This window comes from Thermodesulforhabdaceae bacterium (genome assembly GCA_037482015.1).
In the GTDB taxonomy this organism is placed as follows: domain Bacteria; phylum Desulfobacterota; class Syntrophobacteria; order Syntrophobacterales; family Thermodesulforhabdaceae; genus JAOACS01.
This window is the reverse complement of record JBBFKT010000003.1, coordinates 115,344-173,014: the sequence shown is the minus strand read 5'-3', so window position 1 is coordinate 173,014 and position 57,671 is coordinate 115,344. Positions and strand designations below refer to the sequence as shown.

The 57,671-nt window shown below is 43.4% G+C and carries 51 protein-coding genes and 1 tRNA gene (2 of these 52 cut by a window edge); 25 read left to right on the top strand and 27 right to left on the bottom strand.

Annotated features, from left to right (window positions below):
* From lhgO to WHS38_06130, 12 genes are all read right to left on the bottom strand, one after another.
* Positions 1 to 239: the 5' end (the start) of an L-2-hydroxyglutarate oxidase gene (lhgO, locus tag WHS38_06185; protein ID MEJ5300561.1), read on the bottom strand. 949 nt of this gene lie to the left of the window's left edge; only the first 239 of its 1,188 coding nucleotides appear in the window; it begins with the start codon at positions 237 to 239; the stop codon falls past the left edge of the window.
* A complete protein-coding gene (locus WHS38_06180) occupies positions 236 to 997 on the bottom strand; it encodes a YkgJ family cysteine cluster protein (protein MEJ5300560.1) in 762 nt (253 codons plus the stop codon). The genes lhgO and WHS38_06180 overlap by 4 nt, the downstream gene beginning before the upstream one ends.
* 31 nt (positions 998 to 1,028) lie before the next feature.
* The gene (locus tag WHS38_06175; protein ID MEJ5300559.1) at positions 1,029 to 1,748 is read right to left on the bottom strand and encodes a YkgJ family cysteine cluster protein; all 720 of its coding nucleotides are present in this window, start codon (positions 1,746 to 1,748) and stop codon (positions 1,029 to 1,031) included.
* On the bottom strand, positions 1,745 to 2,017 hold the full coding sequence (locus WHS38_06170; protein ID MEJ5300558.1) for a hypothetical protein: 273 nt from the start codon (positions 2,015 to 2,017) through the stop codon (positions 1,745 to 1,747). The genes WHS38_06175 and WHS38_06170 overlap by 4 nt, the downstream gene beginning before the upstream one ends.
* A gap of 64 nt (positions 2,018 to 2,081) precedes the next feature.
* Positions 2,082 to 3,245, bottom strand: coding sequence for a (Fe-S)-binding protein (locus WHS38_06165; GenBank protein MEJ5300557.1), 1,164 nt, complete (start codon positions 3,243 to 3,245; stop codon positions 2,082 to 2,084).
* A 23-nt stretch (positions 3,246 to 3,268) separates the two neighbouring features.
* The gene (locus tag WHS38_06160; protein MEJ5300556.1) at positions 3,269 to 5,485 is read right to left on the bottom strand and encodes a hydrogenase iron-sulfur subunit; all 2,217 of its coding nucleotides are present in this window, start codon (positions 5,483 to 5,485) and stop codon (positions 3,269 to 3,271) included.
* A 4-nt stretch (positions 5,486 to 5,489) separates the two neighbouring features.
* A complete protein-coding gene (locus WHS38_06155) occupies positions 5,490 to 6,746 on the bottom strand; it encodes a CoB--CoM heterodisulfide reductase iron-sulfur subunit A family protein (protein ID MEJ5300555.1) in 1,257 nt (418 codons plus the stop codon).
* Positions 6,747 to 7,006: 260 nt separating this feature from the next.
* Complete coding sequence (aprA, locus tag WHS38_06150) at positions 7,007 to 8,914, bottom strand: adenylyl-sulfate reductase subunit alpha (protein MEJ5300554.1); 1,908 nt, start codon at positions 8,912 to 8,914, stop codon at positions 7,007 to 7,009.
* 43 nt (positions 8,915 to 8,957) lie between these two features.
* Positions 8,958 to 9,404, bottom strand: coding sequence for an adenylyl-sulfate reductase subunit beta (gene aprB, locus WHS38_06145; GenBank protein ID MEJ5300553.1), 447 nt, complete (start codon positions 9,402 to 9,404; stop codon positions 8,958 to 8,960).
* 181 nt (positions 9,405 to 9,585) lie between these two features.
* Complete coding sequence (locus WHS38_06140; GenBank protein MEJ5300552.1) at positions 9,586 to 9,873, bottom strand: hypothetical protein; 288 nt, start codon at positions 9,871 to 9,873, stop codon at positions 9,586 to 9,588.
* A gap of 103 nt (positions 9,874 to 9,976) precedes the next feature.
* Positions 9,977 to 10,159, bottom strand: a complete 183-nt coding sequence (locus WHS38_06135; protein ID MEJ5300551.1) for a hypothetical protein — start codon at positions 10,157 to 10,159, stop codon at positions 9,977 to 9,979.
* A 33-nt stretch (positions 10,160 to 10,192) separates the two neighbouring features.
* The gene (locus WHS38_06130) at positions 10,193 to 11,104 is read right to left on the bottom strand and encodes a lytic transglycosylase domain-containing protein (protein MEJ5300550.1); all 912 of its coding nucleotides are present in this window, start codon (positions 11,102 to 11,104) and stop codon (positions 10,193 to 10,195) included.
* A gap of 159 nt (positions 11,105 to 11,263) precedes the next feature.
* Between WHS38_06130 and WHS38_06125 the strand changes: the two genes are divergently transcribed.
* Positions 11,264 to 11,806, top strand: coding sequence for a metal-dependent transcriptional regulator (locus tag WHS38_06125; protein MEJ5300549.1), 543 nt, complete (start codon positions 11,264 to 11,266; stop codon positions 11,804 to 11,806).
* Between the two features lie 2 nt (positions 11,807 to 11,808).
* Positions 11,809 to 13,206, top strand: coding sequence for a DNA repair protein RadA (gene radA, locus WHS38_06120; GenBank protein MEJ5300548.1), 1,398 nt, complete (start codon positions 11,809 to 11,811; stop codon positions 13,204 to 13,206).
* Between the two features lie 121 nt (positions 13,207 to 13,327).
* Here radA and WHS38_06115 read toward each other — a convergent pair whose 3' ends face one another.
* Positions 13,328 to 13,825 (bottom strand): lipocalin family protein, encoded by a 498-nt coding sequence (locus WHS38_06115; GenBank protein ID MEJ5300547.1) that lies wholly within the window; start codon positions 13,823 to 13,825, stop codon positions 13,328 to 13,330.
* 1,003 nt (positions 13,826 to 14,828) lie between these two features.
* On the opposite strand from WHS38_06115, the gene bchH reads away from it, so the two are divergent.
* From bchH to WHS38_06085, 6 genes are all read left to right on the top strand, one after another.
* Complete coding sequence (bchH, locus tag WHS38_06110) at positions 14,829 to 18,569, top strand: magnesium chelatase subunit H (protein MEJ5300546.1); 3,741 nt, start codon at positions 14,829 to 14,831, stop codon at positions 18,567 to 18,569.
* Entirely contained in the window at positions 18,566 to 19,114 is a 549-nt protein-coding gene (locus tag WHS38_06105) for a hypothetical protein (GenBank protein ID MEJ5300545.1), read from the top strand. The genes bchH and WHS38_06105 overlap by 4 nt, the downstream gene beginning before the upstream one ends.
* Complete coding sequence (locus WHS38_06100) at positions 19,111 to 19,812, top strand: energy-coupling factor transporter transmembrane component T (GenBank protein ID MEJ5300544.1); 702 nt, start codon at positions 19,111 to 19,113, stop codon at positions 19,810 to 19,812. Before WHS38_06105 ends, WHS38_06100 begins: the two co-directional genes overlap by 4 nt.
* A 1-nt stretch (position 19,813) precedes the next feature.
* Positions 19,814 to 21,148, top strand: a complete 1,335-nt coding sequence (locus tag WHS38_06095) for an ABC transporter ATP-binding protein (GenBank protein ID MEJ5300543.1) — start codon at positions 19,814 to 19,816, stop codon at positions 21,146 to 21,148.
* Between the two features lie 192 nt (positions 21,149 to 21,340).
* Positions 21,341 to 22,456 carry a hypothetical protein gene (locus WHS38_06090; protein ID MEJ5300542.1) on the top strand — a complete coding sequence of 372 codons (1,116 nt, stop codon included), beginning with the start codon at positions 21,341 to 21,343 and terminating at the stop codon, positions 22,454 to 22,456.
* A gap of 246 nt (positions 22,457 to 22,702) precedes the next feature.
* Positions 22,703 to 24,736, top strand: coding sequence for a TonB-dependent receptor (locus WHS38_06085; GenBank protein MEJ5300541.1), 2,034 nt, complete (start codon positions 22,703 to 22,705; stop codon positions 24,734 to 24,736).
* 83 nt (positions 24,737 to 24,819) lie between these two features.
* Here WHS38_06085 and WHS38_06080 read toward each other — a convergent pair whose 3' ends face one another.
* Complete coding sequence (locus tag WHS38_06080; protein MEJ5300540.1) at positions 24,820 to 26,352, bottom strand: 2-isopropylmalate synthase; 1,533 nt, start codon at positions 26,350 to 26,352, stop codon at positions 24,820 to 24,822.
* A 711-nt stretch (positions 26,353 to 27,063) separates the two neighbouring features.
* Between WHS38_06080 and WHS38_06075 the strand changes: the two genes are divergently transcribed.
* The 11 genes from WHS38_06075 to WHS38_06025 all read left to right on the top strand — a co-directional run bounded on the left by WHS38_06075 (position 27,064) and on the right by WHS38_06025 (position 38,958).
* Positions 27,064 to 28,911: a methyl-accepting chemotaxis protein gene (locus tag WHS38_06075; GenBank protein ID MEJ5300539.1), complete on the top strand. Its 1,848-nt coding sequence runs from the start codon at positions 27,064 to 27,066 to the stop codon at positions 28,909 to 28,911.
* Positions 28,912 to 28,916: 5 nt separating this feature from the next.
* The gene (locus WHS38_06070) at positions 28,917 to 30,815 is read left to right on the top strand and encodes a PAS domain-containing protein (protein ID MEJ5300538.1); all 1,899 of its coding nucleotides are present in this window, start codon (positions 28,917 to 28,919) and stop codon (positions 30,813 to 30,815) included.
* A gap of 29 nt (positions 30,816 to 30,844) precedes the next feature.
* A complete protein-coding gene (locus WHS38_06065) occupies positions 30,845 to 31,933 on the top strand; it encodes an ATP-binding protein (GenBank protein ID MEJ5300537.1) in 1,089 nt (362 codons plus the stop codon).
* Between the two features lie 16 nt (positions 31,934 to 31,949).
* Positions 31,950 to 34,283, top strand: coding sequence for a PAS domain S-box protein (locus tag WHS38_06060; GenBank protein MEJ5300536.1), 2,334 nt, complete (start codon positions 31,950 to 31,952; stop codon positions 34,281 to 34,283).
* A 4-nt stretch (positions 34,284 to 34,287) separates the two neighbouring features.
* Positions 34,288 to 35,166 (top strand): UbiA-like polyprenyltransferase, encoded by an 879-nt coding sequence (locus tag WHS38_06055; GenBank protein ID MEJ5300535.1) that lies wholly within the window; start codon positions 34,288 to 34,290, stop codon positions 35,164 to 35,166.
* The gene (locus WHS38_06050) at positions 35,141 to 35,872 is read left to right on the top strand and encodes a ubiquinone/menaquinone biosynthesis methyltransferase (protein ID MEJ5300534.1); all 732 of its coding nucleotides are present in this window, start codon (positions 35,141 to 35,143) and stop codon (positions 35,870 to 35,872) included. Before WHS38_06055 ends, WHS38_06050 begins: the two co-directional genes overlap by 26 nt.
* 61 nt (positions 35,873 to 35,933) lie before the next feature.
* Complete coding sequence (locus tag WHS38_06045; GenBank protein MEJ5300533.1) at positions 35,934 to 36,578, top strand: precorrin-8X methylmutase; 645 nt, start codon at positions 35,934 to 35,936, stop codon at positions 36,576 to 36,578.
* 111 nt (positions 36,579 to 36,689) lie between these two features.
* A complete protein-coding gene (locus tag WHS38_06040; GenBank protein MEJ5300532.1) occupies positions 36,690 to 37,166 on the top strand; it encodes a PilZ domain-containing protein in 477 nt (158 codons plus the stop codon).
* A gap of 152 nt (positions 37,167 to 37,318) precedes the next feature.
* Positions 37,319 to 37,394: transfer RNA gene (locus tag WHS38_06035), tRNA-Ala, on the top strand.
* Between the two features lie 31 nt (positions 37,395 to 37,425).
* On the top strand, positions 37,426 to 38,154 hold the full coding sequence (locus WHS38_06030) for a hypothetical protein (protein MEJ5300531.1): 729 nt from the start codon (positions 37,426 to 37,428) through the stop codon (positions 38,152 to 38,154).
* Positions 38,155 to 38,298: 144 nt separating this feature from the next.
* Positions 38,299 to 38,958, top strand: coding sequence for a class II aldolase/adducin family protein (locus WHS38_06025; protein ID MEJ5300530.1), 660 nt, complete (start codon positions 38,299 to 38,301; stop codon positions 38,956 to 38,958).
* Here WHS38_06025 and WHS38_06020 read toward each other — a convergent pair.
* Together WHS38_06020 and WHS38_06015 are read right to left on the bottom strand one after the other, a co-directional pair.
* On the bottom strand, positions 38,945 to 40,972 hold the full coding sequence (locus tag WHS38_06020) for an acetate--CoA ligase family protein (protein MEJ5300529.1): 2,028 nt from the start codon (positions 40,970 to 40,972) through the stop codon (positions 38,945 to 38,947). The two genes, WHS38_06025 and WHS38_06020, sit on opposite strands and share 14 nt — an antisense overlap.
* Positions 40,973 to 41,140: 168 nt before the next feature.
* Complete coding sequence (locus WHS38_06015) at positions 41,141 to 41,554, bottom strand: thioesterase family protein (GenBank protein MEJ5300528.1); 414 nt, start codon at positions 41,552 to 41,554, stop codon at positions 41,141 to 41,143.
* Positions 41,555 to 41,757: 203 nt separating this feature from the next.
* Between WHS38_06015 and WHS38_06010 the strand changes: the two genes are divergently transcribed.
* Both WHS38_06010 and WHS38_06005 read left to right on the top strand, forming a co-directional pair.
* Complete coding sequence (locus tag WHS38_06010) at positions 41,758 to 42,927, top strand: tetratricopeptide repeat protein (protein MEJ5300527.1); 1,170 nt, start codon at positions 41,758 to 41,760, stop codon at positions 42,925 to 42,927.
* A 62-nt stretch (positions 42,928 to 42,989) separates the two neighbouring features.
* On the top strand, positions 42,990 to 43,871 hold the full coding sequence (locus WHS38_06005; GenBank protein MEJ5300526.1) for a hypothetical protein: 882 nt from the start codon (positions 42,990 to 42,992) through the stop codon (positions 43,869 to 43,871).
* Between the two features lie 57 nt (positions 43,872 to 43,928).
* Here the strand turns inward: WHS38_06005 and WHS38_06000 are convergent, their stop codons facing one another.
* From WHS38_06000 to WHS38_05990, 3 genes are all read right to left on the bottom strand, one after another.
* Entirely contained in the window at positions 43,929 to 44,486 is a 558-nt protein-coding gene (locus WHS38_06000; protein MEJ5300525.1) for a gamma carbonic anhydrase family protein, read from the bottom strand.
* 25 nt (positions 44,487 to 44,511) lie between these two features.
* A complete protein-coding gene (gene thrC / locus WHS38_05995) occupies positions 44,512 to 46,023 on the bottom strand; it encodes a threonine synthase (protein ID MEJ5300524.1) in 1,512 nt (503 codons plus the stop codon).
* Between the two features lie 140 nt (positions 46,024 to 46,163).
* A complete protein-coding gene (locus WHS38_05990) occupies positions 46,164 to 47,132 on the bottom strand; it encodes a radical SAM protein (GenBank protein MEJ5300523.1) in 969 nt (322 codons plus the stop codon).
* Positions 47,133 to 47,232: 100 nt separating this feature from the next.
* Here WHS38_05990 and WHS38_05985 point away from each other — a divergent pair, with 100 nt between their 5' ends.
* The 4 genes from WHS38_05985 to WHS38_05970 all read left to right on the top strand — a co-directional run bounded on the left by WHS38_05985 (position 47,233) and on the right by WHS38_05970 (position 51,344).
* The gene (locus tag WHS38_05985; protein MEJ5300522.1) at positions 47,233 to 48,384 is read left to right on the top strand and encodes a hypothetical protein; all 1,152 of its coding nucleotides are present in this window, start codon (positions 47,233 to 47,235) and stop codon (positions 48,382 to 48,384) included.
* Positions 48,385 to 48,536: 152 nt separating this feature from the next.
* Positions 48,537 to 49,553: a hopanoid-associated sugar epimerase gene (hpnA, locus tag WHS38_05980; protein MEJ5300521.1), complete on the top strand. Its 1,017-nt coding sequence runs from the start codon at positions 48,537 to 48,539 to the stop codon at positions 49,551 to 49,553.
* Complete coding sequence (gene hpnH, locus WHS38_05975) at positions 49,550 to 50,554, top strand: adenosyl-hopene transferase HpnH (GenBank protein ID MEJ5300520.1); 1,005 nt, start codon at positions 49,550 to 49,552, stop codon at positions 50,552 to 50,554. Before hpnA ends, hpnH begins: the two co-directional genes overlap by 4 nt.
* 10 nt (positions 50,555 to 50,564) lie before the next feature.
* On the top strand, positions 50,565 to 51,344 hold the full coding sequence (locus WHS38_05970; GenBank protein MEJ5300519.1) for a carotenoid biosynthesis protein: 780 nt from the start codon (positions 50,565 to 50,567) through the stop codon (positions 51,342 to 51,344).
* Here WHS38_05970 and WHS38_05965 read toward each other — a convergent pair.
* From WHS38_05965 to WHS38_05930, 8 genes are all read right to left on the bottom strand, one after another.
* Entirely contained in the window at positions 51,305 to 51,862 is a 558-nt protein-coding gene (locus WHS38_05965; protein MEJ5300518.1) for a class I SAM-dependent methyltransferase, read from the bottom strand. The two genes, WHS38_05970 and WHS38_05965, sit on opposite strands and share 40 nt — an antisense overlap.
* On the bottom strand, positions 51,852 to 52,925 hold the full coding sequence (locus tag WHS38_05960) for a radical SAM/SPASM domain-containing protein (protein ID MEJ5300517.1): 1,074 nt from the start codon (positions 52,923 to 52,925) through the stop codon (positions 51,852 to 51,854). The genes WHS38_05965 and WHS38_05960 overlap by 11 nt, the downstream gene beginning before the upstream one ends.
* Positions 52,907 to 54,076 (bottom strand): ABC transporter ATP-binding protein, encoded by a 1,170-nt coding sequence (locus WHS38_05955; GenBank protein MEJ5300516.1) that lies wholly within the window; start codon positions 54,074 to 54,076, stop codon positions 52,907 to 52,909. The genes WHS38_05960 and WHS38_05955 overlap by 19 nt, the downstream gene beginning before the upstream one ends.
* A complete protein-coding gene (locus tag WHS38_05950; GenBank protein MEJ5300515.1) occupies positions 54,073 to 54,648 on the bottom strand; it encodes a glycosyltransferase in 576 nt (191 codons plus the stop codon). Before WHS38_05950 ends, WHS38_05955 begins: the two co-directional genes overlap by 4 nt.
* A 125-nt stretch (positions 54,649 to 54,773) precedes the next feature.
* Positions 54,774 to 55,199 carry a hypothetical protein gene (locus WHS38_05945; protein MEJ5300514.1) on the bottom strand — a complete coding sequence of 142 codons (426 nt, stop codon included), beginning with the start codon at positions 55,197 to 55,199 and terminating at the stop codon, positions 54,774 to 54,776.
* A 92-nt stretch (positions 55,200 to 55,291) separates the two neighbouring features.
* Positions 55,292 to 55,777 carry a hypothetical protein gene (locus WHS38_05940; protein ID MEJ5300513.1) on the bottom strand — a complete coding sequence of 162 codons (486 nt, stop codon included), beginning with the start codon at positions 55,775 to 55,777 and terminating at the stop codon, positions 55,292 to 55,294.
* A 16-nt stretch (positions 55,778 to 55,793) separates the two neighbouring features.
* The gene (locus tag WHS38_05935) at positions 55,794 to 57,191 is read right to left on the bottom strand and encodes a sialidase family protein (GenBank protein MEJ5300512.1); all 1,398 of its coding nucleotides are present in this window, start codon (positions 57,189 to 57,191) and stop codon (positions 55,794 to 55,796) included.
* An 87-nt stretch (positions 57,192 to 57,278) separates the two neighbouring features.
* On the bottom strand, positions 57,279 to 57,671 hold the 3' end of the coding sequence (locus tag WHS38_05930; GenBank protein ID MEJ5300511.1) for a hypothetical protein. Its footprint extends 720 nt past the window's final position; the window shows 393 of its 1,113 coding nt (coding positions 721–1,113); its start codon lies beyond the right edge, outside the window; it ends in the stop codon at positions 57,279 to 57,281.

The window sequence follows — 57,671 nt, the reverse complement described above, 5'->3', positions numbered from 1 at the left end:
TTGGAACGGCAATATTCTTTCAGAAGCTGGTTGCCTCGAAGACAGGATTGAGCTTTAAGGCTTTCCGGTGTGTAATAAACTCCCGCATGAAGCACACCGCTATTACGCCCTGAAGCATGAGCGCCCAGGGTCTTTTCTTTTTCTATAACAACGACTTCCTCGTAACCTCTATTCAGGAGTTCTCTGGCTATGGTAAGCCCTATAATGCCTCCACCAACGACGAGCACTTCCGCTTTCATTTTTGTGCCTTTCTAACAACCGATGAATTTTCCCCATTAAGGGAAAAGGCAAGCCACTTTAAGCCAAATTCAAGCAGAGTTCTATCATCGCCTTCCAGAACATTTCCAACTTCAAAATTGGCTCGAAACTTCTGCGAAGAAACAATTCGGCGAAACATATCGAGCTCATAAGTTGCCATATAAAAAAGTTCCTGTTGGTGTCCCGTAAGCCCTTTCTTAAGCCTGGGACTCATCAGGGTCCTCATCCACTCATCATTCAATCTGTGATATTCTTCTAACCCTTGATCTTTTAGCCATTCTCCAACATTCCATTCAACATTTTCTTCAAAACCGCGGCAGTGAGCCTCCTTTACCAAAAAGAACGATTCCAGCAATATTCCGTGAATTCCATGGTAACGCGTTGCGCGAGCAACGGGATAAATTCTGCAGGCAGAAGGACGATGACTGTAAACGGAACATCCCTCTGGGGACAAAAAAGGACAAATTTGATCATCTACTTCTGACATTTTTAGAAAAAGTATGGGTGCGTAAGATGGAGGACGAAATTCCATCGTTGTAAAACGATCTATAAACTCTCTGGAAGATAGCCCCAGTTTTTCTCTGAGCTTTACAACATCATAGGGCGTGAGCATAAGTCGAAGTTTACGGCAACATTCTCCAAAGCAGGAAATATTCGGATGGCATGCAAAGAAAAATTTTTCATCTTCTTTTATTGGCACCAGATGTTCGGGAAGAATATCTTCTTTTACGTATGTCAACGCTTTCCCCTTTGTGCAGCGTTTTTTGCTGTCACATTACGTTAAAGAGTTCTTGAAGTTGAGTTCTTATGTAAGAAAAAGCCAGCATGAGAAGTTTTTCTTCATCTTCCATAGCCTGTTGATAGCTTTCTTCGTCTACGCCGTGGAATTTCCTGAAGGATGGGTGTTGAATCATTTCTTTAAATGTATCTAGATCGTAAGCAAGAAAGAGAAGCTTTCCAAGTCCAGCGTCCATCTTGGATCCTGGAGAAAATTGGGGTGGCATAACGGATTGGTAAAGGGCTTCCATTTCCTTGTAAGGATTAATTCCCTGAGATGTGAGCCACTCCGCTACCGTCCATTCGTCTTTTTCTTTAAGTCCAAGGCATTTTTCTGATGATCTTATAAGCTTGTAACAGCCTGGGTGCTTAACATCGATGTCCAGAGGATACATTCGGCATGACCAGGGACGGTCGTTATAAACTTTACATCCCGAGGATGTTACGAAGGGGCAGGCAAGAGTTTGTGGATCCATAATGAGCTGAACGACCGGGATATGAGTTATTTTTGCAAGAAAGGAACGAGTGTAACGATTAAGAAACTCTGATGAGCCCATTCCGAGAGCTTTTCTCAATCTTAGAACATCGTATGGAGTGAGGTAAATGTTAACATCTCGACAGCATTGAGTAAAACATGGAAGATTTTCATTACAGGCAAAGCAGATACGGCTTTCTTCCGTCAATACTTCAGCGTTATTAATTGTTTCGCTCATAGACCTCCCCTTAAAAGATACAGCTTAAAGTGTCGAAATTCTGGATTGCCTCTTATAAGTTTTTCTGCAACCGAAGCAACATCGGCTGTTTTGCATACAAAGCAAGAGATATCACAGGCTTTTCCGCACTTTATACAAACAAAGCTTTCTTCAAGGACTTCCCCGCAGGAACATCTTGGCTCCATAACCAGTTCTTCCTTTTCCCGAAAAACAAGGAAAAAGGGTTCGTCACGGCTCTTTAGCTCTTCAAAATCTACGTAAACCGCCAAGTTTTTACCTCCCTTTATTTAGTTTTTGCCGCCGTCCCATGGTGGAAACGGCGGCAGAAGCAGATTACAGAGCCTCAGCTAGAACTTCTGAAAGTTCGGTGATTTCCAAACTTTCCTGTTTGTTTAGACTGGTGCATGCGTCCGTTAGCATGTTCATGCAATAAGGACAGGATGTTGTTAACATTGCGGCGGCTTTTTCGGCTGCATCGGTTATTCTTAATTCACCGAAACGCTCGCCCATAGGAACTTCTGCCCAGATACGACCTCCACCTCCGGCACAGCAAAGACTAAGTTCACGAGAGCGATCGAGTTCGATTAGTTCTACACCTGGGACAGATGCTAAAAGCTTCCTTGGTTCATCATAAACATTGCTGTGACGTCCCAAGTAACATGGATCATGATAAGCGATTTTCTTCTTGGATGCTTCCTTAGAGAATTTCAACTTTCCTTCTTCAACGAGCTTTGCAAGTAACTGAGTGTAGTGAATGACTTCCCACTCTCCGCCGAAAGCTGGATACTCCTGGGTAAAGGTCCAATAACAGTGGGGAGATGTGGTGATAATTTTCTTTACGCCTTTTTGGTTGAAAAGTTCGATGTTGGACTGAGCGAGTTTCTGGAAGAGTTCTTCATCTCCGAGCTTTCTCATGCTTTCACCACAGCAGGATTCTTCTTCTCCGATAACTCCAAAGCTTACGCCAGCAGCTTTAAGGAGTTTTACGATACTTTTTGCTATCTTGGTGCTTCTTGGGTCGTAACAGGAATGGCAGCACACAAAGAGAAAATACTCCGTATCAGGACCAAACTTTGGCACATCAAGCCCTTCTTGCCATGCGGTCCTTTTTTCTCTGGGTCCCGCCCAGGGATTGCCGTTAGCGTGAGCACTCCCAAGTATTGGTCTTAGATTTGCCGGAACAACTCCGCCACCAACAATGCTTGCTCGCATTGCTCTAACATTGTCGATGATTTTCACGCCTCTAGGACAGTTTTTCACACACATCCCGCAAGTTGAACAGGCAAAGAGCACGGTTTCATCTTCGAAACCTTCCATGCCCATCTGTCCTAAGCGAAGCATGTATCGGATACTGAATTTCTCACTGGTTTCGCCTGGAACAAGTCGCCAGGGGCATAGCGCCGTGCAAAGTCCACACTGCATGCACCAGCTTATTGTTTCGGCGCCCATCTCGATGATGTAATCTCTCATCTCTCGAGAAACATATTTCGGTTCCATCTTCTTCATCTCCTTCCTGCTTGCTAGAAGCCTTTGTATGGATTGGGTCCAAGTTCGGCAAGCCGTTCCGCAAAGCTATCAAGAATTTGAGGAAGTCGATGGTAGTCCGTGATGGAAACTTCCTCAACTCTTACTCGATCGGATTCCAGAGCTAGTCGATCGAGAGTTTCCTTAATTTTGGACATACGGATGTTAGCAAGCTCGCTTCCTTTGATGAAATGACACTGATAATCGTCGCCATGACGGCATCCAAGCAGGATAATGCCATCTATGCCTTTAGAGAGAGCATCTGCAATCCAGATGATGTTCATTGAACCCAGGCATCGCAACGGAATAATACGCACCCAGGAATTGTACTGGATACGCCTTAATCCCGCCATGTCGAAAGCGGGGTATGCATCGTTTTCGCAGGCAAGCACGAGAATGCGAGGCTTTTCTTCGTATTCGTCCGGAACATTGATGGCTTTGATCATGTTGCCGATCATTCCAACAGAGTAGTTTCTGAACGAAATAATACGTTCCGGGCAGGCTCCCATACAAACACCGCATCGGCGGCATCGAGTTGGGTTGGGAAGTGGATTCGCCTTTTCATCCTCGTTGATAGCTCCAAAAGGACATTCTTCGGTGCATCGCTTGCACTGAGTGCACCTCTGCATGAAAAACTGCGGATAGCTCATGTCGCCAGCTCTGGGATGAACAGCCATACCCTTGGATGTTAATTCAACACACTGAATGGCTTTTAATGCTGCACCAGTGGCATCATCTACAGTTCGAGCATAATCCATTGGAGCTCTTACCGATCCAGCAGGATAAATACCGGTTCTTCTAGACTCATAGGGGAAGCAGATGAAGTGAGAATCAGGGAAGCCGTATTTCAATGCCGGCACTTCAGGACCCTGACGGTATTGCAGGTTGAGAATGTTGGATACAAGAATAGCGTCCGCTGGAATTTCCACTTCTCCTTCCTGTCCAGCTTGAGGTGCCCGATAGGGTTCTCCTAAAGCTGTCGTTGGCACCATACCTGTTGCCAAAACTACAAGCTCCACGCTTTCGGACATGATGGGAGCTCTCGTAAGCACATCTTCCGCCGAGACAACAAGGTTGCCAGAACCGTCATCGTCAACAGATGTTACGTTGCCTCGCACGAAGAAAACCCCATCCTTCTGAAGCTTTTTGTAAAAGAGTTCATAGTTTCCAGGAGTTCGCATATCTTTGTAGAAGATGTAAACCGTAGTATCAGGATTAGCTTCCTTGAAGTAAGCCGCCTGTTTTAGTGCTTCCACACAGCATGAAGAAGAACAGTAGGGAAGGTGGTTAGGATCTCGCGATCCGGCGCAAAGCACAAAGGCAACACTTGTTATGGGTTCTCCGTTAGATGGTCGCTTCACTTCGCCGGATTTGAACATCTCTTCAATCTGGACCATCGTCACTACATCAGGATATTTTCCATAGCCAAGGTTGTCTAACTTGGTAGCATCGTAAGGAATGGCTCCCGTAGCAAGCACTATCGCACCAACTCGCTCTGTGGCTTCCGACCCGTTTTGAGAAATCTTTACGTCAAAAAGGCATGGACCTCCCGCAATCGATGCTACAGAACTAGACGTATAAACCTTTATGCGGTTTTCTTGAGTTACTTCCTGAATGAGCTTATCAATTGGGTTTTCTTCTGGAACTTCGTATGGAGAATTTTCGGGAGGAAGTTTATAAACGGTTTTAAGATAGCCACCAAGAGATGCATCTTTTTCAACCAGCACCACTTCATAACCGGCTTTTGCAGCTTCTTTTGCTGCAGTCATACCCGCAAGACCACCGCCAACAACAAGGATTCTTGTGCTCATATTTTCGGCTGTAAATGGATCCGGAGGTTCTACCTCTTTGGCCTTTGTGATGCCCATACGAACTTGATCTTCTGCCATCATTTGAGTGTCTTCGTCGCCAGCGGGGTGAGACCACACCACTTGCTCTCTCAAATTCACTCGCTCAACAACCTTGTCTATGCCAAAATCAAAGATGTCATACATAACTCTGGGAGAACATGCCGCTACAACGATGGTATTTACACCTTCTTTCTCGATGTCGGCCTTTATAATGTCAACTCCTTCAGGCTGGCACAGGCATTCATGACTGCGGCATATCTCTACCTGAAACTCACTTTTTGCCAGCTCTGTAAGAGCATTAACATCAATTGCTTCGCCTATACCGCAACCAGCACAAACGTAAAAACCGATTTTCTTTTCCATTGGACTACCTCCTCACCGTAAACTGAAGAGCCTTTAAGGCAGCCGCCGTAGCGTCCTGAACCGATGTGGCTACATCAGCGGGTTGTTTTACACATCCAGCAGGGATTATACCGGTTGTGTCATTATCGAGTAAAAAACCACTTGGATCGAGAGCCACATCCATTGGGAGAGTTTCATCTGCTGTAGAAGGAACCATACCGGTAGCTAATACCACCAGGTCAAATTCTTCTTTGGTTATTGTTCCAGTTGTTTGATCTTCAGCTTGAACCATAATCTTACCCGACGGCAACCTTCTTATTTCTCCGGCTTTGCCTTTTATGAGCGTAACGCGAGGATCAGACTGCACTTTGTTGAAGAAATCTTCGTATCGCCCGAGAGCACGAATGTCGATATAGTAGATAAAGACTTTTGCTTCCTGATTTTGATCCAGCACGTAAGTAGCCTGTTTAAGCGATGCAAGACAGCATATGCCTGAACAATAGGGAAGATGATTTTCGTCTCGGGAACCTGCACATTGAATAAAGGCAACTTTTTCTACTGGTTTTCCATCAGATGGACGAACAATCTGTCCATTGGTGGGACCATCGGTAGAGGCGTAACGTTCCATCATGACGTTTGTGATGACATCTGGATTTTTTCCAAAACCATAGTAAAGAATTTTTTCAGCGTCATAGGGTTTCCATCCCGTAGCCCAGACGATAGCGCTAACATTTAGATCAAACTCTTTGGGTGTCATGGAAAGATCAACAGCATTATAAGGACAAGAGTTTTTGATCTTTTCTGCTTCTTCTGTGCCGATAATTCTTGCATCAAGCACGTAGCGGAGAGGGAAGCAGAAATCGTTGGGCAAATAAACTGATTTTACCGTATCGATGCCGTAATTAAATGGATTGGGGAAGGTTGTTGTAGCGGCTTCTTCGCATTTTCCGCAGGCGGTGCAGTGTTCATTGATGTAGCGGGGATTAAGTTTAATGGTGACGTCAAAATTTCCGGGCGTTCCGGAAATCTTTGTCACTTCTGCCATAGTGAAAAATCGGATTCTGGGGTTGTTTTTAATACGGCGGAAATTGATTTCTAAGCCGCAATTTGGTGGGCAGAGTTTAGGAAAGTATTTGTTCATTCTTGCAACTCGCCCGCCAAGATAGGGTTCCTTTTCAACAAGATAGACTTGACAACCAGCTTCAGCGGCTTCTATTGCAGCACTAATTCCGCTGATACCTCCTCCCACTACAAGAATGCTCCGATTAGTCGATCCACTCATGCTCCATTCCTCCATCATTCTTTTTTCTTCAGCTTTCTTCAGGCGAGTTTGTCACTCTGGAATGTGGGAAAAGCTTTTTGCCATTTTCTGGTCAAAGTGTCGGCAAATATATTATATTTTGGTTCCCCCTCCCAGAACGACATTAACGAGTGTTTCAATAGCACATAGAAAGCTGAAGAGTAAATTCAATTTCCATCAAAAAAAACCCCGGAAGCTCCATGAGCCTCCGGGGCTATTTTATCTAAGCAGTCACTGTTTTATTAGACAGGCAGATTCACCACCGGAACTTTCTTCATAGTCCATTCGCCTGTTGCAGGATTCCACACGGAGTTTACGAAGACTCTCCAGTTATTTTCGTCCATATCGGGATAGTCAGCTCTGAAGTAGTAACCAGGCCATCTGGATTCTTCACGGAAGAGAACATGACGCACATGGCTTTCAGCAATCCACATACGATGGACGTTTTCCCATGCCCTCATGAGTTCATGGAGATCACGAGCAGCGAGTTTTTCAGAGTCTTCTTTGAGGAAGGTAAGGAGTTCGAGGGCTCTTTCAAGCATTGGCTTGTTGGTGGTGAACTGAGCGGTCACGCCACCTGCGTATTCATCCATGATCTTCTGGAGACGGAACATGAACATCTTGGGCATAATGTAGTTGGGGTTGATTTCTGGATCGCTCGAAATCGGGCTGTATTGTTCGAAGATCTCGAGAGGCTTAAGAATGCGCTTCTTGAGTTCTTCGACCTTAGCCATATCGACTTCGGGAGCCTTATTGTTATCAAGGATGTAAGCGATGGCGCCCTTAGCGGCGATACGACCTTCAGCATGGGATCCGGAGGAGAACTTATGGCTGGAAGCACCAGCAGCGTCACCGGCGCAGAACATGCCCTTAATGGTGCACATCCGGTTGTAGAGCCCGATGTCTTTCCACATGGCTTTGTATTCTTCTGGCATCACATCTTCAGGACCACATACCCAGGCACCGGAAGCACCGGAGTGAGAACCGATGAAGTAAGGCTCAGCAGCTGCAATTTCAGATGGTTTTTCTTCGGGCTTGACATTTGTTGCAGCCCAGAGGAAGGACTGAGTAATGGTCATGTCAAGGAAGTCTTCCCAAGCTTCGGCTTCAAGTTCTTTCATTTTCTTCTTGAAGGCCTTGGGATCGTCTTTGTATGCAGCGGCGAGGTTAGCGATAGCTTCTTCAGTTCTCATGTAGATTGGGCCCTTACCAGCCATGATGTCTTCCATACCGAGCCAGTTACGGAGGTTGGCTGGAATGGGCTTGCCTGTTCCGTAAGGTGCCCACTTGGGAAGTTCGCCAGCTCGCTCAACCATGTATTCGCCGCCGAATGCATTAGTTGCACGAGATTTGAAAAGGAGGAACCATGCACCAACAGGACCATAACCATCTTTGAATCGAACGGGGATGAATCGCACTTCTTGGCAGGTCATTTCGGCTCCTGCCCTGATGGTGAAGTAGGCAGAGGAACCGCAGTTCCAAGGTGGATACCATGCACGGCCAAGACCTTCACCGACTGAACGAGGACGGAACACGTGAACCGCACCACCCATGCCCACGATGGTTGCTTTGGCTTTGAAAACATAGAATTTGGGCTCACGAACGCTGAATCCTACAGCACCAACACAGGTGTCACCGTTTACAAGAGGCTCAACGATGAATACACGCTCAATAATTTCACCTTTGTCACCCAGAGTTGCCATTGCGTTCTTGGCAGCTTCAGCGACGATTACCTTGTAGGATTCGCCGTTGATCATGATCTGCCAACGACCTTCATGGACGTATTCGCCCTTTTCGTCTTTCCAGATGGGGAGACCCCATTTTTCGAAAAGATGGACAGAGGAGTCAACATGGCGAGCAATGTCGTAAACCAGGTCTTCACGGGAGATGCCCATGAGGTCCTGACGGACGTAGCGGACGTAGTCTTCAACAGTGTTTTGTCCCTTGCCGTAACCAATGTACTCGTTGATAGCCGAAAGGCCCATTGCTACGGCGCCAGAACGGTCAACCGCCGCCTTGTCAACGAGCGTTACCTTGAGGCCATACTTCTTCGCCCAGTAGGCTGCCTCAAAGGCGGCTCCACAGGCGGACATACCACCACCCAGAATCAAAAGATCAGTATCGACTACTACAGTTTCAAAAGGCTGCATATCTCCACCTCCTTAAGGTGTTTCGCAGGTTCACACAACTTTCTTACTTTTTCAAAGTTGGCAGTTCTGCTGCCAAGGTAGAACCAGGTTCGGTGCACAGAATCGGGCTCTTAATGTCGTCGGTTCCGGTTGCCCATTCATCCGGCCAGGGCTTTGCCTGACCTTCAGGAGTCGTGCGGATGGGGAACTTGAAGCGTTTTACTTCACCATTGCGGAACTTAACGGTCCACATAATGTCCTGAGAACCACGAAGCGGAACAACGGCTGCTCCAAGCGGCACAAAGTCCGCATAGCTTCGGATGTCAACAGCTTGCTGAGGACAAATCTTTACGCAGTTGTAGCATTCCCAGCAGAGTTCAGGCTCACGGTTGTAAGCCTTCATCCGCTCTTTGTCGAGCACCATCAGGTCGTTGGGGCAGATGTACATACAGGCTGTCTTGTCCTGCCCCTTGCAGCCATCGCATTTTTCCAGGATTACATAGCTCGGCATCTCTCCACCTCCTAAACGGTTAACTCCTCTCAAACACCTACCACTCACCAACTCCCCTACAGCCCTAAGCTGTTAGGGATTTATGCCTTATTGTGCTTTTTCGCTCAAGATAAATATCCTTTTCTCAAACATCAGTCAAGAAAAAAAAGATGATTTTCACAAATTGTCACAAAAAATTTTTCTATTCTTCATGACCCAAAAGTTTCATACGTTCTTTAGCTGCTTCAATGCGAATTTTTTCCAGTTCTTCGCGACGGGAACGAAGATTTTGAAGCCTGTTTTCAAGCTCGCTACGCTCTGAATCAGATGTCGATCTCTCAAGTAGCTCTTTTATTCTTTCGTATTCTTGGCGAACTAACCTAATTTCTCGGAGAATTTCTTCCTCCCGAGGCGTCATTACTCGCCCATCTCTCGCCCAACACACACAAATTTTATCTTCATCACCGTTAGATTGCTTTTTTTCCTGCATTTTTATTACCTCTAAATCAGGCAATTAATGACCCAAAAAGGTATATGATAACTTTGCGAAAAACCTTTATTAAAATCCACGCTTTTTGGCTAATACCTAAACTTTAAGCTTCTTTTGCTTTTTCGAGCATCTGCCTTAGTCTATCGCGCTCGGCTTTTGCTCCTTTTAGTTCTAATTCAAGCTCTCTTCGCTCAATTTCCGCAAGAGGTTCAGAAAGCTTTTTTTCTAATTCTTCCACCTTTTTTGTTATGCGGTAAAGTTCTGCCGCAAGTTGCCTTATGCTCACGAGAGTCTTTTCCCCTTCCCTAAAGCTCTTTAATTAATACCGACTTCCACCATAACCCAATATCATTATATACCGTTCTTTAGCTTCAATAGGAATGGTTACAAAGGTTCCTTTTTTGATCCTGACGAAGGGGGAGACGAAAGCAGGGTTTATCTTCATTAAGACATCCAGAGGGACGCCGGTGATCTCAGCAAGCTCTTCCATTGTGACGGATTCCGTAAGGACAACATTCCAGGTAGCGTCGATTTTTACATATCGCTTTGTTTCCTCATCTTTTATATCGCTTTTTCTACCAAGGCGAGCTGCTGCATAGACTTTGAATATGTAGTTTCTGGTTTGTTTTGGTATTGCACCACGTTTGCAAAGATCATTAAAGTCTTCAGTTCTGTGTTTTGCTAGCTTGTTAAAAAGAGCATTTTCACCCATGTTGAAAGCAGCTAGCACCAGAGGCCAAGAGTGAAATTTTTCGTAAAGATCACGAAAAAAACGAGCTACAGCAAAAGTTGACTTGAAGGGATCCAGGCGCTCGTCTATTCGCTTGTTTACAGTAAGACCAATGGAACGAGCTGTAGAAGGGGTAAGCTGCCAGAGCCCCGCTGCTCCTGAGCCATCTCTTCCTATGGCTCTTGGATGTCCCCCGCTTTCCACAAAACTTACAAAAATCAACTCCTCTGGCACTCCATTTTCTCTTAACACCTTCCTTATCATGTCTTCGTAGCGATTCAATCTTTTCATTATGAGATGAAAATTGTTCTTCCCCAGTTTTTCTACATAGTGATTTACCAGCGGGTGGTCCAGGTCAAATAATCCAGGTTCACGAACCAATTGCCTTTCAAAGGTAATCTTCCCGCTTGATACTGTTTCTGCAAGACATTGAAAATTAACCAAAAAAGCAACAAGGAAGGTGAAAAGAAGAATCAAGCTTCCTTGAACTCTCCCTTTCATCTTTGCTCTCCTTTTCTTTCGTTAATTTTGATGGTGGCTTTTTATCATGAAAAAATATCAAGGGCAACAAAAAAGTTTTTGCTAACAAATTCTTTAAGGAGTAGATTAACATTGTTGAAGCGAAAAGAATTTTTTTATGAGGGACAGGGGCTACTAATCATGGAAAGTCATAAGGTTTCTGCAAGTCTTGAAGACTATCTCGAAGCAATCTACGTCCTCGAACAAAAATACCGAGTCGCTCGAGCGAAGGATATTGCGGATTATATGCACGTCCAGCGAGCATCGGTTACTGGTGCACTGAAGGCGCTTGCAGTGCGAGGACTTATTTATTACACACCTTATAGTTACGTGACTCTTACAGCAGAAGGAAAAAAAATAGCTGAAGAAATTCTCTACAGACATCGAATTCTTAAAGAGTTTTTCAGCAAAGTCTTAAAACTCAGTCCGGAAGAAGCTGAACAAAACGCTTGCCGGATAGAGCATGCTATACAGCCTCATGCTATTGAACGGTTGGTAAAATTTTTGGAATTCCTTAATCGATGTCCTAGAGCGGGTTCCGAATGGTTTGACGCCTTTGAGGAGTTTTGTGAACAGGGAATATCTCCTGAATCTTGTCGAACGTGCATTGAGCAGTGCATGGAAAAACTTTCATCTCTTCTTGAACCTTCCAGGACAGATTTACCTGTTCCCGAAAAGACTTGAACATGGCAAAAAAGCAGGAAAAAAGTCTCTACAGGTGTGCCTCTTGCGGTTACGAATCTCCAAAGTGGCTGGGAAAGTGCCCGGAGTGTGGTCTGTGGGATAGCTTTGAGAATGTTGTCGCTGTTCCTCGAGAATCGTCAATTCGAGGGGGCAGATCTTTTACATCAAGTCCGCCCGAGGTTCAATTCCTTAGTGATGTTGAGCTTACGCCGGAATATCGTATTAACACGCCCATTTTGGAGTGGGATCGAGTCCTGGGCGGTGGTCTTGTGCCTGGATCTTTGGTGCTCATTGCCGGAGATCCGGGTATGGGAAAATCCACCCTTCTCCTTCAGGTTCTTGCAACTCTCAGCACTTCCCACAAAGTGCTTTATGTGTCTGGGGAAGAAAGTGCCAGGCAAATCAGACTTCGAGCCGAAAGACTTGGTCTCGCTGATCGCCCTATCATGCTACTTACCGAAACATCTCTTGAGGCTGTTTTGGATGTGGTTCATTCTCAGCGAAACGGAATTGAAATTCTTGCAATAGATTCGATTCAAACTGTGGCATCTTCTCTTGTTGATGCTGCTCCTGGCACTGTGAGCCAGATACGTTACTGTGCTGATCGTTTGCTACAGCTTGCAAAGCTTTCTCAGGTTACGGTCATTGTCGTGGGACATGTGAACAAAGAGGGAGCGATTGCAGGTCCCAAGGCTCTCGAACATCTTGTTGATGTGGTGCTTTATCTTGAAGGTGATCCTACTCACGCTTTTCGTCTTCTTCGTTCAGTCAAAAACCGGTATGGTTCTACCAACGAAGTGGGCGTTTTCGAAATGAAAGAACGGGGACTTCAAGAAGTTACGAATCCGTCTCAGATGCTTCTTGCCGAACGCCCTGTTGACACTCCCGGTTCCGTGGTAATGGCAATGGTCGAGGGCACAAGACCTCTACTTGTGGAAATTCAAGCGCTTGTAACTTACAGTTCTCTCGCTCTTCCACGCCGAACAACCATAGGATTTGATAGCGGAAGAGCTTCGCTTCTTATGGCGGTTCTGGAAAAACAACTTCAGCTTTCCTTTGCTCAGAATGACCTTTTTATAAACGTTGCAGGAGGCATTCGTCTTACTGAACCGGCTGCCGATCTTCCTGTCTGTCTTGCCATCATGAGCAGTAGCCTCGATCGTCCTTTGCCACCTCAGATGGTAGCCTGGGGAGAAGTAGGTCTTACAGGAGAAATCCGGGGAGTGGGCTACAGCCTTCTTAGGCTTACAGAAGCTATGCGACTTGGGTTTAACGAGATTCTGATTCCTGCCTCTACTGCCGATCAATTAAATCATGAGCCCATAGCAAAAGACGCAAAACTTATAGGAGTAAAAACTCTAAAAGAAGTTATGAAAAAGGTTTTTTTTCACCAGAAGTAATTAAGACACGCAAGACACTCGCAAGATTTTTTTGTTTTTAAAGTTAGACCAAATCCTATCCTTACTTGGATGCCGGTAGAATTCCAGTAGCTTAGCAAAAAGTCACTGCCTATAGTCTTATTCACGGCCAGAGTTGGGAAGTCATTTGAAAATCTTCAGGATTATAGCCCTTTTCGCGCAAAAGGTTTTTAACTTTTCCTAAGGTTTGTTCGTCAAGGCTGGGATGTCTGCTGAGAATCCAGCCATACTTTCTACCGGGTGTTCCCACAACAGCCCAGTTGTAATCATGGGAAAGACCAATAATCCAGTAATCTCCCCAGAAAAGGTTTATGCCCAAGAAATTAAAAAAGCTGACTTTTAGTTTTGCATTGGTATTTTTGTCCACAACCCTTGCAAGACCTTTAACTTCAATTCTTTCCCCAGAGGATGTAACACAACTGTTAACCACCACTATGTCCCCGTTTTGATTGAGACTATAAAAAGCAGTGGTGTTTTTATCGCATTTTCTCTGAAATTTATTCGGTATCTTGGCAATTTCGTACCAAAGACCTACATAATTGCTTAAATCGACATAACCAACGGTTTCCAGGTTTTTACTATCCGGACTACTTTTTTCCATAAAATGCTCACATCCTCCCAGCGAAATTAGCAAAACCAAAATTCCTAAAAGCACAATATACTTCCAGGACGTGTTCATCTTACACCCACTATCTAATTAAATCTTCATAGCTATTATTCATAATTTATCTTTATCAGACAGCAGCCCTTTGTAAATCTTTATAAAGTGAAATAAGACAAATTTGAAAGAACTCTTATCTCCTAAGTGGATAATTTTAAAGAAACCTAGAACTTTTTTGGTGGCTCTTGCTATTTTCTCAATTACGTAATTAAAAATTTATGCTGACCCCATAATAGTATGAGGGGATTCGAAAATTCCTGTTATTGGGTGAATTTATAAGCTTCCCTTCCCTATTTGTAAGATCTTTCTGGGAGTGGAGAGATAGGGAACGACTTAAGGTATGGCCTAATCACAGAAACGCAGGGAACACAGAGGTAGATAAAACTTTTCGAACATCCTCTGAGATCACTGAGGGTGTTTTAAAAAACTCTGTAATAAATTGTGGGGGGCACCCCATGCGTCGTCCCACAGTTATGTGGTGAATCATATATTGAGGTCGTTTTTAGTCACCTGAGTCTGGGGAGATTTTCCAAGCTGAATTTCGTCATTCAAGGCATCATCGTAGGGGCAACCCCTTGTGGTTGCCGCATAATAGGGCAGGCACAAGGCCTGCCCCTACAGACTTCATCCTCCCCCTGTGAGGTTGTTTTACATGTAAGGGCAACCGGCGGTCACTCCCACAATATCCCCTTATACGCGCATCAACCAATATCGTAAAATGGCCGACGTTACGAACATATCACCCCACTTTTTAGAACACCCTCTAGGATCAATTGACAAATCAAAAATATTTCGTTAAACGAGATACTAACTTTGCTACTGAAGTAGCATGATAACTTTAAGTAAGGCTAAAACTTCTTAATAAACAAAGCCAAGAAGGCTCTCATTCATTTATTTCATTAGAGTAAAACCAGCTTAATTTTAAAAAACAGGGGATAATTTGATGGCTCGGCCTCTTGTTCTTTTCGTCATAAATTCTTCCCTTACGGAAGTTCTTCTAAGGGGTGTAGAGCTTTTTCGGCAAAACTACGGCGATCTCCTTCGCGTCAGAGCCTTTAGCACTTCCGACATTGAAGAAGAGTCTATTACGTCAGTAACAGTTGCTGAGAGTCTGAAGGAAGCTGACATGGTTTTCCTTGACATTAGAGGAGGTGGCAAAAGTGCCGCTCTGTGCGCCAGGATCCTACCGGATACCCAGCAACCTGTGGCCGTCCTTCTGGGGGGCTCACCGGATATTATGGCTCTTTTAAGACTGGGATCCTTCTCCATGAAGGCTATCTTCAGCAAATCGTCTTCATCAAAACCTCCCTCTCTTGCCACCCTGCAACGCTTAACAAAACTTGTAGAAACCTGTGGCAGCCTTCTTCCTTTTGGAAAACTCAAGCATGCTCGTAACTGGGCCCGAATGATGCAATACTGGCATCAGGGAGGGCAGGAGAATATTAAAAACCTGCTTGCCTTTGCGGCGAGAGAATATCTCGGTCTGAAACTTCCAAAACCTCCCAAACCCAGAAAGTATCCTGACCTTGGTATTTTTGATCCTCTCTCAGGAAAAACTTACGAAACCCTTGAAAAATACTGGCAAGAAGAAGGCTTAGATCCTGATAAGCCCTCGGTAGGATTACTTTTTTACGGAGGCATGCATTTCTCTCAGAGCGTCGTTCCCGCAAAGGCTTTTGCCCGTCGTCTCAAGGCAATGGGCATAAACACAGTGCCGGTATTTTCCACCGCCCAGAGAAATCTCGAAGCCATCAGGACCTTTTTCCTGAACTCCTCAAAAAAGGTGAACGCAGTTGTTTACTTTCAGTGGTTTCAACTGACCACTTTCGCTGATGATTCTCCAAAGGACGGTATTGAGCTTCTGAAACAACTGGGGGTGCCCATCTTTACGGCCTGTCCCATGTATGGAAGGGAAATAGAAAAATGGGTTCAGTCTGATCAGGGACTTTCGCCCATTGAAGTAATGACCACTATAATTTTACCGGAACTGGACGGCATGATAGAACCCCTTCCTTCAGCAGGTCTTGTAGAGGTAACAGAAGGAATTCTTGAGGGTGGCATAAAGAAGGTAGTCTCCATTGAAGATCGGGTGGATCGAGCCTGTAGAAGAATAAGGAACTGGATAAAACTACAGAAAAAACCAAACCATGAAAAGCGCATTGCCTTCGTCATCTACGACAATCCTCCTGGAGAAGACAATCTTGGATCGGCAGCCTACCTGGATACCTTTGCAAGTCTAGGAGTATTGTTCAAGGAGATGGAGAAAAGGGGCTACATCGTAAAAGATCTTCCCCGGGGGGAAAGTCTCCACGAATTTCTGGTCAAAAGAGGGCTTGTTAATGATAGTTCCTGGGTAGAGAAAGAAAAAGCCTTCAAGGAAGGCTTTCACATTTCCAGAAATGAATACGTTAAGCTTTTAGAAGAAATACCCCCAGGTCAGCAGGTTATTGACGAATGGGGTTCACCGCCAGGAGATATAATGACTCTTGGCGATAGAATCCTGATCCCGGCAGTTCAATTTGGAAATATCCTTCTGGCGGTCCAGCCTACCCGAGGTTTTCATTCGGATCCAGATAAGATAAGCCACGACAAATCTCTTCCTCCCCATCACCAGTATGTAGCCTTTTACAGATGGCTCGAAAGAGTCTGGCAGGCGGACTGCATAGTCCATGTGGGAACCCACGGCACTCTGGAATTTCTGAAGGGAAAAGAAACGGGAATTAGCCAGTATTGCTTTCCTGAGGCTCTCATTGGAGACGTGGTCCACCTTTATTTTTACCATGTAGTTAATGCTTCGGAAGCAACCATTGCCAAACGCCGCACTCTGGGGGTCCTTATTAATTACAATTCTCCTTCTTTTACGGCGGCAGGACTCTATGATGATTACGCATCCTTGGAAGATCTCATAAACGAATGTATCGAAGCAAGAGTCCTGGATCCTTTAAGGGCTGAGAGGCTTGAAAAACGGGTTCTGGAAAAAGCGGAAGAACTTCACCTTAAAGCAGATAATTTGCCTTCTCTTCAGGAAGAACTCTCCATGATGAAGCGTTCTATTATTCCAAAGGGTCTTCATGTTATCGGTAACGATATAGAAGAAGATGATCGTATAGCCTTTGCTACCTTCCTTCTCAGGTATGACCGAGAAGGACTTCCTTCCCTTCATCGCTTGATTGCTGAATCTAAAGGTTATGACTATGAAGTTCTTTTATGTCCATCTCGGGCAAAGGGTGAGGTCAATGTGCCTCCTGGAGTTCTGGAAATCATCGAAAAAGAAGTAGAAGAGATGGTGCGAAAAGCCTGGCATCAATCTATTTTCCCTTCTTCAGAGCCAGCCAGGAAAGCAGTCGAAAAAGCATTGGAAGCCGCACGAAAACTTGAGGGACGATGGGAGATAGAAAACTTTTTTGTTGCTCTTTCTGGGGGTTATGTTGAACCCTCTCTGGGTGGGGATCCTTTGAGAAATCCCGATGTTCTTCCTACTGGAAGGAACTCTTTTCAGTTTGATCCTCGCTTGGTTCCTTCTGAAGAAGCCTGTCTTCGAGGCATGGAAATCGCCGAAAACACAATAAATCACTATAAGAAGATCCACGGTGTTTACCCCGAAAGTGCTGGTGTTATCCTCTGGGGATTTGAAACCACCAAAACCCGAGGTGAAACGGTGGGACAGATCCTCGGTTACCTGGGAGTCAGGGTGGTTCATAATTCTAATCCTTATCACAAGAAGATAGAAGTTATACCTTTGAAGGAGTTGGGGCGACCCCGAATAGACTGTTTGGTTCAAATCTGCGGATTTTTCAGAGACATGTATCCCAATGTAATGGATCTTTTGAACCGGGCTTTTTGTCTGGTGTCAGGTCTAGAAGAAGGTGAGGAAGAAAATTATGTGAGAAAGCACACGCTTCAGTTGAAAGAGAAACTACAGGGAAAAATTTCTGATAATCTTTTGGAAAAGGTGTCTGCAGGGCGAATTTTCGGGCCTCCCCCCGGGGAATACGGCACTCGGACTACTCATCTCATCGAGACGGGGGCATGGAAAGACGAAGAAGAAATTGCTCGCCTTTATGCAACCACTATGGGACATCTTTATGGCGATAACATCCATGGTGAGCGATACACCGAAGCTTACCGGGAAGGACTTACCCGAGTTGATGTAGTGAGCCAGATACGGGATTCTCACGAATACGAGATAATGGATTTAGACCATTATTATGAATTTTTCGGAGGACTGGCTCGAACTGTTCAGTCCGTAAAGGGATCGCCTCCAGAGATGTTGATAACAGACACTACCAAAGAGGTTGTAAGAACCGAAACCGTTACTGAGGCGCTTAACAGAGGCATTCGGACTCGTCTTCTTAATCCCAAATGGATTGATGCACTTCTGGAACATGACTACCATGGACTTCAGAAGATTGCCGATCGTGTTGAAAATCTTATCGGGTTTGCTGCCACCACTCATGCCGTGGAGAACTGGGTCTGGTCAGCCGTTGTGGATCGTTACATAAGAGACGAAAAGATGTTCAGGCGTATCGTTTCTAACAACAGATTCGCCGCTGAGGAAATCTTAAAGAGACTTCTTGAAGCGGAAAGACGAGGATATTTCAAAGCCACCGAGGAAGAAATAAAGTTACTGAAGGATCGTTATTTAGAACTGGAAGAAGTGATTGAGGAGAAGATGGAAGAATGAAGTTCCCATACTGGACAACACGAGAATATGTTTTTGCTGCAATGATAGCTGTGGCTCTTCTTCTTGTAGCAAGTATTGTCATCCCTTTTACTTTGCCTCTTCGCATTCCCGGCCTTGCCAATGCCGTAAATGGTCTGTTTGGCTCTTTTTTTGTGGTTATCGGTCTTGTAAGACTTCGCAAAAGGGGAGCTCTTATCTTGATTACGGGCATTTATTCTCTGATATGCCTTTCTGTATCACCTGTGGTTTTTGGGTTTGTTCTCTTCGGAGGACTTTTCGGGGAACTCATTTGCAGTTTGTTTTTTGGAGGCTATAAGGGGAAGCTAGCTCCTGTTGCAGGTGCCGTCCTCTACGAAATGGGCATGTTTCCCGCCGCTATGGTTCTGTCCTTCTTTTTTCTTCCTGAAAGATACAAAGATGTAGCCCCCTGGGTGTTTATTGTTGCCGAAGGCGCTATCTTTATTACATCTACTCTTGGTGCTCTGGCAGGACTCAGGGTAGCTCAGGAACTCGCCAGAGCAGGCAAATTGAGGCTGGAGTCATGAGAGCTTGCGAGGACTCTTTCTCGTCCATTATTCATCGCCTTCATCCATTCAGTAAGCTACTGGCAGGGATTGCCATTTCTGTTGTTGCCCTTTGCTTAAAAAATCCTTTCTCCCTGTGTGTTTTGCTGTCCTTTGTGATAATTCTTCTGGGCATTGCTAAAGTTCGCTTTAGCCGCCGAAAAATCCTTCTGGGAATTTTGTTTCTGTCTGTGCTAACCATTCTGAATCTTCTGGCAAGCAAGAGTTTAAGCCATGCAGCAATTTACTCTTTGCGCTTTGCCATTTTTCTCACGGCTATGCCCGTTCTTGCTGCCACCACAGACCCGCGACAGATGGCTCAGGCTCTATCAAGAACCCCTCTTCCTTCAGGTCTCACCATGGCACTTCTTCTGGTATGGCGGTTCTTCCCTGCGATGTCTCGAGAGATGGATCAAATCCAGAAGGCTTTGCTGCTTCGGGGAAACATTCCGGGAAGCTTTGTAGCGAGGATATATCGAGGCTTCCTTGTGCCCCTTGCTTTCATGGTAATAGAATATACTGATAGGATCACTCTAGCCCTGGAACTTCGGGGTTTTACACCGTCAGGTCAGAGGACTTGCTATAATCCCGTCAAAATGGGAGCAGGAGATCTCGTATTTTTTCTCATCTCCTTCGGGGTCATAGGCCTTTCTATCTGGTTCCAGAGAAGGACCATTTGAGATGATCGCTGTATCAGATCTTTCTTTTAAATATGCGGATCAGCCTTTCAAGGCTCTTGATGATATAAGCCTTGAAATTAGAAAAGGCGAAATGGTTCTGATATCGGGTTCTACTGGCTGTGGTAAATCCACTCTGGGGCTTGTGCTTGCCGGAGCCATACCGAATCTTATTCCGGGAACTATATGGGGTTCGGTATCTATAAACGGAGAAACATCTTTTTCTCAACCAGTTTCCGAAAGAGCAAAACAACTTGGTTTTCTGATGCAGAATGTGGAATACCAGTTTTTCACAGATAAAGTCTTTGACGAAGTCGCCTTTGGTCTGGAGAATTTCAGGGTTCCGCCGGAAGAGATTCCCGCTAAAGTCGAAGAAGTTCTTAACCTGGTGGGAGCGGGCAAGTTGATAAACCGCTCATTTCGAAAACTGTCGGCAGGAGAAAAACAGCGAGTAATGCTGGCTGCTCTTTTGTCGCTTAATCAGAATACGCTGGTTCTTGATGAACCCCTAGCTTATCTGGACAAAGAAGGTCAGCGAAGTTTGGTAGAACTACTGTCTCGGTTGGTTCAGAGGGGCAAAACCATCATTGTTTTTGAACATCGGCGGGAACCTTTCAAAAGAGTTTTTCCCCGGGAGATTTGGATGAAGGAAGGGAGAATCAGTTCGGAAACCCCGTGTGAAGAATTTTTTGGTGTCCTGGAGACTTATTCCTCAGGTAGCACGGTTCTTGCTTATGAAAATGTCTCTTTTAGCTGGGGTGATGAAAATCCCCTTTTCGAGGGAATCTCCTTTGAGATTAGAGAAGGTGAAAGTTTAGTCCTTCTTGGTAAAAACGGGAGTGGGAAAACTACACTTATGAATCTTGCTGTGGGATTGTTGAAACCGCTAAAGGGCAGGGTGGTTACCTGCGGTTACGATACTTCTAGGGGAGTTATTAAGGATATTGCTGATAAAGTGGCTTTTGTTTTTCAGCTGCCGGACCATCAGATATATTTCTCCAAAGTCCTCGATGAAGTCCTTTTGGGAGCTACAAGCAGAGATGCCGCTTACGAAGAACTCAAAGCTTTAGGGCTTTCGGAATTATCGGAGCGTCATCCAAGAAGTCTCTCCATGGGGCAGAAGAGGCGTCTTACTATTGCCTCTTCTCTCGCTAGAGCTCCAAAATTGATGCTTCTTGACGAACCCTCGGTAGGGCAGGATGACCTGAGTCTTGCCATGATGGTAAGAAGGCTTAATCGCTATTTAGAAAATGGAGGAGCCCTTCTTATCGCCACCCATGACGATCGAGTGGCAAAGGCTTTTGGGCATAATGTTGTAGAACTGGGGGAAATTAGATAGACACTTTAGCTTTTATGTAGTTATTGAAGTAGAATAACGAATGAACTAAATTGGGAACATTGATGATAGTGGGAGTTATGGGGTTTTCCGAAAATACCGCCTGCTGGAGTTCGGGAAGCCCTGAAGAGGCGGACTACAAATACTCCAGCCCAAACTGTGTGTATTTTCGCACTGTTTGGTTAATTAGGAAAAATGGAAGAAAGAAGGCTTGTTTTGTCTCCTTGTGGAACCAGTATATTGACGAATAATGCACCAGAGGAGATTAGTAGCCTTATAAAAAAGTATGCCAATGCCAAAAAAATTGAAGACAAGCAGGTTATAGAATACGTGGAAAATATAAAGCAAGACTTTACCAGATTATTACCTGAGGAAGCAGCGGGAAGATCTGCGGAAATTAACGGATTATATAAATTTTACAAGGGAAAGTTAGAAAAAGGTAAAAACGATGAGCACATTCTATTGGCCACGGACACTCTGTTAGGCAAGGAAACAACGGCTATTATTGGCAGCTGGTTGCAAAATAATGGCATTAAACGTATGATGATATGGAACGACATTACAGGTCTTTCTACGGATAATTTGTATGACTTTCATATTGCCGTAACAGATTTAATAAAGCGACTTCACGAAACTCTCCCAGGCTACAGAGAAAACAAATATAGAATTGTTTTTAACTTAACAGGCGGCTTTAAAAGTATTCAGGGAGTTCTCCATACTATTTCGCAATTCTATGCGGATGAATCAATTTACGTATTTGAAAAAAGCGATGAACTTCTCCGCTTCCCTCGTCTTCCAATAAAGCTAGATGTAAAAGATGAAGTCCGAAATAATTTGAGAACTTGGAGAAGGCTGGCTTTGAATCTAGCTATAACTCCTTCAGAGTGTTCGAGAATTTCGGATGCTTTTCTTTTCTTCTACGAAAAGGAGGTGACTTTATCTCCCTGGGGAGAATTGGTATGGAATCAAATAAAGAAAGACATTTACGAAGAGCGGTTTTGGGAGCCACCTTCTGATAGGATTACTTTTTACCAGGGGTTCGATAAGTTCGAGAAAGAAGTTAGAGATCTTGAAAAAGATCGTCTATATGAACTTAACAAGAGAATGGATGAACTGGCAAGATATCTTGAAGACGATAACCATCCAAATCCGGACTCTCTGAGTTGTAAAAAGCTGGTGGGTAATCCTGTGGAAGGGTGCACTCACGAGATTTACGCCTGGAGTGATAAGGATGCCAGAAGAATTTATGGAGTTTACGATAATAACAACAAACGATTTGAGATAAGGTTTCTAGGAAAGAAACTAAGATAGCTTGGAAAGTTATCTTATAGCCAAAATAGGATTTTTAAGGCAATTCTCGCAATTTTGAAAGAAATAAGAATTTTTTAGTGCTTTAGGATTATTGACCGAAAAATTTATTATTTGTTATTAAATCCCTTGTAAAAGCTGACTGAAGTCGCACAAAAGGGCCACGAAGGTCTTATATAGACTTTCGTGGCTTTTTATTTGTAAGTGGGGCTTATTGTGTATAATTAAAACCAAACAAGGAGGAAATAGATGAATACATCAATGGGGCGCTTCGTCTTTATGTTAATTCCAATCTTTTTTGTTTTACCATCTATTGTTCTAGCTACACAAGGATACAAGGAAGAAGAAATGGAAACAGTGATTGTGACTGCTACAAAAACTACCAAAAAACTTGAAAACGTCCCTGCAGTAGTAAGGGTTATAACTTCTGATGAAATAAAAACTTTGCCTGCAAAAACAGTGGGGGATTTACTGAAAGATCTGCCAGGAGTATATCCCTCCGAACCTCAGGGAGAAGGACTTGTAACGCCTCAATCCGTCACTTTACAGGGTATAGGATTTCCAGGAGCAAATCTTATACTTTTAGATGGTCAAAAGGTAAATACGCCTTTTACGGATTATGCCTATTTAACCACAATCCCGGTTCATGCAGTAGATAGAATTGAAATTATCCGTGGACCTTTTTCCGCTCTTTATGGTTCTTCTGCAGGAGGCGGAATTATAAACATAATAACAAAGGATGGAGGCTCCCGAAGTTACGTATCTCCCTGGGGACAGGCAGGAAACTTTGGTCGCTACGACGCTGGAGTTGATGCAGGAATAGTCTGGAAAGGTTTTTCTCTGGGATTGTTTTACGATCGAAAGCATACCGATAATTACTATAGCTACAACGACAGAGGACTTGACACCAGAAATAGAGACTATACCCACGATCGGTTCCACGGGAAATTGACGGGAACAATTGGACAGAACACCTTCTTCTCTTTATCAGGAGGATTTATCGACGCCGACACTGGTTTTGGCATATCCAACAATCTCAAATTGGAAAACCATCAAGAAGTAAGTCATCCTTACGTCAACTTTCAGTCGACCACCCTGTTTTCTTCCTCCTTTGAATTAAAAGCACAACTGGACTGGCTTAAAGTCAGTCACAACTACCACGGAGAAACCCTCGAAAGAGTCATACCAGCACCTCCACCTCCCAGGTTTATTTATAAAGCCTCTTTGAATAAGACTACAGGAGATAGATACCACGCAGACCTTCAGGGAAATTATAAATTTTCTGATAATATGATACTCACTCTTGGTTCAGAAGTCGCTTATTCGGATGCCGAAAAAGGTATATACGACCTTCAAACAGGTCAATTACTTCCAGTCCAGGGAAGAGCAGGGACCAAAGCAGATGTAGATGATATTATGACATCAGTCTATGCTCAATACGACTGGATTTTTTTTGAAGATTTCGAAGCCGTTTTAGGAGGACGATTCGATCATCATGACACTTACGGAAGTGAATTCTCCCCGAAGGCCTCGATAATATGGAACTACATGAAAAAGGACGGAAACATAAAGTTGTCTGTTGGAAAAGGTTTCAGAGCTCCCAGTTTGAATGAGCTTTATTCTCCACCATGGTCTATAGCGCCTTACGTTGTCTATCAGGGCAATCCCGATCTTGAGGCAGAGACAACCTGGAGTTATCAGCTTTCTTTGGAACAATATGCTCTGGATAGAAAACTCCACGGAAGGGTTACACCTTATTATACAACAGGAAAAGATTTTATCACTTCTGTAAGAAGACCTGATCCTCTTAATCCGGGGGGACAGATAATGCGACCGGAAAATATTGATAAAGTTAAAATAAAGGGCGTCGATGTTGAACTGGACTATGCCCTTACGAAGGGCATTACGGTCTTTTCAAACTATTCTTACAACGAAACAAGAAATGATAAAACCGATCAGATTCTTGACGGCTATCCAAAGCATTCAGCTTCACTGGGCATCAGGACAAACTATCAATTAAACGAAGAATGGCTCTTTTTCGGATCTTATTCTGCTAGATACAGAGGAAGTTACAGGAGCACGAGCTGGTCAAATCCTCCAGTTGTTGAAAAAGTGGGTGATTACTGGTATCACACTTCTAGAATTGGTGTCGGATGGAGAGATCTTATCGAATTTTATGTGGACTTATACAACATTTTCGACGAAAGGAAAAAAACGGACATTAATACCTACATTCCGGAATTCAACTATCTAATAGGCGCGTCTATAAAGTATCGTTTCTAGATAGACCTGCATTTCTGGGTGATTTTATAACGACCGAAAAGGCGAAGCCTGCATGTAGAGGGCTTCGCCTTGAATAATATAAGTTACACTTTCACGCTGTTGTTTCCATTCTTTGCCGCAAAATAGCGATTGAATGCGTTAAGGTAAGCTCTAGCGCTGGCTTCTATAACGTCAGGGCTCGTGCCAAGTCCCGAATAAATAGTTCCTTCAATTTCCACTCGAACCATAGCTTCTCCGAGAGCATCCGTTCCGGTGGTAACGGCTTTCAGGTCGTAATCCCTCAGTTTAGCCGATTTTTTAACGATTTTTTCGATACACTTGAAAACAGCGTCAACGGGACCATTTCCAGTTGCTGCTTCGTTTAGGTATTCTTCACCTTTTACAAGAGTTACCGACGCTATGGGGGTTATTGTGTTACCGCTCATGATCTGAATGCTATGGAAAGAGTATGTTTCTGGAACTTTAGTCAGTTCGATTTCTACTATGCTTATCAAATCTTCTGAAGATACTTCCTTTTTGCGATCCGCCACATTGAGAAATCTTTGATAAACTTTTTCAAACTGCTCTTCCGGGAGCACATATCCCAGAAGTCCAAGTTGATGTCTGAGGGCTGCTCGACCTGATCTGGCAGTAAGCACAAGCTTGTGTTCCTTAATGCCCACATCTTCAGGACGGATAATTTCATAGGTGCGCCTATCTTTGAGTATGCCGTCTTGGTGGATCCCCGATGAATGTGCAAAGGCGTTCGATCCAACAATGGCTTTGTTGGGCTGAACGGGAATGTTCATTATGCGGCTTACCATACGGCTTGTGCGATAGATTTCCTGGGTTTTAAGGTCGGTATAGGCGTTATAATGTTCGGGTCGAACTTTTATAGCCATAACGATTTCTTCCAGCGCTGCGTTTCCGGCTCGTTCACCGATACCATTTATGGTGCATTCTACCTGTTCGGCGCCATTTTTTACCGCGGCGAGAGTGTTTGCTACGGCGAGACCCAAATCATTGTGACAATGGACGCTGAGGATTACATTATCAAGTGCCGGGACTCTTTCCTTGAGAAGCCTTATTCTTTCTCCAAATTCTTCAGGGATAGCATAGCCAACCGTATCGGGAATATTTACTACCGTTGCTCCGGCTTTGATAACCGCTTCAACTACCCGGCAGAGATAATCGAAATCAGTTCTTGATGCGTCCTCGGTGGAATATTCCACGTCGCTACAGTATTTTTTAGCATAGGTTACTGCCCATACTGCCTGTTCCAGAGCCGATTCACGATCGAGTCTTAGTTTTTTCTGGAGATGAATATCTGAAGATCCCAGGAATACGTGGATTCTGGGGCGTTCAGCATTGCGCACTGCTTCCCAGGCTATATCAATATCCTGAGCAACGGCTCGAGCAAGACCGGCGATGATGGGTCCTTTGACCTGCTCCGCTACCGCTTTCACTGCCTGAAAGTCTTCGGGTGAAGAGCATGGAAAGCCGGCTTCGATAATATCCACCCCAAGGCGTGCAAGCTGTTCGGCTATTTCCAGTTTCTGGCGCTTGTTGAGTTTCGCTCCCGGAACTTGTTCCCCATCTCTTAATGTAGTATCGAATATGTGTATTTTTCGGCTCATTGCTTACTCCTTTTTCCCGTGAGTTTTCGTTGATGTTTGTTTTTTCCGTTTCCATTAACCATAGGTGAACTAGTCCGTCAGACAAATCCGCTTGAAGTCCCATTACCCATCACCCCCTTTCTTCGCCTTTTGTGATGATTGAAAATAAAAAAGCCATGGGCGGGAACCCATGGCTTTTTCTGCTTCCTTCGGCCTTTATGTTTAACCAGGTGACCGAACAGCATCCCCCCTGGGTTCCCGGACCGGAACCTCACAAGATAGGAGGAGAAGTAGCCATAACCCTTTATTGCGCCGCTCAATCACCATCAACTATTACCTCTAATACCTCGATGTTATGCTTTTTTACATTTTGTAAAAGATCCAGACGCTTTTATTTTTTATGTAAGAAATTTTCCGGAGTCAAGATAGTTTTCCAGGGTTCATAAAAATTAGAAACGCAACCTGATGTCCCATTCTTTGAACTGTCACTTCGAGTTGACTCTATCCACCTATGTCTTTGCATTATTTTTATGGGCTTGCGGGCGCCTCTGTTTCATCGAAGTGATAAATTGTCATGTAAATGTGACAGAAAGTGAGTTTTTACTTCCTAGAACATGCCTTTCTAATCCTATTTTTTAAGGATACCATTTTCCTGGCACGTTATGTGCAATTTCTCACAATGATAAGTTTTGCTCTAAAAAGATGGATTAAGAAAACAAGGAGGGAGAAAAAATGAAAAATGGTCTCCAGAAAGTATCAACTCGCATTCTTTGCTTGATATCAATTCTGCTCGGGCTTTTATTCATTGTTTCAGGAATTGGGATTTGGAGTCTTGTTAAAATTAAAAACAACAGTCTCGTCCTGGCAAAAACAGATGAGATAGCCAGAGAAATTCTTGAACTTAGAAGGCATGAAAAAAACTTCGCTCTAAGGGGGTTCAGAAAGGTTGAAGGTGATAAGCTGAATTCTGTTGAAAAATGGGAAGTAGAATATGGCAAACTTATAGAAGTTTGTTCAGATATAATGAAAGATAAAAATTTGCCTGATTCTTACCGTAAGCTTTTGGAAGCTTCAGTGGATGGGCTCAAAAAATATCGCGATGCCTTTATTTCGAAATACGTAGCGTCCTATCAGCCAAAAGAGGATGCCTTTAATGAATGGCGAGATCTAGCTGAAAAAATTACGGGACAACTTCAATCAATGGAGAACGCCGAAAAGCTTCACGAATTTAAAGAAGCTTTTCTTTTCATGAGGCTTAGAGCTCTTTACGCTGTTCATTTCCAGGATGATAAAGCTTTTGATGCCTACGAAAATCAGTTGAAAGTAGTTCAAAATGCGCTTGCAAAGCTAGAAGGAAACATCCCCCAAGAGAACTTTTCTGTTCTAAAAGGTTCTGTTGATTCATACGGAGATGTCGGAAAAAAATATCGCAATGCCATGAGAATGGGGGTTCAGGGTGAAAAAGAAATGATAGCTACGAGCCGAGAAGCGCTTGATAAGATCGATGAATTAAGCAATCTGCTTCGGAATGATTCTTTTCGCAATATAAACATTCTTCAAAAGCTCCTTGCGGCTTGCTCTTTTGGAGGACTCATTATCGGCTTGGTTGTAGGTTTTCTGGTGACTCGATCCATAACAAAATCTCTTTCTAAGGTGGAAAAAGAGGTTTCCAGAGGCACTGAAGAAATTGCTTCGGTTTCATCTGTTCTCATTTCCGAGAATCACAAGCTTGCTGAGGGCGCATCTGAACAGGCAGCTTCAGTTGAAGAAAGTTCTGCCTCCATTGAAGAAATTTCGTCCATGGCAAAACAAAACAGTGCAAGGGCCGATGAAATTAAACAGCTAATGACAACCACAGAATTAGCAATGACTCAGGCTAATGCCGCTTTGAAAGATACAGTATCAGCTATGGATGATATTAAGCGAGCCGGTGAAGAGACTTACTCTATTGTGAAAAAGATTGATGAGATAGCTTTCCAAACAAACCTACTGGCTCTTAACGCGGCTGTAGAAGCAGCTCGAGCTGGTGAGGCTGGAGCCGGCTTTGCTGTCGTAGCTGACGAAGTCAGATCTCTTGCTTTAAAAGCAGCTCAAGCAGCAAAAGAAACCAGCCAGCTTATTGAGTTATCTGCTCAAAAGATTACCAACGGGAGAACCTTGATTCTTAAGGTCGAAGAATCCTTTGAAAAAGTGCTGGCTTTGGAAAAGAAAGTTAATTCTCTGGTAGAAGAAATTGCTCAAAGTTCCCAGGAACAGTCCGTAGGTATAGAACAGCTTTCTGTGGCTCTCAGAGAAATCGACACTGTAGTTAATCGAAATGCCGCTACAGCAGAACAGGTAGCCTCTATGGCTCAAGAACTGGGAGTTCGCGTAAGAGATATCCGTAAGGCTGTTAATGAACTTAGAACTCTAGTAAGCGGAGTCGATACAGAACAAACTTTAGAGATAGAGCCCAGGGAAGAAAAGAAACCGGTTCTTCAAATCATTAGAACCAAAGCTATTGCTAAGAAAAATCGACTTTTTGAGAAGTCAAAGGAAGAAGGCAAGCTCCTGGCACGTATGGTTGAAAAGCAGGAGTAGGATAAATGAAAGTTTCCGTAAAGACCATCATAGTCCTTCTCATGATTCTCATCATTCTTCCATTCGTTGTTCTTGATGCGTCCATTTTGATTCGTATGACCGATGCGAAGAAGCGACATGCGGAGGAAAAGCTCTTTAGAACACTCGAAGATATTGAAAAACCACTTGAACACCTTATGACTTCATCATGTGATTTGCTTCTTCAGATTATTCAAGCCGCCAACCAGCAATCTTTTGAGGAATCGGAACGTCTTATTAATCTTTTGATGGAGTCCCTTAAAGATCGCTACGCCAGCGCAGGTCTGGTTGATGAAAACGGGCTGGTGGCTAAAACATTTCCACCAGTGCTGTTTTCTATTGATGTAAGCGATAGAGCCTGGTTTCAAAAAGTCCGAAGCTTAAAAGGCCCAATTGTGGGACATTATCTTGTGGAGCGTGTGACTGGACAGCCTGGCCTTGTGCTGGCTCGAGCTGTTGAAAAGCCGGACGGTTCTTTTGGTGGAGCCGCTTTTGTTGTTATTCGGTGGACTTACCTGCAAAGTATCTTGACGTCCTTTGTTCTTCCTCCCGATGCTATAGCAACAATTCGGGATTCTGAAGGGCTTGTGCTTGCCAGAACTCTGGAGCCGGAAAAATGGATCGGAAAAAAGCTACCCGAGGCGGATATTTTTCAGAAAATCAGCGGTAGAATCGGTAGAGCCTCCCTACAAGCTAGAGGTATTGATGGTATCGAGAGAATTTACGTTTACAGCTTCATAGGCGGTTCCTTCGAGCAAGGAGGTATTTACCTTTCTGTAGGTATTCCTGCTGAAAAGGTCCTCGAACCAGTAAGAAGACAAGCGATGATCGAAGGTATTATTGCTGCCGGGGTTTGTCTCCTTGCTGTGATTGCAGGATGGTTATTTGGGAAAAGAGTTATTCTCGAACCGGTGGATGCAATTAGAAAAGCTGTGGAGGAATTTATTCATAATATTCGCTATAGGATTCCTGTTTCATCATCATGGCCTTTGGAACTTAAAAGTCTCGCTTTTGCGTTTAACGATATGGGAGATAGGCTATCAGAGTCCATAAGGAAATACGAAGAGAGTCAAACAGATCTCAGGCGTCTTGTGGATCAAATTCCGGGGATTCTTTACCGTGCAGAACCGGATTCTCCACTTTCGTATATTTTTGTCAGTTCGCAGATTAGGGAATTTCTAGGGATTGAAGAAGCGGTTGAATATCCCTTCCCATGGTTCGATGTTATCCACAAGGAGGATAAAGACAGAGTTCTTGCCGAGATAAAACGATTCGTCCATGATGCTGAAGCTACTCTGCTTCGCCTGGAATATAGAGTTGTGGATAAATCGGGTATTGTTAAGTGGGTTCGAGATGAAGCAATTAAAATCTATAACGGCAAGAAGTTCGTAATTCAGGGGATATGGCGAGATATTTCCTGGAGAATCAGATCAGATTGGGAAATAAGACTTCTGAGGGAAGCTCTTGATAGAAGTTCCGATGGATTTGTGCTTGTGGGAAGTAAGGGACGGATTTTGTGGGCAAATAAAGCCTTTTTGATGATGACAGAATGTCCTGATATTCAACTTTGTGAAGAGATAAAAGCTATTCTTTTGCCTATCATAGCGCTTGACCAGGCTGGCATGGAGTTTCTAAAAGCTTTGGAAGAGGGACAAGCTTGGAGAGGGCGTGTAAGAGTCTTTTCCAAGCCTGATAAAGAAGCTTCCGTGTGGGACGTGTCGATTTCCTTGTGGACGAGCAAAGAAGATAAGCAACGAAAACTTCTTTTCTTTAGAGATGTGACAAAAGAAGTAAGCCTTCAGAATCAGCTCTTTATTGCCCAAAAAATGGAAAGCCTGGGGACTCTTGCAACAGGATTGCTCATGATTTCAACAACATCCTTATGATTATCCTGGGCTATACCGAGATCGCTCTTATGAAAATGGCAGAAAATCATCCATTGAGATCTTTTCTAGAAGAAGTTTTTCAGGCTGGTAACAGAGCCAAACGTCTTGTGGATGGTATTTTGCGGTTTGCCAGAGGGGCACCGGAGGATAAAATTCCGGTTTCTCTGTCGGTTCTGATCAAGGAAAACGTCAAGTTTTTGCAACAGCTTATACCGAGTAACATAGAATTTGTAAGCAAAATTGAGGTTACACCCGGAGAAGATGATACCGTTCTGGCTTCACCCACCGAATTTCAGCAGATCTTGATGAACCTTGTTGTTAATGCTGTGCAGGCGATAGAGGATCGAGGAAGGATCACTATAAGCTTAAGAAAGTGTTTTACTGAGGATGGGTTTCCGAACGGCCTGGAAGTCGGAAAGAGTTCTTACATGAAGTTATGCGTTAGCGATACCGGTTGTGGTATTGATCCTTCGATTATCCATCGTATTTTTGATCCCTGTTTTACAACAAAGCCACCTGGGCAAGGCACAGGAATGGGACTTACTATTGTCTATAACGCCGTAAAAAACATGGGAGGTATGATACAAGTAGAAAGCAGACCCAAAAAGGGGACAACCTTCAAGATTCTTATACCAGTTTTGGACAAAAAGGCTGTTGAAACTCAAAAAGAATGGGTTGGAGAAGATAGCAAGGATGTCTCTAAAGCTTATCGACAGCTTATGAGAGTTCTTGTTGTTGATGATGACGAAGCTCTACTAAAGATGCTTAAAATTGAACTTGAAATGGAAGGATTTCATGTTACGACCTTTTCCTGTCCTTACGAAGCATTAAAAAGCTTTGCGGAATCGCCCTTTAGCTTCGATGTGGCAATTGTTGATTATCGGATGCCAAAGATGACCGGTTTGGAGCTTGTCAGGCGATTTTTCAGTATTCGTCCAGACTTTCCCATGGTAGTTATGACGGGATATTTGGAAGAAAAAATGAAAAAGGAAGCCGAACTCTTAGGTGTTCGCTTCGTGATAGTGAAGCCAGTTTCACTGAGCGATATGGTTTCCATCCTTCAAGCTTGTGGAGAGATTGGAAAGGCTCACGAAGAGTCAGTTCAAGAACGTCTATAAAGAGGAAATATGAAGTATGGTTGAATGGATTATTCTAACTTCAATATGCATTCAGCTTACAGCCGCTGTTATGGCTGCCAGGTTCTTCAAGGAAAACCCTGCTAAAGGAGCCTGGCTTTTTGTGTGTATTGCTATTTTGCTTATGGTTTTTAGAAGGTTTTTCGGACTTATTCGAATAACAACCGGATCGGGTGAGATACTGGAAACAGTCAGTTTTGTGGAAGAATCGATTGGACTTGGAACTTCTTTGCTTCTTCTTTTAGGTGTTTACCGTTTGGGATTTCTTTTTAGATTTGTTCAAAACACTACTCAAAAGCTAATAACGAGCGAAAAACGCTATAGAGCGATTTTTCATAATGTTTCCGATGCTATTTTGATTATTGGTAGGGAAGGGAATATTTTGGATGCTAACAGTTCGGCGGAGAAGCTTTTCGGCTTTTCTATCGATAAGCTACGAGGTTCGCACCTTTCTCTTTTTAGCGCCCCTGATCAGATCGAAGGAACTTCCGTTCAGGAAATAATTCATTCGGGTATTCAAAACAGTGGTAAGAGCCATGAGTGGATATTAATAGGGGAAGATGGGAGAAGGATTGAAGCAGAAGTTCGAGCAAGTCGGTTGGTTACCAATGGTGAAGAGGGGATTTTGTGTGTATTTAGGGATCGGACCAGGGAAAAGCAGGCTGAGCGAGAACTCAGGAAAAGCTGGGAGTATTTGGAATTGGTGCTAGATAGGAATCCTATGCCCATTTTTGTTATAGATCAGGAAGGGAGAGTTGCGTTATGGAACACCTCCTGTGAGAATCTTACTGGTATTTCGAGAACAGAAATAATAGGCAAAAAACCAGGGGAAGGTTTTGGAGTGCTTTATCCGGGAAGGGAAATTCCTCCAGCTACATTGGCTGAACTTCTTATCACATTTGATGCTGAAACACTTGTTAAAAAGATGAGCAAAAAAGGTGTTTCTAGGTATCCCTTGATACCGGAAGCGATTACCTGCGAGGTTATCTTCGAAGTTGAGGGAAAACCCAAGATTGCAAGACTAATTGCGTCAAGGCTTTATGATCGAAAGGGACGGTTGATCGGGGCTATTCAGATCGCTCATGATGTTACTCTGGAACGCTCTATGGAACGCTACATGTCTCATCTTCAAAGAATGGAAGCTTTGGGAAGGCTTGCTGCTGGTATAGCTCACGACTTTAGAAACATTTTGATGGTCATCCAGAACAGCATGGAGCTCATTGTTCGGGAGTTAAAAGATCATTCTCAAATAGCTCGGCATAGAAGAGAGATAGAACTGGCTTTAGGTCAGGGAGTTTCTCTTTGCCGTCAGTTGATGGGATTTGCAAGGGGAGGCGAAGAGGAAAGGGAAGAAAAGCCCAGGGCTATAAGTGTGAATGGAGTTATTCAGACTCTGGAAAAATTTGTTCGACGAATTTTTCGGGAAAATATCCATCTGCAGTTTGAACTTGATCCTCTGGCTGGAAGTGTCAAAGCCTTACCGGGGCAGATTGATCGCATCCTGCTTAATCTTTTCCTTAATGCTCAGGATGCCATGCCCGAAGGAGGCACACTTTTGGTAAAGAGCAGGGATGTTCGAGTTCCTCCCGAAGAAATTCCGCCTGGTGAGGAAAACGTGAAGCCTGGCAGATTTGTGCTTGTCACGGTGAAGGATACTGGGGTGGGGATGGACGAAAAAACGCTTCAGAAAATATTTGAGCCTTTTTATTCTAGGAAGGAAAGTGGTGGGCATGGGTTGGGGCTTTATATAGTTTGGAGCGAATTAAAGAGGCTTGGAGGTTTTGTGAGAGTTGAAAGCTCCTATTCTCTGGGAACGGCTTTTCATGTTTATTTCCCGGTGTGGGAGGAAGAAGGGGAGGATTGGGAGGTAGAAAGTGTAAAATCTGATCAGGAAGAGAAAGTATTCCTTGTAGAATCGTTGAAACCTAGAAGGGTGCTGGTTGTGGAAGATAATCTGGCTCTCAGAAATGTTTTATGTGAGATGCTGGTGTCTTTTGGTCATAAGGTTGAAAAAGCCGGATCGGTTAAGGAAGCGCTTCATTTGGTAGAGAGAATCGGAAAAGATCTGGATGTGGTTATTTCTGATATAGGACTTCCTGATGGTGATGGGTATGAAATGATTAAGGAAATTTCTCGTCGCCTGCCGCATATTAAATCTGTTCTAATGACCGAATATGTCAGAGGAGAGGTAATTGAAGCTTGCAGAGCTGAGAATATTCTTTTGCTTTACAAGCCATTTTCTGCGACTAAGCTTCAGGAAATATTTGCCTCTTTGGAAAGATCTGATGTAGAGTTTTTGGGAAGGAATCAGAACAGGAAAGGCAGCAGTTGAAGGAATGGAAGTTGTAGTTCGAGCTATTTATCGTTTTGGAAGACTCATAAAATTTAGTCACACAGTTTTTGCGATGCCTTTTGCGCTTTCTTCTGTGGTGCTGGCTCACGTGCATGCTCGCCCCGTCACGTTGAGAACTCTATTCTGGATTCTTCTTGCAATGGTGGGGGCTCGCTCTGCGGCAATGGGCTTTAATCGATGGGCGGATTTACACTTCGATCGACTGAATCCTCGCACTGCTTCAAGACCTTCGGTAACCGGTGAGATTTCTTCTAAGGCTATTCTTTTGCTGGTTGTTGCCTTTTCAGCGCTCTTTGTTTTGAGTGCCTATCAGCTTGGGAAGTTATGCTTTTGGCTTTCCTTTCCGGTTCTTGCCGTGCTTTTTAGTTATTCCTATACAAAGCGTTTTACCGCCTGGAGTCATATTTATCTCGGTTTTGCTATAGGTCTTGCACCTCTTGGTGCCTGGATTGCGGTGGTGGGAACCTGGGACTGGCGAATTGTTCCTCTTTCTCTTGCTCTTCTTACTTACATCGCCGGCTTTGATATTTTATATGCCTGCCAGGATATAGATTTTGACCGTCAAATCGGGCTCTATTCCATACCGGCAAGAATTGGAGTCAGGAAGGCTCTTCTTATTTCATCGATACTTCATTGTGCGACTTTTATCTTTTTGGCGTTGCTTATCCCGCTTTTTGGACTGGGAAAAATCTACGGATTTTTTCTAATCGTAATTGGTCTGCTGCTTGTATGGGAACACAGAATGGTAAAACCTGATGATCTGTCAAAAGTTCCTGTAGCGTTTTTTCATGTAAACAGTCTTGTATCCATTTTTCTCTTTGTGGGTATTGGGGCAGATGTGTTCTTCAGTTTCGCTCGATAAAAATCCAAGACGCATCGGTGCCATGTTTGATCGCATTGCACCGGTTTATGATTTTCTGAATCATCTTTTGTCTTCCGGGATGGATTTGTGGTGGCGTAGAGAAGCCGTAAAGTCTCTTAGGCTTTCTGATGGTGCTTATGTTGTGGATGTGGCTACCGGGACAGGTGATTTGGCTTTTTCGCTCCTTCGTATAAAGCCTTCGGTTAGGGTTATAGGGATCGATATTGCCGAAGCTATGCTAAGGCGAGCGATAATTAAAGGTAGGAATTATAAAGGATATTGGGTTGTTCGAGGGGATGCCCAGTTTCTTCCGGTCAAATCTGACATTGCGGATGCTTTGATGGTTGCCTATGGAATAAGAAATATGCCTGGTGCGCTGGAAGGTAAAGAAGGCTTATCGCCTATTTTGAAAGAATTTCGGCGTGTGCTGAAACGTTCTGGAGAGCTTCTCATACTGGAATTTAGCATACCCCCTAAGCCACTTTTTCGATCGATTTATCTTTTTTATTTTCAGAAAATTCTTCCTTTTATTGGTGGAATTGTTTCCGGCGACAGGGAAGCCTACAGATATCTTCCTACCTCGGTTGAACATTTTATTTCTCCCGCCGATATGGTGCAAGCTCTTGAAGCAGAAAAATTCAGGGTTGAAGAAGTTCACATGTTTCTTGCCGGTGTGTCGTATTTTGTGAGAGCACGAAAAGTCTAGTTTGGCTTTGCGTGAAAATATTGGACTTTCAGAAGGTCTTGAGGAGGTTTGAGTTTTATTCATGATGGATATTAGAGAAATTGTTCCGGTGGGGAAAAGTATTGAGGAAGAAAGCTTCAGGATAATCGATGAAGAAATAGGTTTTCACGGTTTTGACGAACTTCACTGGCCTATAGTGAGAAGAGTTATTCACACGACGGGAGATTTTGAATTTGCAAGGCTTATTCATTTTCATCCTGAAGCTATTAGCTCTTGCAAGAAGGCTTTACGGAGAGGTGCTACCATTTTTGTTGACACTCGTATGATTGCTGCAGGTCTCTCGCCAAGACGACTTGAGAAATTTGGGGTAGAAGTTAAGGTGCCGGTGTCCGATCCTGAAACTCACAGGCTGGCTAAAGAATGGGGTGTTACTCGCTCTGTAGCGGCATTTCGTTCTGTGGGGCGTGAGTTGGATGGATCTATTGTTGCGGTGGGAAATGCTCCGACGGCTCTTATTGAAATTGTTAGGCTTGTTGAAGAAGGAGTTGCTCTTCCGTCTTTAGTAGTAGGTGTTCCTGTGGGTTTTGTGCAGGCTGTTGAGTCTAAGAAGTTGTTGCGGGAAATTTCTTTTGTCCCATCGATTACCGTTGAAGGGAGAAAAGGGGGTAGCCCGGTAGCTGTTGCTATGTTGCATGGGCTTATGGATGTGATAGCTGAGAAATTTTAGCGTTCGTGAATGTTGCTAAGATGTAGTCTTTGTTTATATTTTGAAAATAGAAAGCCTGCATTAAAACTAAGATTTTTTTGAAAACTTAGTTTAAGATGGTGCCTGAGAGGAATGAACACCAGGAATTTACAGATTAAACGAGTGTTCGTCAAAGATGGAAGTGCTGTTGTGGTGTGCGACATCTGCGGTAGAGCAAAAAAGCTCTCAGGCATAAGCCCTCAGATGATGTCCAAGCCTGTTATGGTTACCTGTCCCTGTGGAAACAGCTTCAGGATTGTGATGGATGCCAGAAAGCATTATCGTAAGGCGGTTAACCTGAGGGGGACATTCCGTATAAGCGAAGATGGGCGTGAATACCCAATGATTGTTGAGAATATTTCTTTTAGTGGTATTGGAATTCGATCCCCTTTTGTCGATAAACTTAAAGAAGGGGATCAAGTCGAGGTAAAATTTAATCTTGATGATACGCATAAATCCCTCATTGAAAGGATTGCTGTTGTGAGACATGTTAATAAGCACTTTGCTGGGCTTGAATTCGTGCAAGATAGAAGTTATGATAAGGTGCTTGGTTTTTATTTGATGCAATGAAAAGCTTTGGCTTAGCCCTGGCTCAAACCAGTTAGTTTTTGGGATGGAAGATAAGTTCAAGGTTTTTCTGAACGATGTTGACAATCCCTCCCGGATTGTATAGTGAAAAGCCAAAATATGGTCTATCCTGGTTGTCTGAGTCTTTGGAATGTGGGGATGTAGCTCAGGTGGGAGAGCGCAGCCTTCGCAAGGCTGAGGTCACGGGTTCGAATCCCGTCATCTCCACCAGAAATTAGCAAATACTTGCTGGATTGGAGACATGCAGGAAGAAATACTTAAAGAAATGGAAAAATACCCTGTGCTTACCTTTGCTGATATTATTCGTGCTCTAAGGGCTCACCCAGATTGGTTGGAAGAATTGCGCAAACTTATCCTTACTGAAGAGCTCCTTGCACTACCAAAGAAGTTTGATGAACTTCTAAAACGCGTAGACAGGATAGAAAGAGATGTGGAGGAATTAAAACAAGATGTAGCCATTCTCAAGCAGGATGTAGCTATTCTTAAGCAGGATGTAGCTATTCTTAAGCAGGATGTAGCTATTCTTAAGCAGGATGTGGCTTATCTCAAGGGTGAATTCGGGAGATTTAAGGGGAAAGACTTTGAACGAACAATAAGAGAGCGTTACTACGCTTACTTTGGAAAATTGCTAAGAAAAACCAGACTAATTCCGATAGAAGAACTCTTACCTAGAATTGATGAACTCGAAGAAAGTGGAATTATCACAGAAGAAGAACGTTTGAGCGTTTTACAGGTGGACATTGTTTTAAGAGGTGAAATCAAGTCGACTAAGAAAAGAGTAGTGCTTGCGGTAGAAGTGTCGTACAGCCTTTTTGAAAATGATCTGGATAGGGCTACAGAACGAGCTAGCATTCTTGCTCATGTTCTCGGCGAAGAAGTTATTCCTTGTGTGGTTGCGGTCGAAGTTAAGGAAGATGTAGAAAAGAAAGCGGATGAGCAGGGAATTTTAATAGTGAAAACGGATTATTAGCCCTTGATGAATTTTAGGATTGGCTTTTTGGGGATAATTTCGTTGTTATTTGGGCGATACAGTAAAATGATTAACCACGCCAAGATACAATCAAAAGGCAACCCATGAGGTTGCCTCAATTGTTATTACACTGGGAATTTCACCATGAAAAATGAATTAGAACTTCGACATTTGATGGTTACTATAGGACAGCGACTTTACGCCAAGGGATTGGTTAGTGCAACAGACGGCAATATGAGTTGTAAACTTGGAGATAATCGCCTTTTGGTAACTCCGTCCGGTGTTTCCAAGGGGTTTCTGTCAGAAGATGATTTGATAGTAGTTGACAGCAACGGCCAGATTATAGAAGGAAAGGGCAAACCTTCTTCGGAAATTCGACTTCATCTTCTTGTGTATGCTTTAAGAAAAGATATTGATGCTGTAATTCATGCTCATCCGCCAATTCTTACAGCTATTACTCTGGCAAAACTTCCCTTTGATGCGGCACTTCTCCCCGAACTCTGGCTGACTGTAAAATCAATCCCTATTGCTCCCTATGCTACCCCATCAACGACGGATCTACCTGAATCTGTAGCACCTTTTATTCCAAACCACAACGCAATACTTCTTGAACGCCATGGCTCTTTAACCATGGCGTCCGATCTGGAGCGAGCTTTTTTTATACTTGAAAAACTTGAACATGCAGCTCTTATATTTATACTTTCCTTTATCCTTTCCGGAGGTAAAATTCCTCAACCTCTCTCGCCAGAAGATTTGGCTCGCCTTTCTAGCGTTTTCCACGCTGTCCATTCTAGGACTTCCTGATAATTATACGCGCATCGACCACCGCATAGCCTTCGGGATAAGCTATGAGTGGATTGATGTCTATAGTAACAATTTCAGGGTGTTCTTCCATAAGTCTGGCGAGCGTTTCCAATCCGTCTATAATGGCTTTCTTATCGAGAGGTTCTCTATTCCGAATGCCAGCAAAGAAAGCGGATGCTTTAGTCTCGCTTATTATGTCGTCGATATCTCTTCGGCTTGCGGGAAGGAGCCTTATAGAAACATCCTGGAAAAGTTCAACATAAAGACCACCCAGTCCAAAGAGAATTACCGTTCCGAAATCGGGCGTTCTGTGTGCGCCCATTATAAACTCTTGTCCCCGCTCAGCCATAGGCATTATGACCACACCGGGAAAAGGGAGGGATGGAAAGACCTGAGAAAACCTTTCGCGTATCTGCTCAAAAGCGCGGCGCACCCCCGTAGCCGATTGAACATTAAGAATTACTCCACCAACATCGGTTTTATGGGCTACAAGAGCTGAATCGATCTTAACCGCAACAGGAAATCCCATGAGATGAGCTATATGCACTGCTTTACCTGCGCTTTCGGCATGTTGAAAATGGACGCATGGAAAGCCTGCCTCCTTCAGAAATGTAAGAGCTTGCGAAGGTGTTAGAAGCTCTGAATTATCCGGGAGAGAGTCTAATTTGGGCATAGAGTAAGGAAGTTCCTTTTTGCCTTTCTTATCGGGCGGGACAAGTTGGGCTATGGCGTGCACTCCCCGTTCTGGAGTAGGGAACACAGGTATGCCTATCTGATGCATTTTCTGTTTCTCTGCTTCTTCTACATCAGCTCCTCCAAGGAATATTACTAGTTCATTACTGGATGGATTTACGACATCTGAAGCCCCTACCACTGGATCACCAAAGATTACTCCCACAATGTCGTAGGAACTGCGAACTATTCTTATCACTTCTCCAAACATAGCTGCCGTGGCATCGCCCGTGAGATCAAGCGGATTGGAGCAGATAGCATGGGGGGGAATAATAGGTTTAAGTTGTATGGCCAGATCTTCAGGAAGAGAAGCTACATCGAGGCCTTCCCTTTCCGCTTGATCCGTGGCAAGAATACCAGCTCCACCAGATGTGGTAACGAAGAATATCTTATTACCACTGGGCTTGGGGAGATAGGCAAAGGCTTTAGCAAGATCGTAGAATTCTTCTATTGTGTCAGCACGATGTATCTGATACTTTCGGCACAGAGCATTGTAAAGGGCGTCATCGCCTGCAAGTGATCTTGTATGGGATTCGGCGGCTTTTATTCCTTTGGGAGTTCTACCAGATTTTAGGAGCACAATGGGTTTTTGAACCGATTCAAGAACTTGTTTGAAGGCTTCGGGATTTTTAAGCCCTTCAATGTAGAGCGCTATAACGGCAGTTTTGTCGTCCTTTCCAAAATAGGCTACGAGATCTGTTTCATCAATATCGCATCGGTTACCAAGACTTACAAAAGCGGAAACTCCTAAACCTTCTCTAGAAAACCAATCCATCATAGCGGCTCCCACCGTGCCGCTCTGACTTATAACTGCCACGCGACCCTTTGCGGTAAGAAGAGGCCAGGATGCACAAATGGGAAGGTAAGGTATGTTAATTCCCTGACAGTTAGGTCCAAGTAGCCTGATGTCGTTTTGTTTAGCTATATTGACGATTTCTTGCTGGAGCTTTTCTCCTTGAGGCCCTGCTTCCGCAAATCCGCCGGTGATAATTACAGCAGCTTTTATTCTTTTTTCTCCACATTCGCTTATAACCTGAGGTACCGCTGGTGCTGGCACGACAACTACAGCCATGTCTATGGAGTCAGGCACATCGGCTACACTTTTAAAACACCTTAGATTTAAAATTTCCGGAGCCTTTGGATTGATAGGATAGATGGCTCCTTGGAATCCGCTGTCAACGATATTTTTCAGTATAGTATGCCCAAGTTTTGCCGGGTTATCGGATGCACCAATTACAGCTACACTTCTTGGTTGAAAAAGTCCTTTCAGGGCATCCGTCATGGTTGTTACCCTCCATGGTGTTAGTGTTAGTGAAACAAAGGTAATTTCTTAAACATGACTTTTAAGCCGTAGGAGCAGAGGAGAAATTGCTCCTACGGAAGATTGTTAAATATGAAGCAGAGAAAATTGTCTTGAGAACGTGATTACCAGGAGCGGGAGATGGTAATATCAGGAAGTACTTTTTGCCTGAGCCTTTTGTGCAACACGCTGGTTGAATTTTTCGGCGTTAATTATGAATCGCTGGTGAGTTGCTTCACCGATTTTTTCTACTTCATCAAAGGCTTCAACGTGGAAAATGAGTTGTTTACCTTTGACTTCCTTGAGAGTAGCTTTCGCTGTTACAGTCATGCCAAGAGGTGTTGGTGCCAGGTGTTTCAGGTCCATTGCGGCTCCTACAGATTGTTCACCTTCTTCGAGATGAGGCTGTATCAGTTCGGCGCAAACCTGTTCCATGAGTCCCCCTAAAAATGGGGTGGCAAAAACGTTTGGTAGATGAGGGAAAAACTTTTGAGCTGAATGTTCCTGGGAAGTTTTAAGGGATACTTCGTGAGTTAAACCCTCTTTAAGGGATGGAAGAGCCATAACACCTCCTTTTGTTTGAGGGTTAGCGGGTGAAAAGTGTAAAATAAGTCGTTTTTTGGCAAAAAGCTCACATATTATCTTTATGCAAAATTGTACCGTCTTTCAATTACAAAAAACTATAATACTGGAATTGTTTTTGCTGAAATAGTATAAAATGAATTCAGTTGAAAATTCTCACCTAAAATACGATGGAGGAGATGGCGATGGATCAAGTATTTAAGTTGCCTCAGGAATGGTTTGATGAAGGTAAAGAATGGCTTGCTAAAGGGAATTTTGACGAAGCTTGTCGATCTTTTGAACAAGCTTTAGAACTGGATCCTTATTATACTCAGGCTCTTTGCGGACTTAGTAAGGTCTTGTGGCAGAAAGGAAAATACAGAGAAGCAGTTGAGAAGATCAATGAAGCTCTTATGATCGATCCTGACGATCCGGAAGTCATTGAACAATGTGCGAATATTTTTATGACAGTTGGTCAGAAGGATAACGCTTTAGATGTGCTTAAGGCATATCTTGCTCGTAACCCCTGGGACGATGAAATTAGAGAACGTCTGAAAGAATTTGAAAACATCCCCGTTGAAATTTGCTCTCCTTCCGTGGAAACATTGTCGAAGCCCCAGGAAGTTACTCACGATGATAACATGTCGGATCTGTTGGTAAAAGAAGGGGAATCTCAGTATGAAAAGGGCAAGGTGGACAGAGCAAAAATGTGTTTTGAGATGGCTCTTGAACATAACCCTCGTCACGCTCGAGCTCACAACAACCTGGGAGTGATACTATGGGAGTCGGGAGATCTTATGGGGGCTCTGGATCATTTTCAGCAAGCTTTTCACGAAACCCCTTTCGATCAGGATGTCGTATTCAATTCCTTCAATGCTCTTATTGCTGCCGGTTTTCTGGAAGATGCCCGTGATCTTATGAAGCTTCACATACAGCATAATCCTTTCAACGAGGAGGCCTGGAGGCTTTATGATGATGTGTCTGCACTCCTTTCCAGAATTTCGTGGAGTGGGGAAGGACTTTCGCCAGAAGTTGGGGAAATCTACATTTCCATGGGGAAGAAACTTTTCAAGGCACAGGATTTTTACGGGGCGGCGGAAGCTCTGCATAAAGCTTTGACAATTCTTCCTGGTCATCCTAAGGCTCTTAAAAGACTTGCAAGGATTCATAGAGATCTTGGACATGTGAATGAAGCCCTGGATCTTTACCGTGATGCGCTGGCTTCTGATAACTCCAGTGACAAGCTTGCCATTGAGTATGCTGAGTATCTTGTAGAATTAGGACAGAGAGAGGATGCCATTAGATTTTTGGAAGACAGAGTTCTTAATTATCCAAGTGATACTTTGGCTGAAAAGATAAAATCGTTAAAGGAATAAGAAGATGGGGTATAAAAGCTAAATTGACGTGTAATGTTGGAAAAATTTTTGGTGTTTGAGGTGTGTTCAACTATAATTATTTTTGTAGAGAATTTGAAATCTTACTTGAGGTAATAGAAAAATCTAGCATGCAGATTACAACCTTTAACGACATAGTAAGAGCCTTGAGGGAGCGGCCTGAATGGCGTGATGAAATGCGGCGGCTTATTCTTACAGACGAACTTTTGATGCTCCCTCAGAAATTCGAGCATTTTGTCGAAAAAGAATTCAAGCCTCTGGCAGCTCATGTAGATAAACTCACCGTGGACGTATACGTTATTAAAGAGGATGTTAGAGTTCTTAAGAATAAAACAGTTGTTTTGGAACAAGATGTATCTACTCTGAAACAAGATGTGGGGGTCCTCAAGCAAGACGTAGCTATTCTCAAACAAGACGTAGCTATTCTCAAGCAAGATGTGGAAATTCTCAAACGTGATGTTGCTGCTCTCAAGGAAGAGATTGAAAAAATCAAGAAAGAGCTGGCAATTCTTAAACAGGATGTTGCAGATCTTAAAGGCGAGATGTTTGAGATGAAAGTCAGATTTAGAGCGCCAGCATATTTTGGGCGACTTATTAGAAGGTGCAGGTTGATTAGCATAGAAGATCTTGCTGAAGTGCTGGAAGATGCAGTTGATAAGGGTTTGATTAGTGAAAGCGAAAAGCAGGAAGGTCTTCTTTTGGATGGTGTTGTTAGAGGAATTACGAAAGATCTCCAAGCTAAAGAGGTGCTTTTAGCTTTCGAAGTGTCTATTACTGTTGATCTAAAAGATGTAGAACGAGCATCGGTAAGAGCTGATATTATAGCTAGGACTTATGGGATTGAAACTATTGGAGTAGTCCTTGGTAAAGAAGTTAACCCCCAGGCGTCGGACTTGGCCGATCAACTGGGGGTTATAGTTCTATAGCTCGTCTTTTGCCGCAATTTAATTTACGGTGGGTAAGTCTTCCAATTAAGCAAATTATTAGCGAACAAAGCCTCTAATGATTTTGTCGCTTTCGAGATATTTGGGCTTCATATACTCCCCAGCAAGGCGCACATAGTGCTTTGCAGTCTCAATAATTCGATCCACTTCTTCGTCAGATAGCTGTTTCTGAACTTTTCCGGGAATCCCCATTACGAGAGAGCGTTCAGGTACTTCCGTTTCTGGTGGAACTACCGCACCGGCTGCTACAATTGAGTGTTTGCCTATTTTGGCACCATCCAGAATAATTGCCCCCATTCCTATAAGGCATTCATCACCTATGGTGCATCCATGAATTACGGCTCTGTGACCGACTGTGACTCGATTTCCAATATAAAGTGGAAAAGTATCGGTGGTAACGTGAAGCATTGAATGATCCTGAATGTTTGTTTCTTCACCTATCCTTATGAAATTTACATCGCCTCTCACAATGGTATAAAACCATATGCTTGATTTTGAACCAACTACCACATCTCCTATGACTATGGCGCCCGGTGCAATGTAAACGTCATCGGCAATTTGGGGATAAACGCCTTTAAAGCTCAATACACCTTCCATAAAGATATTTCCTCCAGATTTTTTATTATCTGTTGCCGTTAATTCCCAGAACTTCCGCTATTTTTTTCGCCGCCGCTTCTATGAACTGACGAAATTCTTCTTTATCAAGGACTTTACCTGCGCTGGGTGTTGGCACTCCTTCTGGAAGTTTTACAATGATAGGTCGGTTCTGAAGTTCAGTCTTTGGAACCACATTGTATTCTGGTTCAAAGGTATTGGTGAAATATTTTTCCTGAAAAACAGAAAACTTAAGTGCATGAGCGGTGGCATCTAATACAGCTCGGTTGACTCGGCGAGGAAGCGTTCCCGTTTCCGTTAACTTCTTTATTCCTGCAAGACACTCTCCCCCTTGAGTACAGGCTATATGGCCGTTTCGGTTTGCTGTGAGCATGGAATCCATAATTTCCTGTTCCGAAACCTCAACAGTCAGGAACCCTTCCTCAGAACCGTAGGTTTCTCTGTAGCGTTCCACTAATTCTATGACCCTGGGCATAGACACAGGGTTTCCAATCATGGCTGCCTGAGCCACGCTTGGCTTCACTGAAACCGGTTGGAAAACTCGTTTTTCTCGGCTTTTTTCAAGGTAGTATAGATACACCGGGTTGGCATGTTCAGACTGAACACCTATTATAGTAGGAAGGCGTGTTATGATTCCTATATCGTAAAGCTTGAGAAATCCATTTATAATTGCTGTGATATTTCCGGCGTTACCAATAGGAGCAACAACTGCGAGTCCATCCATATTGTAGTCAAACTGCTGAGCAATTTCGAAGCTGTAAGACTCCTGCCCCAGAATGCGCCATGCATTTTTAGAATTCATAAGTGCTACAGGGTAATGTTCAGAAAGATATTCAACAACCTTCATAGCGTCATCGAATACACCCGGTAGCTCAATTACAGTGGCACCGCTTCCAAGAGGCTGCCCAAGCTGTTGTGGTGTTACTTTGCCTTGAGGAAGGAGCACAACAGAGCGAACATCTTCCACAAGGTAAGATGCATACAAAGCTGCTGCGGCAGATGTGTCTCCGGTAGAAGCGCAAATAGCAAGAACGTTGGTTAGCCCCTGAGTTTTAATTAAATGACGAAGATAGCTAAAAGCGCTTGCCATACCTCGATCTTTGAAGGACGCACTGGGGTTTTGTCCATCGTTTTTGAACCAGAACGGAAGCCCAACCCAATCCATCAGGCGACTGTTGGCTGCTACAATGGGAGTATGGCCCTCCCCTAGATAGACAATGTGCTCCAGTGGCAGTATAGACCCAAGAAGCTCATGAAAGCGATAAATGCCCTTTAGAGCTGGTTCCGTAATCATGCTTCTGTAATCGAAGATCTGACGCCACTTTGATCCTGGAATAGCTTTTAATCTATCCCATTGTCTATCCTCGATCATTAGCACTCCGCGACATTCTGGACATACATATAAAAGCTTTTCAACACCGTATTCTCTACTACAGCCAAGACATCGGTAAAAATATTCCCCTTCGGGTTTTGGAATTATGTAAGATCTTATTTCTTCTGGAAAATCCTTAAGTTTCATATTCACCCACCTTCTCCTTTAGGGTCTTATTCTGCTTCTTTTCACAGTTTATAAAATTTGAAACATTCGGAATCCTAACTTCTTTCAAGCCTATTACTTCCATAGAATACATTAGTTACTTCCTGTAGCTAAGAAGCATGCTATCGGTTCAATTCTATTATTCGAGATATGCCTAGCGGCGCTTCGGCTTCCCCTCGGCAGGCATACCAGCACTCCGTGCATTCAGTTAAAGACACATCTTTTATATTTATTTCCTCCCAATTGCCCAGGAACTCTTTTTCAGAACATCTTCTTATGCGACCATCGGGACTAACATGAAACCACTTTTTGCCAGCTAAACATCCTTTGATGCCACCGTTTCGAACGTAAGAAACAATCATCTTAAGATAGAAGTCGGAATTGGTAATGTTTCGATAGGTTCGCTTTAGCATTAGCAACTGTTCCACCGTCTTTTCTATGTTGTGGATTTCACCAGGATCCAGTTTGTGATCAAAATTTTGGTTTTTATACGGATTGTAGGTACTAAATGAAACCTTCCAGCCATGTTTGTAAGCAAATTTAACAATAGCAGGCAGATCTTTCAGATTTTCTTGCATTATAACCGTGTTGAAAGTCAGGTTGTCGATACCTGTTCGTGGCAATTCAGTTGATAGGAGTCTTATATGTTCCCAGAGACCTTTTATGCCTCTTTGTTCATCATGGCGTTCATCCGGAAAGTCAAGAGAAATAGAGACTTGAGTAAGTCCTGCTTGCCACAAAGAAAGAGCACGGTCGGGGGTCATCAGAATACCGTTAGAGATGCAATTTATATAAAGAAAGCTATTTTTTTCAACAATTTGTCGTATAATGTATTTAAGATCGCGACGCAAAAGAGGTTCTCCACCAGTTAGGGTTACACTGAGTGGTCTGAATTTGCGCACGATAGGCGAGTAATCGCTTAGCTCTTCCCGTTCTTGCCGTTCTTTCCAGTAGTTGCAGAAAGAACATCTGGCGTTGCAACGGCGAGTAACTTCAATGTGCATGCTAAATAGGGAAAGTCCGAACTTCATGGAAAAAAATTTAGCACTTCCTTCAATAACTTCTCTTAATCCTATTTTTTTCGTTATCATGTGATCGAATCCTTGAATTGGATTTTCCAGGGTATTTTGGTATAAATAATTTGTTAGCTGGAATCAATCGAAAACGGGTTTTCAGGAGCGCTTTAGATTTATGATTGATACTTACGAAATTTATGAAGAACTGCTTTCTAGTCTGGGCGACGCTCCCGCAAGGTCTATTGCTAAGGTCGTGGGTAGAGTCTATCGAGATCTGAGCCAGGCTGTTACAAGAGACGATTTTAACAAACTTGTTGCAGTGGTGGGGGAACTTGCAGAGGCTCAGAAGCGGACAGAACAGCGTCTCGAAGAACTTGCAGAAGTTCAAAGAAAAACAGAAGAAAGGTTGGATCGACTCTCTCAGCGAGTGGAAGAACTTGCGGAGGCACAAAGGAAAACAGAAGAACGGCTTGATCGACTTTCCCAGCGAATGGAAGAACTTGCAGAAGCTCAAAGGAAAACAGAAGAAAGGTTGGATCGACTCTCTCAGCGAGTGGAAGAACTTGCGGAGGCACAAAGGAAAACAGAAGAACGGCTTGATCGACTTTCCCAGCGAATGGAAGAACTTGCAGAAGCTCAAAGGAAAACAGAAGAAAGGTTGGATCGACTCTCTCAGCGAGTGGAAGAACTTGCGGAGGCTCAGAAACGGACAGAACAGCGTCTCGAGGAACTTGCGGAAGCCCAGAAGAAGACAGAGGAGCGGCTTGATCGACTTTCCCAGCGAGTGGAAGAACTTGCGGAGGCTCAGAAACGAACAGAACAACGTCTTGAAGAACTTGCAGAAGCTCAAAAGCTGACAGAACAGCGCCTCGAAGAGCTTGCGGAAGCCCAGAAAAAGACAGAAAAACGACTTGATATCCTCACCGCAAGAGTGGAATTCATTCACAAGCGAGTTGAAGATCTTTCCGATTCCGTAGGCTATTCAATTGAGAACAGAGCTTACCAGGCTCTACCACCCCTTCTTGAGAAATATGGCATCGTAGTTCAAGGGGAACTGATCAGGTGCTATATTGGTGAACATCAGATTAATGTCTTTGGCAAGGCTCGTCGTGGGGATAAAGAAGTTACAATTTTAGGAGAATGCAAGACCAGGCTTTCAAGAAAAGAAATCAGCCGGTTTGATAGAATTATCGGTCGTCTTCAGAAAGAGGGAAAGATCGTAGGGGATGTTGTCCCTATTTTCATAGCTCACGACTTTCCACCTGAAGTTGAAGCTTATCTCAAGAAGAGAGAGGCTATTTATTTCTGGTCATACCAGTTCAAATGAAGATGCTCGAAAATTCTCGCTTATTTAAGTGTGGACACGTTGCAAAGTGACTATACATGTGGTAACCCATCAGGGTTTTTATCGCAATCTTTTGTTTTGAACAGCCTTACAGTTAAGAGCAGCATTTGGTAGGGAAAGATCCGGAGCATAAAATGAGCCTAAGAGCCTTTGTAACTGGAGCAACGGGTTTTATCGGCAGTCATGTGGTAGAAGTTCTTTTGAAAAATGGCTGGCAGGTGACAGCGCTAAGTCGCTGTAACTGTCTCCCAGGCTTCCTGCACTTTGATGGTGTCAGGTGGGTTCAGGGAGATTTGCAGGATATTTCCTGTCTTTATCGTTTCATGGATGGTTGTGATGCAGTATTTCATGTTGCCGCAGATTACCGACTCTGGAGCCGAAACCCCGAGGAGATCTATCGCTCAAACATTGATGGGACAAGGAATGTAATGAAAACGGCGCTGGATGTTGGAGTTCCAAAAGTAGTTTATACAAGCAGTGTTGGAGCTCTGGGATTAAAAAAAGACGGCACTCCCGCGGATGAAACGACCCCTGTAACCATCAAAGATATGGTTGGACATTATAAAAGATCCAAATATCTGGCAGAACGCGTGGTGGAAGACTTTATTGCTAAAGGGCTTCCCGCTGTAATTGTTAATCCTTCTACGCCTGTTGGTCCTCGTGATCATAAACCTACTCCAACAGGAAAAATCATTGTAGATTTTCTCAACGGTCGCATGCCCGCCTATGTCGATACTGGACTTAATTTTATTCATGTATCCGATGTGGCCCTGGGGCATCTTCTGGCTTATCATCGCGGTAGAATTGGAGAAAAATACATTCTTGGGGCTCACAATGTGACTTTACGAGATTTTTTTAACCTGCTTTCTCAAATTACGGGCATACCCGCTCCCAAAATTAAATTCCCCCTGACTCCGATTATTCTCCTTGCTACACTTTCAGAAGGTCTTTCTCGCCTTACCGGTTCCCCTCCCGCCATTCCTCTTGAAGGAGTAAAAATGAGCCGTCATTTTATGTATTTTTCGGCTGATAAAGCAGTAAGGGAATTAGGGTTGCCTCAACAGCCTCTAGAAAAGGCAGTTCGTGACGCAGTAGCATGGTATATTGAAAACGGATATTGCAAAAAACCGATAGGGAGAAAAATTCTATGAAGTTTCCTCTCGATCTTGCACTCGCTATGACTTCTTATCTTATAAAGCAGCGGCTTAACAGAGTCGAACGTTATCCGCTTGTTCTTATGCTTGAACCGACCCATAGGTGCAATCTGCAATGCGCTGGCTGTGGCCGAATTCGAGAATACAAAGATACCCTTGATAGAGAAATGACCCTGGAGGAGTGTCTCGAAGCAGTCGACGTAACCGTAACCCCCGTTGTTACCATAACAGGTGGAGAGCCGCTACTTTACAGTCGGGTTTTAGAACTTGTAGAGGCAGTTCTTAAGCGAGGACGCTTTATATTTTTTTGCACAAATGGCTTGCTTCTTGAGGAAGCTCTTCCTCGCTTTAAGCCTCATCCTCACTTTTACTGGAATATTCATTTTGACGGCACAGCTTCAGTGCATGATGAAATTATAGGCAGAAAGGGTGGCTTTGATAAGGCATTGCGAGCTCTACGCTTAGCAAAACAGAAAGGTTTTCAGGTGACGACAAACACCACGGTTTACAAAGAAACCGACATAAAAGACCTGGAAAAGCTCTTTGAAATTCTCACCGCCGAAGACGTAAACGGTATTCTTGTTGCTCCAGGATTCAGCTACGTAGAGGTTAAAAAATCCGGTGAAGATCATTTCTTGGATCGTCAGGAAATCACTTCACGTTTCAAAATCATCAAGACGTGGCAGAAGCGTTTTCCCATCATGAGCAATCCTCTTTATATGGACTTCTGTGCCGGCGAGCTTTCTCTTAAATGCACCCCCTGGGGAAATCCCACCAGGAACCCACTGGGCTGGAAATCGCCCTGCTATCTCATTACGGATCGACATTACAATACTTATCAGGAATTTATGGAAAAGACTGACTGGGACTATTATGCTTCCGGGAAAGACCCTCGATGTCAGCAATGCATGGTTCATTGCGGCTATGAACCTACGGTTGTAAGAACCATGAATCTTAAAGGAATACTTCGCATGATTAAATGGAACCTCGGTTTATAGCTCCAGCCGTATGAACACCGTAACCGATTTTATTCATCTGCTCTGGAATACGATTTTATTTCGTCCTTATGTTTTTATTTTTCTGGGATTTTACATACTTTCCGCTTCTCTATTTTTTGGCGTGAAAAGAACCCTTGCCTTTATACCTCTGGGATATTCAGTTGCCTGGGTATCAGAATGGTGTTCGACTCACTACGGAATTCCCTACGGCTTCTATCGTTACATTCCCGACACGATTCATAAGGAACTGTGGGTAGGGGGTGTTCCTTTCATGGATTCTCTTTCTTACGTTTTTCTGAGTTATGCCGCCTATGGAACAACTTTCTTTTTGTTTTTGCGGTATAAGTTGCCTATAGAAAGTTTTTCATCATGGCGGTTTACTTTTCTGGGAGCATTCCTTCTCATTGTTCTGGATATAATCATTGATCCTGTTGCACTTAGAGGCGATGAATGGTTTCTCGGGAAAATTTACGAATATCCTTCGGGAGGGATCTATTTCGGTGTGCCTCTTTCGAACTTTGGGGGATGGTTTCTTGTGGGTATTGTGCTTATGCGTTTTCTTCAGTGGTTTGGAAAGCCCCGACTTGCTTTTCCACCCCGTAATTCAGGGCTTTTCCTGGCTGTAGGACTTTACATTGCCGTGCTTATTTTCAATCTTTCTGTGACGGCTTACATTGGAGCCTGGCAATTGCTTGCAGCTGATATGGTTGTGCTCTCTTTGAGCTTTCTTATATGCCGCAAGGTTTTACTTTACTGGTCTTCCCACACAGCAATAAGAGATCTTTCATGAGGAACAAATCGTGAAAATCCCCGTTTTTCAAAGTCTTTCCAGACCCAGTGTGATCTGTGATTTTCCAGTGGATTATCCGGAACATTCTGAGGACCCCATATTTGGGGAACGCTAACGATCACCTTACGAGAGATCCTTTTGAGTTCTTCTAAGAATAAGTCTCCATCTTGTTTCTCTAGATGTTCCAGTATAGCCACAGCTAGAGCCAGGTCATAACTTTTCTCACGGATTTTTGGGAGTATATCCAGTGCATCTCCCACCATAATTCTGTCATAAGCCCAGCGAGGAATGAAATCCAGGTATGGTCTGAATCCCTCTATGGCATCTATTCTTATGTCCCAGAGGGATGAAAGAAGTTTTTTCAGGAAGTTTTTTTCGTCGTCATACATTTCCAGATAAATTCGAATCATGAAGCCATAAACTCCAATGCCGCATCCCACATCAATAATTGATCTTGGCTTTTGGTTCTTGATTTCATAAATGATAGCTGGAAGCTGTTCTAGATTACTATAAGGCATCTTTCCTGTACTCCCATTGCCAGGCGTTTTTGGTTACGGTACATTTTCTAAATTCATCTCTGCTTATTTCAGGTGTTCCATTAAACCATATATCACAGTCGCCACATAAAGGCACTTTATGATAAAGTTTCTTCTTATGCATTTGCCTTGCCCATTGAAAACGCTTACCCCTCCAGACTCCAGCAACTCCTTCTTTTTCAACATCTCCCATGCATCCTTCATTGAACCAGTCTTCACAACACAATCCCACTTTGCCATCCCAATAAATAACCATCATGAAAAAAAGCATAGGGCAGGGGATTCTTTGTGCTTCGGGTGTAACCAGAGGACTACGTCTGCTTCCCATAGGTCGGCATGGCGAAATCGAGACTCGATCTACCAGAGGAAGCCAGAAATCCACAAAGTCATCAACCTGTTGCCACATTTCTTCCTGGACCGTCATGTTTACATGAGTTACGATGCCAGTTCCAATTTCTTTAGTTATTTCAAGAAAATTCATTGCATTTTTCAAAACTGTCTCCAGGTCGGCACCTTTTCGATATCTTTCAAACAGGTCTGGACTGTTGCCATCTATGCTGAAGCTTACCCATTTGAGTCCGCTTTCTATAAGTTTTCTGGATATTTCCGGAGTAAGCAACATGGCATTTGTTAGAAATCCGATGTTTAAATTGGGATAGCAATTCGCTCTAGCCACCACTTCAGGCACTTCTTTATAAAGAAGTGGTTCGCCAGCCCCATGAAGAGCCACTGTAATGGGTTGTTCGGATAAGCCCAATTCATCTATTATTTTGAAAGCAAGCTCTTTTTTCATGAAACCTTTTTTCCTTGGAGGTTTGCCATCAACAAGGCACGGCGAAAAGGGACTGTGAAAAGTGCACATAATACAGCGAAGGTTGCAGTGGTTGGTAAGTTCAAGATATACCATCTGAGGCATTGGAGTAAGTATTGGCGATGATATAACATCTTTCTCTGCATCTCCAGTTTTCGCCCATTTTTCCAGAAAGTGTTTTATCTGATTGAATATTTTGCTTTTCATATTAAGTCTTACCCGGCTATTTCCCATAGGTGCTCCAGGTAACAACTTCCAATTTCTCCATGAACTTTTTCGAGCTGGAAATTATCTATTCTTTTTTCGTCGTATATCATAAGCCCTTCGCTATCCAGTATTCGTGCCTGAGCGTAATAATGTCCTCCAATAATGGGTGCTTTGGGGAATCGTAAAATTAAAGTCTGGCTTCCTGCAAGAGGCGACATGCCATCAAAATGAGTTGCCGCAACATAAATGCCCCAACCGGTAGGAGATTTTATAGAAACAGAAACATGATATTTTGCGGTTTCTACAGCCGATTTAGTTTTTATGTAAAAGACTATATCAGATCCACGCCTGAGGGGCTGGTGATTTTCAATGTAGAAATCAATTATTTTAACCGGAGCGGTTGATAACGTTCTGGGCTTTTCCGCCTCCTCCTGCTTTCTTCGTTCTCTTTCCAGGAGTTCCCACTCATAGGCTGCTACCACTTCCTCAGGGTCGCCGTCCATCCATATAGAACCGTCCTTTATCCAGATTACTCTATCACTGACTCTTGTTACCTGGTATAACGCGTGAGAGCAGAAGAGAAGAGTGCCTCCTGACTTCCTGTATTCGGTAATTTTGTCTATACATTTTTTCTGGAAATACACATCTCCCACTGCCAGGGCTTCATCAATGATCATAATTTCCGGATCAAGGCAGGCTACGACTGAAAAGGCAAGACGCATGACCATACCGGAAGAATAGGTTTTAACAGGCTGTTCAATGAAGCTTCCCAACTCTGCAAATTCCATAATCTCGGGAAGTTTTTCCTCTATGTAGGAAAGACTGTATCCCAGAATCTGAGCATACTGGATGACATTTTCTCGTCCTGTGAGTTCAGGGTGGAAACCTATACCGAGCTCCAGTATTGCCAGAACTTTGCCGCTAACTTCCACAGTTCCAGAGGTGGGTTTGAGAGTTCCTGCGATAATCTGGAGTAGAGTGCTCTTTCCGGCTCCGTTATCTCCAATAATGCCAAGAGATTCTCCTTTTTTCAGTTCAAGGGAAATGTTTTTTAGAGCGTAGAAAAGCTTATGGTAGGGCTGTCTAAATATGATTTCCTTTAAACGGTCAGATGGTTTGGCATAAAGCCTGTAAGCTTTGGAAACATTGATTAGAGTAAGAATAGCTTTCTCTTTCATCTCAGTATGCGTTCAAAAAATGTTGCGTATTGCTTCGAAATAAGCTCAATGTCGTAATATCTTGATCTTTCAATAGACTTTTCGGAAAAGTATCGCCATAGAGAAAGATCTTCAAACATTTCCAGCAAACCAAGACCCATTTCTTCCTCTGATTTTACAAGTAATCCATATTTTCCCCCATCTAAAACTTCACCAGGACCGTGGGGGCAGTCATAAGCTATTACAGGAAGTCCGGTTGCCATGGCTTCCACAAGAGTGTAGCCAAATTCTTCAGAAATACAAGCATGAACAAAAACATGACCTTCCAGGAGATAGGTAAAAACATCTTCTTTATAGCCTGTCCATTCAACCTTATCGCTTATGCCAATGTCTTGACTATACCGAAAATAATGATCTTTGTATGGACCATCACCCACAAGAATAAGCCTTGCGTTACTTTTCTCCTTCGAAAAGATAGAAAAGGCTTTCATGATGAAATCAATTCGCTTCTCCAGAGATATTCTTCCCACCCAAATTACCCTTGGAGCAGACCGGCTTGAAATTCTTGTTCTTGTGACTTCTTTCCAATCCATAGGAGGCAAAGGAACCCCATTAGGAATAACAACACCTTTTCTAGGATTTACGAAAAAGTGAGAACAGTAGTCTTTAAGCGATCCCCAGGATGGGGTCAAGAAATAATCTGATAAGGCGAAAGCGGTTAAAAAAAAATTCTATACTTCAAACGCTTATAACGTTCAGGCACAAAGTTTCGGAGATAGCTCACAGCAGAACCCCTGGGGCTTGCTATGTAGGTATATCTATACTGGGAAAAAAATCTCACAAGTGATGTTAAAAAACACCCGTAGGGCATCATTGCCAAAACTACTTGAGGTTTTATGATCTTTATTATTCTGGCGAGTTTTCTAATGTCTTTTACTATGTCTGACCATGTGCCAAACCATCCGCTAAAAGAATCAATCATAAGAGATGTTTTGCTCTTTGCAGCATTTTGGAATCTCTCTTGATTGGTCGTAAGAGCTACTCTAAAAGAGTTTTTCGAAAGTGCCTCGACAATGTTTAAAGTGGTTTTTTCTGCTCCTCCCCATCCCACAGTTGGATGGACTATCAAAACATCATATCCCATTTTTTGTGACCCACTTTTAGAGACCCTGAGAGGAACCCCATTTAAGGTTTTCTCTCAGGATCATTTTAACAGTTTCAAACATTTCTTGGGAATTAGTAAAAAGCAGCGCCCGTTTCGAAAAATTTCAGATAGTACTCTTTATACCATTCGTCGTATATAAAAAGCCACCGTTCTTCTAGTTCTTGGGTAGTTTCGGGAACGGAAGCTTCTAACTGCTTTATCTTTGTTTTCGGCACAGAATATTTCACCTTGACCTTTATAGTCCCGATATTTCCTTCAACTTTGACGCCCGTAATTTTGAATTCGTGATATTTTACAAGCCCATGCTTAGTAATAAATTCCTCAACACTCATTTTAGACCGCAAGAATGGGTCGTAGTATTTATAAGCTTCTTTCAGATCACCTTTAACCATAGCCGTCCAGAAAAGGGATGCTCTTTGTTCCAGAAGTTTTGACTTTTTCGGAGAGCCTAAGTCATTCACAAGGGATGTTGGTTTTGCTCCCGGCACTGAAGCACAACCACTGGCGAGGAAAGCCAGGAATATAAATATCGTTAAAATTTTTAGCAGATTTTTCATGATACTTTCTCCTCGATTACTTATCGATCTTGAATTCGATAATTACAGGATAAGCCACATCCATGCTATCGTCTTTAAACCGGTGGCATAGCAGGTAGTATTTGTCTTTGAGAGACACAAGATTATTAACATCCCAGTGAAGCACCGTATTGAATTTTCCTGGTTCTTCCAGGGGAATATCTTCTTTCTGCCAGGTAATTCCCCCATCTTTAGAGTAATTCATGTAAATGTTGGATCTTATGTTTCTATAATCTGTCCAGGCTACGACTAAATCTTTTCCTCGAGCTGCTATATTAGGAAGGTTTGCTCTGGTGTGACTGTAAGGATAATGACGTAGATGAATGAGATTTGAAAAAGTTTTTCCGCCATCGTGAGAATAGAGAAGGTAAACAGTATCTTTCCTCTTCTTTACATCTTCCTGCTCCTCTTTTTTATCCTTATCCTTCTCAGCTACTTTTATATCAACTCCACTTATGGCAAGATAAACACTCTGTCCCTCACCACCAGATACTGCCTGCATCCCCGTAAGATCTAGACCTCTTGTGACTTCCAAAGCTTTCCTTTCCCAGGTCTTACCTTCATCGTCGGAATAAGCCATTTCGGTGACAGGCGTTCCTTCATAAGAATTGAACCAGAACACCATAATCCTGTTTCCTACCTTAAGGGGTCTTATGTATAGGGAAACGACACCGACTTTTCCAAGGGAAACCGGTTCTTCCCATCCCTTTCCAGTATCCTTTCGGAAAATCATCTCCCTTCCATTTTCATTGACGACCTCCGTGAACATATAGGAGTTGCCCTTTTCATCTACTAAAAGGCTCGGGTAGAGGGAAGCTCTGCTCTGAGGTGTCAGGTCTAGAGTTTTGGTAAAGCTTTTTCCGAAATCTTTTGAATCGGCTGAGTAGATGGAGTATCTTCTTCCTTTGGAATCGGCTTTTTCTCCATACCATACGATCTTTACAAGCCCCTTTTCTGTGGCTCCCAGTTTAATTCGTGTAAGGGGTTGGCTATCTTTGTCCACCACAATGGGACTGCTTAAAGACAAGTCTTTTAGATTAAGGCTCCGGAAAACAAGGCTTTTATCGTCCGATTTTTCTCTCCATACAAAGTAGATGTAATCCTTTTGAAAAGCCCATATGCTTCCTGAAGCGTTGGGTTTGCCGCTATCATTTATCACGAAGTCTTTATCTTTTGATTTAAGGGATTTGGCAATTATGGCATTTTCTGCTGTGGTAAAATGGATCCATATATTTTCATCAGGGGAAATACTAATATATCGTGGTTTCTGAAGATCTAACTTATACTTTTCAAAACTCTCTTCGTTAAACTCCAGTGCAAAAGAAACTGTTGTCGCTGCAATTATAAATAAAGAGGCTATTGTTATTAAAATAGTGGATCTTAAAAATCTTGCCATGGAACACCTCTCTTTATAAATTTGGGGCAAAAAAAAGGTAGCCATAAAGGCTACCTTTTAGATATCGCGTTTATTAGAGACCAACCATTACCTTACATGAGCTCTTAGCCAGATGAAGTTGTTGATGGCACCTCTTACAGAATTTCCGTCGAAGGTTGTAGTACCGATATTGTATTCAAGCTTTCCAACAGTAGCTTGATCTGTGGGCGTTCCAAGCAGACTAGACCCTGTTAGGACCCTAAGATTTGCCCAGCCGGGACCTGCGGTATTATTGAATATAATCCAAGCGCCGCTACTTACGAAGTGATCTAAGGTGGAAGCATCCGTACAAACAATGTCTTTTACTTGATCGAAGCTTATGCAGTTTTCGTCAAGATCAAACATTCCACCGAAACCAGGGTAGCAATAAAGCTGAACCTTTACGGAGTAGCTCCCCCACCACTGATCCGCTATTTCTTCATTGGCGATAGGCGTCACGAA

Excerpts from the sequence above, each read along its gene's own strand:
- WHS38_05955 (MEJ5300516.1), bottom strand. The coding sequence starts at position 54,076 with ATGAAAGAGAAAGCTATTCTTACTCTAATCAATGTTTCCAAAGCTTAC.
- WHS38_05950 (MEJ5300515.1), bottom strand. The coding sequence starts at position 54,648 with ATGGATTGGAAAGAAGTCACAAGAACAAGAATTTCAAGCCGGTCTGCT.
- WHS38_06130 (MEJ5300550.1), bottom strand. The coding sequence starts at position 11,104 with ATGAAAGGGAGAGTTCAAGGAAGCTTGATTCTTCTTTTCACCTTCCTT.
- WHS38_06125 (MEJ5300549.1), top strand. The coding sequence starts at position 11,264 with ATGGAAAGTCATAAGGTTTCTGCAAGTCTTGAAGACTATCTCGAAGCA.
- WHS38_06025 (MEJ5300530.1), top strand. The coding sequence starts at position 38,299 with ATGAAAAATGAATTAGAACTTCGACATTTGATGGTTACTATAGGACAG.
- hpnA (MEJ5300521.1), top strand. The coding sequence starts at position 48,537 with ATGAGCCTAAGAGCCTTTGTAACTGGAGCAACGGGTTTTATCGGCAGT.
- WHS38_05970 (MEJ5300519.1), top strand. The coding sequence starts at position 50,565 with ATGAACACCGTAACCGATTTTATTCATCTGCTCTGGAATACGATTTTA.
- WHS38_05985 (MEJ5300522.1), top strand. The coding sequence starts at position 47,233 with ATGATTGATACTTACGAAATTTATGAAGAACTGCTTTCTAGTCTGGGC.
- WHS38_05935 (MEJ5300512.1), bottom strand. The coding sequence starts at position 57,191 with ATGGCAAGATTTTTAAGATCCACTATTTTAATAACAATAGCCTCTTTA.
- WHS38_06040 (MEJ5300532.1), top strand. The coding sequence starts at position 36,690 with ATGAACACCAGGAATTTACAGATTAAACGAGTGTTCGTCAAAGATGGA.
- WHS38_06055 (MEJ5300535.1), top strand. The coding sequence starts at position 34,288 with ATGGAAGTTGTAGTTCGAGCTATTTATCGTTTTGGAAGACTCATAAAA.
- WHS38_06020 (MEJ5300529.1), bottom strand. The coding sequence starts at position 40,972 with ATGACGGATGCCCTGAAAGGACTTTTTCAACCAAGAAGTGTAGCTGTA.
- WHS38_06175 (MEJ5300559.1), bottom strand. The coding sequence starts at position 1,748 with ATGAGCGAAACAATTAATAACGCTGAAGTATTGACGGAAGAAAGCCGT.
- WHS38_06155 (MEJ5300555.1), bottom strand. The coding sequence starts at position 6,746 with ATGAGTGGATCGACTAATCGGAGCATTCTTGTAGTGGGAGGAGGTATC.
- aprA (MEJ5300554.1), bottom strand. The coding sequence starts at position 8,914 with ATGCAGCCTTTTGAAACTGTAGTAGTCGATACTGATCTTTTGATTCTG.
- WHS38_06100 (MEJ5300544.1), top strand. The coding sequence starts at position 19,111 with ATGAGAGCTTGCGAGGACTCTTTCTCGTCCATTATTCATCGCCTTCAT.
- WHS38_06090 (MEJ5300542.1), top strand. The coding sequence starts at position 21,341 with ATGGAAGAAAGAAGGCTTGTTTTGTCTCCTTGTGGAACCAGTATATTG.
- WHS38_05960 (MEJ5300517.1), bottom strand. The coding sequence starts at position 52,925 with ATGGGAAATAGCCGGGTAAGACTTAATATGAAAAGCAAAATATTCAAT.
- WHS38_06065 (MEJ5300537.1), top strand. The coding sequence starts at position 30,845 with ATGAAAATGGCAGAAAATCATCCATTGAGATCTTTTCTAGAAGAAGTT.
- WHS38_06050 (MEJ5300534.1), top strand. The coding sequence starts at position 35,141 with ATGTGTTCTTCAGTTTCGCTCGATAAAAATCCAAGACGCATCGGTGCC.
- WHS38_05940 (MEJ5300513.1), bottom strand. The coding sequence starts at position 55,777 with ATGAAAAATCTGCTAAAAATTTTAACGATATTTATATTCCTGGCTTTC.
- WHS38_06160 (MEJ5300556.1), bottom strand. The coding sequence starts at position 5,485 with ATGGAAAAGAAAATCGGTTTTTACGTTTGTGCTGGTTGCGGTATAGGC.
- WHS38_06000 (MEJ5300525.1), bottom strand. The coding sequence starts at position 44,486 with ATGGAAGGTGTATTGAGCTTTAAAGGCGTTTATCCCCAAATTGCCGAT.
- WHS38_06070 (MEJ5300538.1), top strand. The coding sequence starts at position 28,917 with ATGAAAGTTTCCGTAAAGACCATCATAGTCCTTCTCATGATTCTCATC.
- radA (MEJ5300548.1), top strand. The coding sequence starts at position 11,809 with ATGGCAAAAAAGCAGGAAAAAAGTCTCTACAGGTGTGCCTCTTGCGGT.
- WHS38_06045 (MEJ5300533.1), top strand. The coding sequence starts at position 35,934 with ATGATGGATATTAGAGAAATTGTTCCGGTGGGGAAAAGTATTGAGGAA.
- WHS38_06015 (MEJ5300528.1), bottom strand. The coding sequence starts at position 41,554 with ATGGCTCTTCCATCCCTTAAAGAGGGTTTAACTCACGAAGTATCCCTT.
- WHS38_06140 (MEJ5300552.1), bottom strand. The coding sequence starts at position 9,873 with ATGCAGGAAAAAAAGCAATCTAACGGTGATGAAGATAAAATTTGTGTG.
- hpnH (MEJ5300520.1), top strand. The coding sequence starts at position 49,550 with ATGAAGTTTCCTCTCGATCTTGCACTCGCTATGACTTCTTATCTTATA.
- thrC (MEJ5300524.1), bottom strand. The coding sequence starts at position 46,023 with ATGAAACTTAAGGATTTTCCAGAAGAAATAAGATCTTACATAATTCCA.
- WHS38_06075 (MEJ5300539.1), top strand. The coding sequence starts at position 27,064 with ATGAAAAATGGTCTCCAGAAAGTATCAACTCGCATTCTTTGCTTGATA.
- aprB (MEJ5300553.1), bottom strand. The coding sequence starts at position 9,404 with ATGCCGAGCTATGTAATCCTGGAAAAATGCGATGGCTGCAAGGGGCAG.
- WHS38_06105 (MEJ5300545.1), top strand. The coding sequence starts at position 18,566 with ATGAAGTTCCCATACTGGACAACACGAGAATATGTTTTTGCTGCAATG.
- bchH (MEJ5300546.1), top strand. The coding sequence starts at position 14,829 with ATGGCTCGGCCTCTTGTTCTTTTCGTCATAAATTCTTCCCTTACGGAA.
- WHS38_06165 (MEJ5300557.1), bottom strand. The coding sequence starts at position 3,245 with ATGGAACCGAAATATGTTTCTCGAGAGATGAGAGATTACATCATCGAG.
- WHS38_05990 (MEJ5300523.1), bottom strand. The coding sequence starts at position 47,132 with ATGATAACGAAAAAAATAGGATTAAGAGAAGTTATTGAAGGAAGTGCT.
- WHS38_06115 (MEJ5300547.1), bottom strand. The coding sequence starts at position 13,825 with ATGGAAAAAAGTAGTCCGGATAGTAAAAACCTGGAAACCGTTGGTTAT.
- WHS38_06085 (MEJ5300541.1), top strand. The coding sequence starts at position 22,703 with ATGAATACATCAATGGGGCGCTTCGTCTTTATGTTAATTCCAATCTTT.
- WHS38_06095 (MEJ5300543.1), top strand. The coding sequence starts at position 19,814 with ATGATCGCTGTATCAGATCTTTCTTTTAAATATGCGGATCAGCCTTTC.
- WHS38_05965 (MEJ5300518.1), bottom strand. The coding sequence starts at position 51,862 with ATGCCTTATAGTAATCTAGAACAGCTTCCAGCTATCATTTATGAAATC.
- WHS38_06030 (MEJ5300531.1), top strand. The coding sequence starts at position 37,426 with ATGCAGGAAGAAATACTTAAAGAAATGGAAAAATACCCTGTGCTTACC.
- WHS38_06010 (MEJ5300527.1), top strand. The coding sequence starts at position 41,758 with ATGGATCAAGTATTTAAGTTGCCTCAGGAATGGTTTGATGAAGGTAAA.
- WHS38_06080 (MEJ5300540.1), bottom strand. The coding sequence starts at position 26,352 with ATGAGCCGAAAAATACACATATTCGATACTACATTAAGAGATGGGGAA.
- WHS38_06060 (MEJ5300536.1), top strand. The coding sequence starts at position 31,950 with ATGGTTGAATGGATTATTCTAACTTCAATATGCATTCAGCTTACAGCC.
- WHS38_05945 (MEJ5300514.1), bottom strand. The coding sequence starts at position 55,199 with ATGGGATATGATGTTTTGATAGTCCATCCAACTGTGGGATGGGGAGGA.